General features: G+C 71.8%; 48 protein-coding genes and 1 pseudogene (1 of these 49 running past the window's edge). 26 read left to right on the top strand and 23 right to left on the bottom strand.

What is annotated here, in order from left to right; genetic code table 11:
• The 7 genes from FXF51_RS31650 to FXF51_RS31625 form a co-directional block, all read right to left on the bottom strand.
• A protein-coding gene (locus FXF51_RS31650; protein WP_262379973.1) for an arsenate reductase ArsC crosses the window boundary here: on the bottom strand, nt 1-335 show its 5' portion. Its footprint begins 94 nt before the window's first position; only the first 335 of its 429 coding nucleotides appear in the window; it begins with the start codon at nt 333-335; its stop codon lies beyond the left edge, outside the window.
• A complete protein-coding gene (gene arsB / locus FXF51_RS31645) occupies nt 301-1,362 on the bottom strand; it encodes an ACR3 family arsenite efflux transporter (RefSeq protein WP_411268390.1) in 1,062 nt (353 codons plus the stop codon). Before arsB ends, FXF51_RS31650 begins: the two co-directional genes overlap by 35 nt.
• A 59-nt stretch (nt 1,363-1,421) precedes the next feature.
• A complete protein-coding gene (locus FXF51_RS31640) occupies nt 1,422-1,808 on the bottom strand; it encodes an ArsR/SmtB family transcription factor (RefSeq protein ID WP_148438355.1) in 387 nt (128 codons plus the stop codon).
• A gap of 88 nt (nt 1,809-1,896) precedes the next feature.
• On the bottom strand, nt 1,897-2,148 hold the full coding sequence (locus FXF51_RS62865) for a low molecular weight phosphatase family protein (protein ID WP_262379988.1): 252 nt from the start codon (nt 2,146-2,148) through the stop codon (nt 1,897-1,899).
• On the bottom strand, nt 2,048-2,347 hold the full coding sequence (locus FXF51_RS63870; RefSeq protein ID WP_411268394.1) for a three-helix bundle dimerization domain-containing protein: 300 nt from the start codon (nt 2,345-2,347) through the stop codon (nt 2,048-2,050). Before FXF51_RS63870 ends, FXF51_RS62865 begins: the two co-directional genes overlap by 101 nt.
• A 98-nt stretch (nt 2,348-2,445) precedes the next feature.
• Nucleotides 2,446-3,666: an arsenite methyltransferase gene (gene arsM, locus FXF51_RS62070; protein ID WP_222871551.1), complete on the bottom strand. Its 1,221-nt coding sequence runs from the start codon at nt 3,664-3,666 to the stop codon at nt 2,446-2,448.
• Between the two features lie 12 nt (nt 3,667-3,678).
• Entirely contained in the window at nt 3,679-4,014 is a 336-nt protein-coding gene (locus FXF51_RS31625; protein WP_148438354.1) for an ArsR/SmtB family transcription factor, read from the bottom strand.
• Between the two features lie 751 nt (nt 4,015-4,765).
• Here FXF51_RS31625 and FXF51_RS31615 point away from each other — a divergent pair.
• Genes FXF51_RS31615 through FXF51_RS31570 form a run of 10 tightly spaced genes read left to right on the top strand, consistent with a single transcriptional unit; the run spans nt 4,766 to nt 16,996 of the window.
• Nucleotides 4,766-6,145 carry a serine hydrolase domain-containing protein gene (locus FXF51_RS31615; RefSeq protein WP_148438353.1) on the top strand — a complete coding sequence of 460 codons (1,380 nt, stop codon included), beginning with the start codon at nt 4,766-4,768 and terminating at the stop codon, nt 6,143-6,145.
• A 37-nt stretch (nt 6,146-6,182) separates the two neighbouring features.
• Nucleotides 6,183-7,787 carry an ABC transporter substrate-binding protein gene (locus FXF51_RS31610; RefSeq protein WP_148438352.1) on the top strand — a complete coding sequence of 535 codons (1,605 nt, stop codon included), beginning with the start codon at nt 6,183-6,185 and terminating at the stop codon, nt 7,785-7,787.
• 4 nt (nt 7,788-7,791) lie between these two features.
• The gene (locus FXF51_RS31605) at nt 7,792-8,802 is read left to right on the top strand and encodes an ABC transporter permease (protein WP_148438351.1); all 1,011 of its coding nucleotides are present in this window, start codon (nt 7,792-7,794) and stop codon (nt 8,800-8,802) included.
• A 1-nt stretch (nt 8,803) separates the two neighbouring features.
• Nucleotides 8,804-10,708 (top strand): dipeptide/oligopeptide/nickel ABC transporter permease/ATP-binding protein, encoded by a 1,905-nt coding sequence (locus FXF51_RS31600; protein WP_148438350.1) that lies wholly within the window; start codon nt 8,804-8,806, stop codon nt 10,706-10,708.
• The gene (locus tag FXF51_RS31595; RefSeq protein WP_148438349.1) at nt 10,705-11,493 is read left to right on the top strand and encodes an ABC transporter ATP-binding protein; all 789 of its coding nucleotides are present in this window, start codon (nt 10,705-10,707) and stop codon (nt 11,491-11,493) included. Before FXF51_RS31600 ends, FXF51_RS31595 begins: the two co-directional genes overlap by 4 nt.
• Nucleotides 11,490-12,878, top strand: coding sequence for a serine hydrolase domain-containing protein (locus tag FXF51_RS31590; protein ID WP_148438348.1), 1,389 nt, complete (start codon nt 11,490-11,492; stop codon nt 12,876-12,878). The genes FXF51_RS31595 and FXF51_RS31590 overlap by 4 nt, the downstream gene beginning before the upstream one ends.
• Before the next feature lie 2 nt (nt 12,879-12,880).
• Nucleotides 12,881-13,330 carry a M20 family metallopeptidase gene (locus FXF51_RS31585; RefSeq protein WP_148438347.1) on the top strand — a complete coding sequence of 150 codons (450 nt, stop codon included), beginning with the start codon at nt 12,881-12,883 and terminating at the stop codon, nt 13,328-13,330.
• Nucleotides 13,327-14,193 carry a GNAT family N-acetyltransferase gene (locus FXF51_RS31580; protein WP_222871550.1) on the top strand — a complete coding sequence of 289 codons (867 nt, stop codon included), beginning with the start codon at nt 13,327-13,329 and terminating at the stop codon, nt 14,191-14,193. Before FXF51_RS31585 ends, FXF51_RS31580 begins: the two co-directional genes overlap by 4 nt.
• On the top strand, nt 14,190-15,314 hold the full coding sequence (menC, locus tag FXF51_RS31575) for an o-succinylbenzoate synthase (protein WP_148438346.1): 1,125 nt from the start codon (nt 14,190-14,192) through the stop codon (nt 15,312-15,314). The genes FXF51_RS31580 and menC overlap by 4 nt, the downstream gene beginning before the upstream one ends.
• Before the next feature lie 47 nt (nt 15,315-15,361).
• The gene (locus tag FXF51_RS31570; RefSeq protein ID WP_148438345.1) at nt 15,362-16,996 is read left to right on the top strand and encodes a PucR family transcriptional regulator; all 1,635 of its coding nucleotides are present in this window, start codon (nt 15,362-15,364) and stop codon (nt 16,994-16,996) included.
• A gap of 57 nt (nt 16,997-17,053) precedes the next feature.
• On the opposite strand, the gene FXF51_RS31565 is transcribed toward FXF51_RS31570, so the two are convergent.
• Complete coding sequence (locus FXF51_RS31565) at nt 17,054-19,669, bottom strand: ATP-binding protein (protein ID WP_411268393.1); 2,616 nt, start codon at nt 19,667-19,669, stop codon at nt 17,054-17,056.
• A 155-nt stretch (nt 19,670-19,824) separates the two neighbouring features.
• Here FXF51_RS31565 and FXF51_RS63865 point away from each other — a divergent pair, with 155 nt between their 5' ends.
• From FXF51_RS63865 to FXF51_RS31555, 3 genes are read left to right on the top strand one after another with little or no spacing between them, the layout of a single operon-like run.
• Entirely contained in the window at nt 19,825-20,148 is a 324-nt protein-coding gene (locus tag FXF51_RS63865) for a DUF2486 family protein (RefSeq protein WP_411268389.1), read from the top strand.
• A gap of 6 nt (nt 20,149-20,154) precedes the next feature.
• Nucleotides 20,155-20,481, top strand: coding sequence for a hypothetical protein (locus FXF51_RS31560; protein WP_148438343.1), 327 nt, complete (start codon nt 20,155-20,157; stop codon nt 20,479-20,481).
• A gap of 44 nt (nt 20,482-20,525) precedes the next feature.
• Nucleotides 20,526-20,843 carry a hypothetical protein gene (locus tag FXF51_RS31555; protein WP_148438342.1) on the top strand — a complete coding sequence of 106 codons (318 nt, stop codon included), beginning with the start codon at nt 20,526-20,528 and terminating at the stop codon, nt 20,841-20,843.
• Between the two features lie 107 nt (nt 20,844-20,950).
• Here the strand turns inward: FXF51_RS31555 and FXF51_RS31550 are convergent, their stop codons facing one another.
• Nucleotides 20,951-21,403 carry a MarR family winged helix-turn-helix transcriptional regulator gene (locus FXF51_RS31550; RefSeq protein WP_148438341.1) on the bottom strand — a complete coding sequence of 151 codons (453 nt, stop codon included), beginning with the start codon at nt 21,401-21,403 and terminating at the stop codon, nt 20,951-20,953.
• Between the two features lie 298 nt (nt 21,404-21,701).
• Here FXF51_RS31550 and FXF51_RS31545 point away from each other — a divergent pair, with 298 nt between their 5' ends.
• On the top strand, nt 21,702-23,255 hold the full coding sequence (locus FXF51_RS31545; RefSeq protein WP_148438340.1) for a PHB depolymerase family esterase: 1,554 nt from the start codon (nt 21,702-21,704) through the stop codon (nt 23,253-23,255).
• A gap of 165 nt (nt 23,256-23,420) precedes the next feature.
• Here the strand turns inward: FXF51_RS31545 and FXF51_RS31540 are convergent, their stop codons facing one another.
• From FXF51_RS31540 to FXF51_RS31530, 3 genes are read right to left on the bottom strand one after another with little or no spacing between them, the layout of a single operon-like run.
• Nucleotides 23,421-24,317 carry a hypothetical protein gene (locus FXF51_RS31540; protein ID WP_148438339.1) on the bottom strand — a complete coding sequence of 299 codons (897 nt, stop codon included), beginning with the start codon at nt 24,315-24,317 and terminating at the stop codon, nt 23,421-23,423.
• Nucleotides 24,314-25,354: a hypothetical protein gene (locus FXF51_RS31535; protein WP_148438338.1), complete on the bottom strand. Its 1,041-nt coding sequence runs from the start codon at nt 25,352-25,354 to the stop codon at nt 24,314-24,316. Before FXF51_RS31535 ends, FXF51_RS31540 begins: the two co-directional genes overlap by 4 nt.
• The gene (locus tag FXF51_RS31530) at nt 25,347-25,964 is read right to left on the bottom strand and encodes an RNA polymerase sigma factor (RefSeq protein WP_262379969.1); all 618 of its coding nucleotides are present in this window, start codon (nt 25,962-25,964) and stop codon (nt 25,347-25,349) included. Before FXF51_RS31530 ends, FXF51_RS31535 begins: the two co-directional genes overlap by 8 nt.
• Nucleotides 25,965-26,087: 123 nt before the next feature.
• Here FXF51_RS31530 and FXF51_RS31525 point away from each other — a divergent pair, with 123 nt between their 5' ends.
• A complete protein-coding gene (locus tag FXF51_RS31525; RefSeq protein ID WP_148438337.1) occupies nt 26,088-29,306 on the top strand; it encodes a S8 family serine peptidase in 3,219 nt (1,072 codons plus the stop codon).
• A 52-nt stretch (nt 29,307-29,358) separates the two neighbouring features.
• On the opposite strand, the gene FXF51_RS31520 is transcribed toward FXF51_RS31525, so the two are convergent.
• Both FXF51_RS31520 and FXF51_RS31515 read right to left on the bottom strand, forming a co-directional pair.
• The gene (locus tag FXF51_RS31520; protein ID WP_148438336.1) at nt 29,359-29,538 is read right to left on the bottom strand and encodes a hypothetical protein; all 180 of its coding nucleotides are present in this window, start codon (nt 29,536-29,538) and stop codon (nt 29,359-29,361) included.
• Between the two features lie 104 nt (nt 29,539-29,642).
• Nucleotides 29,643-30,107 (bottom strand): MarR family winged helix-turn-helix transcriptional regulator, encoded by a 465-nt coding sequence (locus FXF51_RS31515; RefSeq protein ID WP_148438335.1) that lies wholly within the window; start codon nt 30,105-30,107, stop codon nt 29,643-29,645.
• A 30-nt stretch (nt 30,108-30,137) separates the two neighbouring features.
• Here FXF51_RS31515 and FXF51_RS31510 point away from each other — a divergent pair, with 30 nt between their 5' ends.
• Both FXF51_RS31510 and FXF51_RS31505 read left to right on the top strand, forming a co-directional pair.
• The gene (locus tag FXF51_RS31510) at nt 30,138-31,262 is read left to right on the top strand and encodes a GNAT family N-acetyltransferase (RefSeq protein ID WP_148438334.1); all 1,125 of its coding nucleotides are present in this window, start codon (nt 30,138-30,140) and stop codon (nt 31,260-31,262) included.
• 419 nt (nt 31,263-31,681) lie between these two features.
• Nucleotides 31,682-33,727, top strand: a complete 2,046-nt coding sequence (locus tag FXF51_RS31505; protein ID WP_262379967.1) for a SpoIIE family protein phosphatase — start codon at nt 31,682-31,684, stop codon at nt 33,725-33,727.
• 22 nt (nt 33,728-33,749) lie between these two features.
• Here the strand turns inward: FXF51_RS31505 and FXF51_RS61070 are convergent, their stop codons facing one another.
• From FXF51_RS61070 to FXF51_RS31500, 3 genes and pseudogenes are all read right to left on the bottom strand, one after another.
• Entirely contained in the window at nt 33,750-33,896 is a 147-nt protein-coding gene (locus tag FXF51_RS61070) for a hypothetical protein (RefSeq protein WP_187414671.1), read from the bottom strand.
• Nucleotides 33,897-33,949: 53 nt separating this feature from the next.
• Nucleotides 33,950-34,069 (bottom strand): annotated as a pseudogene (locus FXF51_RS63860) (IS3 family transposase); the annotation flags it as partial.
• Nucleotides 34,068-34,769 (bottom strand): TetR/AcrR family transcriptional regulator, encoded by a 702-nt coding sequence (locus FXF51_RS31500; protein ID WP_148438333.1) that lies wholly within the window; start codon nt 34,767-34,769, stop codon nt 34,068-34,070. The gene FXF51_RS31500 and the pseudogene FXF51_RS63860, both read right to left, overlap by 2 nt.
• A gap of 98 nt (nt 34,770-34,867) precedes the next feature.
• On the opposite strand from FXF51_RS31500, the gene FXF51_RS31495 reads away from it, so the two are divergent.
• The 4 genes from FXF51_RS31495 (at nt 34,868) to FXF51_RS31480 (ending at nt 39,092) form a co-directional block, all read left to right on the top strand.
• Nucleotides 34,868-35,806 (top strand): NADP-dependent oxidoreductase, encoded by a 939-nt coding sequence (locus FXF51_RS31495; RefSeq protein WP_148438332.1) that lies wholly within the window; start codon nt 34,868-34,870, stop codon nt 35,804-35,806.
• Between the two features lie 36 nt (nt 35,807-35,842).
• Nucleotides 35,843-36,523 carry an SDR family NAD(P)-dependent oxidoreductase gene (locus tag FXF51_RS31490; protein ID WP_148438331.1) on the top strand — a complete coding sequence of 227 codons (681 nt, stop codon included), beginning with the start codon at nt 35,843-35,845 and terminating at the stop codon, nt 36,521-36,523.
• A 241-nt stretch (nt 36,524-36,764) separates the two neighbouring features.
• Nucleotides 36,765-37,364, top strand: a complete 600-nt coding sequence (locus FXF51_RS31485; protein WP_148438330.1) for a TetR/AcrR family transcriptional regulator — start codon at nt 36,765-36,767, stop codon at nt 37,362-37,364.
• Nucleotides 37,365-37,490: 126 nt separating this feature from the next.
• Nucleotides 37,491-39,092: an FAD-dependent monooxygenase gene (locus FXF51_RS31480; protein WP_148438329.1), complete on the top strand. Its 1,602-nt coding sequence runs from the start codon at nt 37,491-37,493 to the stop codon at nt 39,090-39,092.
• 63 nt (nt 39,093-39,155) lie between these two features.
• On the opposite strand, the gene FXF51_RS31475 is transcribed toward FXF51_RS31480, so the two are convergent.
• Both FXF51_RS31475 and FXF51_RS31470 read right to left on the bottom strand, forming a co-directional pair.
• On the bottom strand, nt 39,156-39,629 hold the full coding sequence (locus FXF51_RS31475) for a MerR family transcriptional regulator (RefSeq protein WP_148438328.1): 474 nt from the start codon (nt 39,627-39,629) through the stop codon (nt 39,156-39,158).
• Between the two features lie 19 nt (nt 39,630-39,648).
• The gene (locus FXF51_RS31470; protein WP_148438327.1) at nt 39,649-40,521 is read right to left on the bottom strand and encodes an SDR family NAD(P)-dependent oxidoreductase; all 873 of its coding nucleotides are present in this window, start codon (nt 40,519-40,521) and stop codon (nt 39,649-39,651) included.
• Nucleotides 40,522-40,725: 204 nt separating this feature from the next.
• On the opposite strand from FXF51_RS31470, the gene FXF51_RS31465 reads away from it, so the two are divergent.
• Together FXF51_RS31465 and FXF51_RS63515 are read left to right on the top strand one after the other, a co-directional pair.
• Entirely contained in the window at nt 40,726-43,689 is a 2,964-nt protein-coding gene (locus tag FXF51_RS31465) for an AfsR/SARP family transcriptional regulator (protein WP_148438326.1), read from the top strand.
• A 63-nt stretch (nt 43,690-43,752) separates the two neighbouring features.
• Nucleotides 43,753-49,701, top strand: coding sequence for an RHS repeat-associated core domain-containing protein (locus tag FXF51_RS63515; RefSeq protein ID WP_148438325.1), 5,949 nt, complete (start codon nt 43,753-43,755; stop codon nt 49,699-49,701).
• A 525-nt stretch (nt 49,702-50,226) separates the two neighbouring features.
• On the opposite strand, the gene FXF51_RS31455 is transcribed toward FXF51_RS63515, so the two are convergent.
• Nucleotides 50,227-50,427 (bottom strand): hypothetical protein, encoded by a 201-nt coding sequence (locus tag FXF51_RS31455; RefSeq protein ID WP_148438324.1) that lies wholly within the window; start codon nt 50,425-50,427, stop codon nt 50,227-50,229.
• Nucleotides 50,428-50,575: 148 nt separating this feature from the next.
• On the opposite strand from FXF51_RS31455, the gene FXF51_RS31450 reads away from it, so the two are divergent.
• Nucleotides 50,576-50,929 carry a VOC family protein gene (locus FXF51_RS31450; protein WP_222871549.1) on the top strand — a complete coding sequence of 118 codons (354 nt, stop codon included), beginning with the start codon at nt 50,576-50,578 and terminating at the stop codon, nt 50,927-50,929.
• 207 nt (nt 50,930-51,136) lie between these two features.
• On the opposite strand, the gene FXF51_RS31445 is transcribed toward FXF51_RS31450, so the two are convergent.
• On the bottom strand, nt 51,137-51,787 hold the full coding sequence (locus tag FXF51_RS31445; RefSeq protein WP_148438322.1) for an SDR family oxidoreductase: 651 nt from the start codon (nt 51,785-51,787) through the stop codon (nt 51,137-51,139).
• A 418-nt stretch (nt 51,788-52,205) separates the two neighbouring features.
• Between FXF51_RS31445 and FXF51_RS31440 the strand changes: the two genes are divergently transcribed.
• Both FXF51_RS31440 and FXF51_RS31435 read left to right on the top strand, forming a co-directional pair.
• A complete protein-coding gene (locus tag FXF51_RS31440) occupies nt 52,206-54,686 on the top strand; it encodes a hypothetical protein (protein WP_148438321.1) in 2,481 nt (826 codons plus the stop codon).
• A gap of 26 nt (nt 54,687-54,712) precedes the next feature.
• The gene (locus FXF51_RS31435) at nt 54,713-55,687 is read left to right on the top strand and encodes a C39 family peptidase (protein ID WP_148438320.1); all 975 of its coding nucleotides are present in this window, start codon (nt 54,713-54,715) and stop codon (nt 55,685-55,687) included.
• Between the two features lie 254 nt (nt 55,688-55,941).
• Here the strand turns inward: FXF51_RS31435 and FXF51_RS31430 are convergent, their stop codons facing one another.
• The gene (locus FXF51_RS31430; protein WP_148438319.1) at nt 55,942-56,718 is read right to left on the bottom strand and encodes an alpha/beta hydrolase family protein; all 777 of its coding nucleotides are present in this window, start codon (nt 56,716-56,718) and stop codon (nt 55,942-55,944) included.
• Between the two features lie 54 nt (nt 56,719-56,772).
• Entirely contained in the window at nt 56,773-57,600 is an 828-nt protein-coding gene (locus tag FXF51_RS31425; protein ID WP_148438318.1) for a carbohydrate ABC transporter permease, read from the bottom strand.
• Nucleotides 57,601-57,671: the final 71 nt, after the last annotated feature.

Below are 57,671 nucleotides of genomic sequence, written 5' to 3'. Positions count from 1 at the left end.
TCCTCGAGCGTCCAGTCCTCATACCGCTTGCCGGGGAAGATCGGGCAGGCGTCGCCGCAGCCCATGGTGATCACGGCGTCGGAGGCCTCGACCGCGTCCATGGTGAGCACCTTGGGCCGCTCGCCGGTGATGTCGATGCCCACCTCGGCCATCGCCTCGACCGCGACCGGGTTGATCTGGTCGGCGGGCGCGGACCCGGCGGAGCGGACCTCGATCCGGCCCGCGGCCAGGTGGGTGAGCCAGCCGGCGGCCATCTGGGAGCGGCCGGCGTTGTGCACGCAGACGAACAGGACCGACGGCTTACCGGTGGCGGTCTCGGGGGCGCTCGCAGGCACGGGCGGGCTCCTCTGCGGTGCGGAACAGGCGGCGGCCGGCCAGGCTGACGTAGACCAGGGCGACCAGGACGGGGACCTCGATGAGCGGGCCCACCACACCGGCCAGGGCCTGGCCGGAGGTGACGCCGAAGACCCCGACCGCCACGGCGATGGCCAGCTCGAAGTTGTTGCCGGCGGCGGTGAAGGCGAGCGTGGTCGTCTTGTCGTACGGCAGGCCGATCACCTTGCCGACCGCGAAGCCGCCGCCCCACATGAGGGCGAAGTAGGCCAGCAGCGGCAGCGCGATGCGGGCCACGTCGCCGGGCTGGGAAGTGATGGTGTGGCCTTGCAGGGCGAACAGGATGACGATGGTGAACAGCAGCCCGTACAGGGCGATCGGGCCGATGCGCGGCAGGAAGCGCTGCTCGTACCAGTCGCGACCGCGGGCGCGTTCGCCGAGCTTGCGTGAGGCGTAGCCCGCGAGCAGGGGGATGCCGAGGAAGATGAGCACGTAGAAGGCGATGTCGAAGGCTGAGACCTGCAGCGCGGCTTGGGGGAGGCCGAGCCAGCCGGGCAGCACCTGCAGGTAGAACCAGCCCAGCGCACCGAAGGCGATCACCTGGAAGAGGGAGTTGAGCGCGACCAGGACGGCGGCGGCCTCGCGGTTGCCGCAGGCCAGGTCGTTCCAGATGAGCACCATGGCGATGCAGCGGGCCAGCCCGACGATGATCAGGCCGGTGCGGTACTCGGGCAGGTCGGGCAGGAAGATCCAGGCCAGGGCGAACATCAGGGCCGGGCCGAGCACCCAGTTGAGCAGCAGGGAGGAGATCAGCAGGCGGCGGTCGCCGGTGACGGTGCCGAGCCGGTCGTAGCGGACCTTGGCCAGCACCGGGTACATCATCAGCAGCAGGCCGAGCGCGATCGGCAGCGAGATCTCGCCGATCTTGACGGCGTCCAGCGCGGTGTCCAGGCCGGGCACCAGCCGGCCGAGCAGCAGCCCTGCACCCATGGCGGCGATGATCCACACCGGCAGGAACCGATCCAGCATCGACAGAGCGCCGATTACCCCGGCGGGTGGCGCGGTGGCCTGTGCAGGTTGAGCCGACATCACTGTGCCGCCGCAGCGGCCGTCACGCGGGCGGACCCGTCGGCAGGCCCGCTGGTGGGCAGGGTCAGCAGCGCCGACAGTTCGCCCAGCGTCTCGGGCACCAGCCGGTAGTACACCCAGGAGGCGCGTCGCTCGGAGGTCAGCAGGCCGACCTCCTTGAGCACCTTCAAGTGGTGGCTGATGGTCGGCTGGGACAGCTCGAAGGCGTCGGTGATGTCGCACACGCACACCTCGCCGCCGGCACGGCTGGCCACGATCGACAGGATGCGCAGCCGTACCGGGTCGCCCAGCGCCTTGAACACGCGCGCCACCCCGGCCGCCTGCCCGGCGTCCAGCGGCTCACGGGTCAGCGGCGGGCTGCACTCCAGAATCTCTAGCAGTTCCATCCACTGCCCTTCCGTATAGATGCTCATCGAAATAGGTGCATGTCTATATTGACATACGTCTCTTCCTGCTGGGTACGTGAGCCTGTTCTCAGCCTTCCGGGACGCCGAGGTCGGCCAGCAGGGCGCGGACCCGGCGTTCGATATCGTCGCGGGTCGGGCGGATCTGCTCGATCGTCTTGCCGTCGGGGGCGTCCAGGTCCCAGTCCAGGTAGCGCTTGCCCGGGTGGACCGGGCAGACATCACCGCGGCCCATGGTGACCACCACGTCGGCAGCCTGGACGATCTCGCTGGTCCAGGGCTTGGGGAACTCGCCGGTGACGCCGATGCCGCGCTCGTGCATCGCCTCCACGACGGCCGCGTTGATCAGCTCGCCGGGCTCGGTGCCGCCGGACCAGCCGAGGGCACTGGCGTCCTTGCCCTCGGTGCGGGCCAGCGCGCAGCCGCTGGCGGGCGAACCGCTCGGCCAGCAGCGGCAGGTAGCTGGCGATGACGGCGCGGCCGGCGAACTGGTCGTAGCTGGTGTGCAAGAACCGCTCGATGGTCTCGGTGCCGAAGGTGCCGAAGGTGCCGAAGGTGCCGGCGAACTCGGCGGCGATGGTGCGGGCTGCGGTGACCAGGGCGTGCTGCTGATCGACGGTCAGACATCGCTGCGACGTTCGATCAGCAGCACGTCACGCCAGACGTCGCGGTGGCGTCCGATGCGCTCGCGCGTGCCGACCACCCGGAAACCGAGCGCCTGGTGCAGGGACAGGCTGGCGGCATTCTCGGGAAAGACGCCGGACTGGATCGTCCATACGCCGGCGTCCTCGGCGGCGGCGATGAACGCCGCCAGCAGCGCCCGGCCGATGCCGTGGGCCTGGCAGCCGGGGTGGACGTAGATGCTGTGCTCGACCACGCCCGCATACACCGGGCGGGACGACACCGCCGAAGCCGCCACCCAGCCGAGCACCTCGCCGCGGTCGCCGTCCACGGCGACGTACCGCAGGCGCGGCAACCGGCTCGCGGTGAAGCCCTCCCAGCTGGGCGCGGTGGTCTCGAAGCCGGCCTGGCCGGTGTCCAGCCCGGCCTGGTAGATGGCCAGCACCTGCTCGGCGTCGCCCTCGCGCATCGGCCGGATCTCCAGGCCGGGCCCGATGGCGGGCTTGACGGCCCGGACGATGGCCGAGTGCACCCCGTCGCCGTGATCGGCGCTCAACATGATGGCGATCTGAACGAACCCCGACGCGGCCAGCAGGTCCCGATACTCCCGCACGGTGAGCGATCCGGCCGCGCAGCCGATGCGCTGCTCGGCCCGCTGCCGCGCCTGCTCATCCAGGACGTGCGCGGCGACGACGTCGCTGACGCCGAACCGGCCGCCGGGCCGCAGTACCCGGAACGCCTCGGCCAGCACGGTCGCCTTGTCGCCGGACAGGTTGATCACACAGTTGGAGATGATCACGTCCACCACCCGGTCCGGCAGTGGCACCTGCTCGATCGTGCCGTGCAGGAACTCCACGCCGGCCGCACCGGCCTGTTCGGCGTTGCGCCGGGCCAGGGCGAGCATGTCCGTGCTGGCGTCCACCCCGTAGACCCGGCCCTCGGGGCCGACGCGGCGCGCCGACAGCAGCACGTCGATGCCGCCGCCCGAGCCGAGGTCGAGCACCGTCTCGCCGCGCTGCAGCTCGGCGACGGCCACCGGATTGCCGCAGCCCAGGCTGGCCCGCACCGCCCCCTCGGGTAGCACAGCCAGGTCGTCGTAGCCGGCCGCGCCAAAACGGCCCTGCTCGAACGCGTCCTGCCCGCAGTCGGTGACCGTCCGGCCGGCGTCCGCGGCGCGGGCCAGGGCGGAGTAGTGGTCGACGATCTCATCGTGCGCCATGACCAGGCTCCTTCATTCGCAGGTGGGCGCGGCCGGGACAGGGTTGCCCATGACGACGTCAGCGGCGGTCGGGAAACAGCCCACACAGCTCTCGTTGATCCGGTACAGGCTGGAGGTGCCCTGCTTCTCGACCAGCACGAACCGCACCTCGGCCAGGATCTTCAGGTGGTGCGAGACGGTGGACTGGCCCACCCCGGAGGCGGTCACGATCTCGCCCACGCTCATCGGCGTGCGCCGCCGGGCCAGCAGCGACACGATCTGGATGCGGGTGGCGTCGGCCAGCGCCTTGAACCAGCTCGCGTATTCTTCGGCCTCCGCACGCGGCAGCGGCCCCTTCTCCTCATTCATCGTTAATCGACGATAGTCGATACATGTTGAGAGCGGAACCCCGGCGATCGCCACAGGGGATCGAGGAATCGCGCTGTCGTCGGCCAGAATTCGGTAAACACTGGCCACCGAGGCAGGCAATGAACCTCAGGGTCCGAGCGCTGCCCCGTCGTTGCGTCGATGTGGTCAGGGATCTCGGCAGGGCGGTCGCCGACCGTCGGTGTTCCAGCGGGCTCGACGCGGTTGGCCGGGAGCTGAACCCGGATGGCACGCCCATCCTGGCGCCTTTACAAAGTAAGCTCAGGCTTGGGCGTGAGAACGGCCTGCCATCTCCGGTGGACGCGCGCAGAACGCTTGCCCCGCCACCGGCACCCAGACGTCCGGACACGCCAAGATCGGCTACGCCCGCGCCACGCGGCGCCCCGAACTCAAGCGAGCCGTCACCCTGGCCCGGGAGATGCGCGACCAGGACCTCAGCCTGCGCGAGATCGCCTCCCTCCTGGTAATCACCCCGGCCACCCGTCATGCGCATGCTCCGCGACCACGACACCAGCATCGCCGAGCTGGACGCAGGAGCCGACGATGCGAAGCAACGGCCATGGTTCCCGGACCGGCAGCCGAGCCGCGAACTGTCCTCAGCCATGAACCCAAGGGTCTTCAGAGCCACGCGACCCGGCCGGCGAGGGTCTTGTCGGATCGGACAAACCCGGTCAGGCCGAGTTGTCCGATCGGCTGAGTACGGCGACGGGGGTCGCCTTCTAGCCTCAGCCGCATGATGTCGCCGGAAGATGTGCAGAGCTGGCTCGATGACCACTTCGCCCAGATCGTGGCCGAGCGCGGGGTGCCGGGCGCCTCGGTCGCCGTGCTCACCCAGGGCCAGGTGCTCACCGCCGCCGGCGGCGTCCTGAGCAGGGCCACCGGCGTGGAGGCGACCACCGGCTCGCTCTTCCAGATCGGCTCGATCACGAAGTTGTGGACCAGCGCGCTGGTCATGCAGCTCGCCGACGAGGGCCTGGTCGACCTCGACGCGCCGCTGCGGACGTATTTGCCGGGCTTCCGCGTCGGCGACGAGGCCGCGGCCGCCGCGATCACCACCCGGCAGTTGCTGTGCCACGTCTCGGGCTTCGAGGGCGACATCTTCACCGACACCGGCCGGGGCGACGACGCGATCGAGAAGTACCTCGCCTCGATCCACGACATCCCGCAGCTCTTCGCGCCGGGCGAGGTGTTCTCCTACAACAACACCGGCTTCGTGGTGCTCGGCCGCCTGGTCGAGGTGCTGCGCGGCAAGCCGTTCGACGAGGTGCTGGCCGAGCGGCTGGTCGCGCCGCTCGGGCTCACGCACGTCGCGCCGAGCCCGTACGAGGCGATCCTGCACCGCGCCGCCGTCGGCCACGTTCCGGGCGAGGACGGCGAGCCGGTCGCGGCGCCGGTCTGGGCGCTCGCCCGCTCCAACGCCCCGGCCGGCTCGATGCTCGCCATGACCCCGCGCGACCTGCTCGCCTTCGTCGCCATGCACCTGGCCGACGGCGCCGCGCCGGACGGCTCCGCCGTGCTGCGGCCCGGCACCGTGGCCGCCATGTGGCAGCCGCAGGTGAAGCTGCCCCGGCTCAGCGGCATGGGCACCGCGTGGGGGCTCGGCTGGGAGATCGAGGAGCACGACGGGCACACCGTCGTCGGCCACGACGGCGGGACGATCGGCCAGGCGGCCTTCCTGCGGGTCGCGCCCGAGCACGGCGTCGCGATCGCGCTGCTGACCAACGGCGGCGACGTCTTCGGCATCTTCACCGACGTGCTGGCGCACCTGCTCAAGGAGCTGACCGGCCTCACCCTGCCGGGCCGCCCCGTGCCGCCGGCTGAGCCCAGGACGATCGACCCCACCCCCTACCTGGGCCGCTACTCCGACACGATCTACGACATCACCGTCAGCCAGGACGCCGACGGCGCGATCTGGCTCGACCGGGTGCCCAAGGACGTCATCGCCGAGATCGGCGGGAAGCCGATGCGCACTCAGCTCGTGGCCTTCGAGGGTGACTCGCTGATCTCGCTCGAACCGGCCCAAGGCATCCACTTGGTCTTCGCCTTCATCGGCCGCGACGACGCGGGCCTGGCGAAGTACGTCCATTACGGCCGTGTGGTCGCCCGCGCCTGAGATCTCCCGCCCGCACCCTCCGGAATAAGGACCCCGCATGACCCCCACCCGCACGAGGGCCCTCGCGGCGCTCGCCTTGACGCTGACCGGCTCCCTCGGTCTGGCTGCCTGCGGCAGCGACACGCCCGGAGCCGCCGCTCCTGGCGCCTCCTCCGCCGCCTACGCCGGCGGCAAGACCTTCACGCTCAACCTCGCCTCGGACCCGGGCGCCCTCGACCCGCAGGGATCGGCGACCAGCGCCCTGTTCGGCCTGACGCAGTACGCCTACGACAACCTGGTGTCCGTCGCGGCGGACGGCTCGATCCAGCCGCAGCTCGCCACGTCGTGGACCGTCGAAGGCAGCACGGTCACCCTCCAGCTCAAGGACGGGATCACCTGCGCCGACGGCACGGCGTTCACGGCGAAGACCGTGGTCGACAACGTTACGTACGTGGTGAACCCGGACAACAAGAGCCCGTTCCTGGGCGTCTTCATCCCGGCCGGGACGACCGCCTCCGCCTCGGGCTCGACGGTCACCCTCAAGCTCGCCGCGCCGGCCCCCTTCGTGCTGACCTCGCTCGCGAACCTGCCGATGGTGTGCGACGCCGGCATGAAGGACCGCTCCACCCTCAAGGCCGGGACGAACGGCACCGGCCCGTACGTCCTCACCGAGGCGGTCCCGTCGACCCGGTACACCTACGAGCTGCGCAAGGGCTACACGTGGGGCCCCGGCGGCGCCACCACGGCCGAAGCGGGCATGCCGGCCAAGGTGGTCGTCAAGATCGTCGCCAATGAGACCACGTCCGCCAACGAGCTGCTGGCCGGCACCATCAGCGCCGTCCAGATCACCGGCCCGGACGCCGACCGCCTGACCGGGGCGGGCCTGGAGTCCGTGGGCATGCAGGCGCTGATCGGCGAGCAGTGGTACAACCAGGGCGACGGTCACGCCACCGCCGACCCGGCCGTGCGCATGGCGCTGACCCAGGCGCTCGACCTCAAGCAGCTCCAGGTCGCGCTGACCTCCGGCAAGGGCAAGCCGCCGACCCAGCTCGCCGCCCTGGAGCCGCTCGGCTGCGTCGGCGACGCCGTGACCGGCCACGTGCCGTCCTTCGACGTCGCCGCCGCCGGAGCCGCCCTCGACGCCGCCGGCTGGACGAAGGGCCCGGACGGCATCCGCGCCAAGGACGGCAAGAAGCTCTCGCTCACCTTCATCTACCCGAACTCGCTCGGCACCGGCGGCGGGGCCGCGGCCGAGCTGGCGGTGGCGGCGTGGAAGGCGGCCGGGGCCGAGGTCACGGCCAAGCAGCAGACCCAGACCGAGGCGTCCGGCGCGGTCTTCGGCACCGGCGCCTGGGACATCGTCTGGATGCCGCTCAACGTCAGCACCCCCGACCAGGTCATGCCGTTCGTCTCCGGCACCACCGCCCCGAAGGGCACGAACTTCGCCTCCATCGACAACGCCGACTACCTCGCCCACGCCACCAAGGGGATGAGCGCGAACGGCTCCGAGGGGTGCAAGGACTGGTTCGCCGCCGAGCAGGCGCTCTACAAGGCGGCCGACGTGGTGCCGTTCGCCAACAACGTGGTCCCGACGTTCGTCAAGGGCGCGAAGCTCTCCATCATCGGCAGCATCGTCCCGACCAGCATCCGGATGCTCGGCTGACGATATGAAGAGCACAACGCAGGCGGCGGTCCGGCCCGGCCTCGCGAGCAGGGCGGCCGGGCTGTGGTCGCACCCGTGGTTCCGCTTCACGCTGCGGCGGGCGAGACGGCTGCTGCTGGCCCTCTGGGTCCTGGTGACCGCCTCGTTCCTGATGATCCACCTGGTTCCTGGCGATCCGGTGCGGGCCGCGCTCGGGCCGACCGCCCCCGCGGACCTGGTGCAGGCCACGAAGCAGGAGCTCGGCCTGCTCGACCCGCTCTGGCAGCAGTACGCCGGCTTCCTCGGCCGCCTGCTCCAGGGCGACCTGGGCGTCTCGATCACCAGCAGGCTGCCCGTTAGCGAGATGATCGGCCAGCGGCTGCCGGCGACGGTGCAGCTCGCCGTGGCCGCGTTCGTCCTGTCGCTGCTCGTCGCGGTGCCGGTGGGCGTGGTGATGGCGGTGATCACGCGGCGCGGGCGGGGCCGGCGCACGGAGCTGGCGTTCACGGGGACGAGCGTGGTGCTGGGCGCGATCCCCGACTTCCTGCTCGCCGTCGGGCTCGTCTACTTGCTGGCGGTGCAGACCAGGCTCTTCCCGGTGGCGGGCCTCGACGACTGGAACTCGTACGTGCTGCCGACGCTCGCGCTGGCGATCGGCCCCGCCGCGGTGCTCTCGCGCATCGTGCGCGTCGAGATGCTGGCCGTGATGGAGGCCGACTACATCCGCACGGCGCGGGCCAAGCGGCTCACCCCCGTGCGGGTGCAGCTCGTGCACGCCCTGCCGAACGCCGTGACGGCGAGCCTGACGCTCGGCGGCATGCTGCTGAGCTCCCTCGTGGCCGGGACGGTGCTGGTGGAGAACGTCTTCGCCTGGCCCGGCCTCGGCTCCACGATCGTCTCCTCGATCGTCGCCAAGGACTATCCCCTGGTGCAGGGCACCGTCCTGGTGTACGGCGTCGGGGTCCTGCTCATCAACACCCTCGTCGACGTGCTGCTCGCGGTGCTCGACCCCCGTTCGACGATAGGAGCCGCCTGAGATGCGCGCGGCACGCCTTCTGCGCCGTCCCGTAGGGCTGGCCGGGCTCGGCCTGCTGGTCGTCGTCCTGTCGGTGGCCCTGCTCGGGCCGATCCTGTGGGGCGAGCGGGCGACGGTCGTCGACACGGGCAACCTGCTCGCCGGACCGTCGGCCGAGCACTGGATCGGCACCGACAACCTCGGCCGGGACCTGTTCTACCGGGTGCTCGTGGCCACCCGGCTCTCCATCGTGCTGGCGCTGGGGGCGACGGCGATCAGCATCGTGCTGGGCCTCGTCCTGGGAGCCGCGCCGATGCTGGCAGGGCCGCGGCTGGGCCGCCTGGTCACGTGGGCCGTCAACGTGCTGGTGGCCTTCCCCGGGCTGCTGCTCGTGCTCTTCTTCGCCGTCGTCTTCGGCGTCGGCGAGAGCGGCGCGGCGCTCGCGGTGGGGCTCGCGGGGGCGCCGTCGTTCGCGCGGCTGTGTCACACGCTCATCGCCGGCGTCTCGCAGCGGGACTACGTCGCCGCGGCCCGGATCGCGGGCGTGAGCCGGCTTCGCGTCCTGCGCCGCCACGTGCTGCCGAACATCGCCGAGCCGCTGATCGTCAACGCGACGATGAGCGCCGGCGGGGTGCTGCTGTCGTTCGCCGGGCTGTCGTTCCTGGGGCTGGGCGTCCAGGCCCCGTCCTACGACTGGGGCAAGCTCATGCAGGACGGGCTCAACGGCATCTACACCAATCCCCTCGCCGCGCTCGGGCCCGGCTTCGCCGTCATCGTCGCGGGGCTGGCGTTCAACCTCACCGGCGAGGCCCTGGCGACGGCCTTCGGCCTCGGCGAGGCCACCGGCACCGCCCGCCGGGGCCGGGCCGGGACCACCGCCGTCGCCGGAACCCGTCCGCCCGCCGTGACGGCGCCCGCCGAGGGCGCCGTCCTGTCGGTGGACGACCTGCGGGTGACGATCCCCTCCGGCGCGGGGAACGCGATCCGCGCGGTGCGCGGCGTCACCTTCGCCGTCCGGGAGGGCGAGGCCGTCGGCGTCGTCGGCGAGTCCGGTTCCGGCAAGTCGATGACGGCCCTGGCGGTGGCCAGGCTCATCGAGGAGCCGATCCGCGTCGAGGCGGGCCACCTGGTTTTCGCCGGGGAGGACCTGCTGGCCGCCGGCGACTCCGCGGCCCTGCGCAAGCGGCTCGGCACGTCGCTGGCCGTGGTCTTCCAGGACCCGATGACGTCCTTCAACCCGGCGCACCGGGTGGGGTCGCAGCTGGCCGAGGTGAGCCGCTTCCACCAGGGCCTGAGCCGCAAGGCGGCCTTCGCCCGCGCGGTGGACCGCCTGCGCGCGGTCAGGATCCGCGAGCCCGGGCGGCGCGCCAGGCAGCACCCCTTCGAGTTCTCCGGAGGCATGCGCCAGCGGGCGATGATCGGCATGGGCCTCATGGGGACGCCGCGGCTCATCATCGCCGACGAGCCGACCACCGCGCTCGACGTCACGGTCCAGCAGCAGGTCCTCGGCCTGCTCGCCGAGGCGCGCCGCGACACCGGCGCCGCCCTCCTGCTCATCAGCCACGACGTCTCGGTCGTGACCGACGTGTGCGACCGGGTCCTGGTCATGTACGCCGGCCGCATCGTCGAGGAGCTGCCCGCGCAGGACCTGCGGACGCTGGCCCTGCACCCGTACACGCGGGCGCTCGTCGCGGCCGTGCCCGACATGGAGACCGACCTGACCCGGCCGCTCGCCGTCATCCCCGGGCTGCCGGTCGATCCCGCCCACGTGCCGGCCGGATGCGCCTTCGCGGCCCGCTGCCCGCTCGCCGACGACCACTGCAGGTCGGTCGAGCCCGCGCTGGAGGCCGGCCCGGCGGGCAACCGGGTGGCCTGCCACAAGGCCGGGCAGCCCCTTCCCGCCCGCACCCAGGAGGTGAGCGCGTGAGCGTCCTCGGCTTCCACGACGTGCGCGTGCGGTACGGCTCGCACACCGTGCTCAGGGACGTCAGCCTGGAGGTGGGCGACGGCGAGATCGTCGGCCTCGTCGGAGAGTCCGGCTCAGGCAAGTCGACCATGGCGCGGGCGGCCGTCGGCCTGGCGCCCGTGACGGGCGGCCGGATCCTGCTGGACGGCCGGCCGGTGCCGGGCCAGGGCCGCGTGCGCCCGGTGCAGATGGTCTTCCAGGACCCGTACTCCTCGCTCGACCCCCGCATGACCGTCGGCGAGAGCATCGCCGAGGCCATGCCGCGACGCCTCGGCAGGCAGGCCCGCCAGGAGGAGATCGCACGCCTGCTCGCGCTGGTCCACCTGGACGCCGCCCGGGCCGCGGACCTGCCAGGGCGGCTGTCCGGCGGGCAGCGCCAGCGCGTCGCGCTCGCCAGGGCGCTCGCCGCCCGGCCGGAGGTGATCCTGGCCGACGAGATCACCTCGGCGCTCGACGTCTCCGTCCAGGGCGCCGTGCTCAACCTCGTCCGCGACATGCGGCGAGACCTGGGCCTGTCCATGCTGTTCATCTCCCACAACCTGGCCGTCGTCCGCTACGTCGCCGACCGCGTGGCCGTGATGCACAACGGGGAGATCGTCGAGCACGGCCCCACCGCGCAGGTGCTCGGCACGCCACGGCACGAGTACACGCGCCACCTCCTCGCCGCACTCCCCGGAGCGGCGCACCGGACATCCAGGGACACAGGCACCGCGCCTCTCACCCCGACCCTGAAGGAGCAGACATGACCAGCGCCATCGACCAGGCCCACTGGCAGAGCCGCCTCGACGAGCTCGCGAGGAAGCACGGCGTCCCTGGCGCCCAGCTCGGCATACTCCGGCTCGGCGCCGACGGCGGCGACGAGCTCGTCACCGCCGCGACGGGCGTCCTGCACGCCGGCACCGGCCAGCCCGCCGGCGCCGACTCGGTGTGGCAGATCGGCTCGATCTCCAAGGTGTGGACCGCGACGGTGATCATGCAGCTCGTGGACGAGGGCCGCTTCGCCCTCGACACGCCCGTGGCCAAGATCCTCCCCGGGTTCGCGCTGCGCGACCCGGAGACCACCGAGGCCGTGACCGTCTGGCACCTGCTGACCCACACCAGCGGCATCGACGGCGACCTGTTCACCGACACCGGCCGGGGCGACGACGCGCTGGAGAAGTACGTCGCGCTGCTGGCCGACACCGCGCAGAACCACCCGATCGGCGTCACCTGGTCCTACTGCAACGCGGGATACTCCCTGCTCGGCCGGATCATCGAGGTCGTCACCGGCAAGACCTGGGACCAGGCGATCAGGGACAAGCTCTTCGTCCCGCTCGGCCTGACCCGCACCACCACCCTGCCGGAGGAGGCGATGGTCTTCGCGCACGCGATGGGCCACGTCAAGGGCGGCGAGGAGCCCGTGGTCGCGCCGGTGTGGGGGCTGCCGCGCGCGGTCGGCCCGGCGGGCCTGATCACCTCCACCGTCACCGACGTGCTGGCCTTCGCCCGGATGCACCTGGCCGGCGGGCTCGCCGCCGACGGCACGCGCGTGCTCAGCGAGGAGAGCACCGCGGCGATGTCGGCCTACCAGACCGACTGCCCCGAGAAGCACCTGCTCGGCGACTCCTGGGGCCTCGGCTGGTTCCGCTGCGACTGGAACGGCCACCGGGCCCACGGCCACGACGGCAACACCATCGGCCAGGCGGCGTTCCTGCGCGTCCTGCCGGAGGCCGGCATCGCGGTCGCCCTCCTCACCAACGGCGGCAGCACCCGCGACCTCTACGCCGGGCTCTACGACGAGATCTTCGGCGAGCTCGCCGGGGTGCGGCTGCCCGCGCCGTTCGAGCCCCCGGCCGAGCCGGTGACGACGGACCTCGCGCCGTACGCGGGCACCTACGAGCGCGAGTCGGTGCGCATGGAGGTGTTCGAACAGGACGGCAAGCCGACCCTGCGCACGACGCTGATGGGCCCCCTGGCCAAGCTGGAGGGCGAGCAGGTGGAGACGTACGAGCTGATCCCGGTCTCGCCGGGCATGTACGCCGTCCGCCCCGAGGGCATGGAGTCGTGGGCTCCGGTGACGTTCTACTCGCTGCCCACCGGCGAGGAGTACGTGCACTACGGCGCTCGCGCGACCCCCAAGAAGCTCGGCTGACCGTGCCGGTCACCTCGCGCGGCTCCCTCAGCCTCCAGGCGCCGCTCGCCGACCTCGAAGAGCTCGTCGGGAGCGAGTCGCCCTCCTCCGGCCACGCCACGGTCGCCAGGCCGGCCGGCCTCGTGGCCCGCGTCGGGGCCGGCCGGCCGGGCGCCGAGCCGAAGCGGATCACCGCCGGCGGGAGCTCGCACCCGCGGTGGCGCTTCGGCGACGGCGACCGCCAGGCGCTGCTCCTGGCCCGCCACGACACGGTCTGGCCGCTCGGCACCCCGGCGGCCCGCCCGTACGAGCTCGCCGGCGGCGTGGTGCGCGGCCCCGGCTGCTTCGACATGCTCGCCGGGCTCGTCATGGCCGTCCACGCCGCCCACGAGCACGTCGTCGTCGGCCGGCTGCTCGATCGCACGGTGCTGCTGCGCGAGCTGAACGCCGAACTCCTGGAGGAGCAGGCATGAGCATCGAGGCCCACGAAGGGCGGAGCCTGGGCATCGAGGCCTCCACCGTCGGCCTGGCGGCGCGGGACGCGGCACGGTGGGCCGCGCAGGCGGGCGTGACAGTCCGGGAACTGCGCGACCTCGACGAGGCCCACGCCGTGATCGCCCTGCTGGTGGAAATCTGGGGCCGCCCCGAGAACCCCCTGATCACGGTGGAGTTCCTGCGGGCGCTGACGAAGGCCGGCAACTACGTCGCCGGCGCCTACGACGGGGACCGGCTGATCGGCGTCTGCATCGGCTTCCACGAGGAGCCGGCGGCCCGCACCCTGCACAGCCACATCGCCGGGGTGGCGCCGGGGCTGGCCGGCCGCGGCATCGGGATGGCGCTCAAGCTGCACCAGCGCGCCTGGGCGCTCGCCCGCGGCATCGTCGCGGTCGAGTGGACCTTCGACCCGCTGGTCAGCCGTAACGCCTACTTCAACATCGTCAAGCTGGGCGCGCTGCCGGTGGAGTACCTGCCCAACTTCTACGGCGCGATGCACGACGCGATCAACGGCGGCGACGACACCGACCGGCTCCTGGTGCGCTGGGAGCTGCTCTCGCCGCGGGTCCGCGCCGCCTGCTCGGGAACGCCCTGCGAACGTCCGGCCGACGGCCCGTCGAGCCGCCGCGTCGCGGCCCCGGCCGACATCGAGGCACTGCGCGCCCACGACATGGCCGCCGCCCGGGACTGGCGTCACCGGCTCCGGGACGAGCTGGAGCCGCTGATGGCCGCCGGCGGCCGCGTCGTCGACTTCGACCGCGAGCTCGGCTACCTCGTCACCCGCCCTGCCGCCTGCCCTGCCGCCCGCCCTGACACCGACCAGATCCGGAGAACCCCATGAAGCTGCGGGGAATCGAACTTCGCCGCGTCTCGATGCCGCTCGTGTCGCCGTTCCGGACCTCGTTCGGCACGCAGACCGAGCGGGACGTCCTGCTCCTCAAGGCCGTCACGGACGAGGCCGAGGGCTGGGGCGAGTGCGTCGCCCTGGCCGACCCGCTCTACTCCAGCGAGTACGTCGGCTCCCAGGTGGACGTGCTCCGCCACCACCTGCTCCCGCGGCTCTCCTCCCCCGAGGGCCAGGCCGCGATCGCGCGCTCGGGAGCCGCCGCGATCGCCGGCCTGACGCACCCGGTCAAGGGGCACCGCATGGCCAAGGCCGCCCTGGAGATGGCGGTGCTCGACGCGGAGCTGCGCGCGCTCGGCCGCTCGTTCGGGCGCGAGCTCGGCGTCGTCCGCGACCGCGTCCCCAGCGGGGTGTCGGTCGGCATCCACGACTCGATTCCGCAGCTCCTGACGGTCGTCGAGGGCTACCTGGACGCCGGGTACGTGCGCATCAAGCTGAAGATCCAGCCGGGCTGGGACCTGGCCCCGGTGGCCGCCGTACGCGAGCGCTTCGGCGCGGACGTGCTGCTCCAGGTGGACGCCAACACCGCCTACACGCTGCGCGACGCCCGCCACCTGGCCAGGCTCGACGAGTTCGGCCTGCTGCTGATCGAGCAGCCGCTGGAGGAGGAGGACGTCCTCGGTCACGCCACGCTGGCGCGGCAGGTGGCGACGCCGATCTGTCTCGACGAGTCGATCGTCTCGGCGCAGACCGCCGCCGCGGCCATCAAGCTCGGCGCCTGCCAGATCATCAACATCAAGCCAGGCCGCGTCGGCGGCTACCTGGAGGCCCGGCGGATCCACGACCTCGCCGTGGCGCACGGGCTCCCCGTCTGGTGCGGCGGCATGCTGGAGACGGGCCTCGGCCGCGCCGCCAACGTCGCCCTGGCCGGCCTGCCCGGGTTCACGCTGCCGGGCGACGTCTCGGCCTCCGACCGCTTCTACCGCACCGACATCACCGAGCCGATCGTCCTGGACGACGGCCACATCGCCGTGCCCACCGGCCCCGGGCTGGGGGTCACGCCGATCCCGGAGGCGCTCGAAGCGGTGACCAGGTCCGTCGAGTGGATCGTCCTCTGATCGTCCGGCGATCGGACCGCGCGTCCGGGGCTCCTATACTGCGGGGCGTGAGCCAGCGTCCCCGTGCCAGCCTCGGCCGGGTCCTGGACGACCTGGGGGCCACCCTGCTGGAGCTGGTCGCCGGCGACGTCGACCAGCGCGAGGAGATCAGCGGCCTCGTCATCTACGACCCGCTCGACGAGCCCGTGCTCGGGCCGCGCTCGCTGGTGCTCGGCATCGGCGTCGACCCGGCCGGCGAGACGCTGCCCCGGCTGCTCGGCGCCCTCGGCGACCACGACGCGGTGGGCCTGGTCGTCCGGGCGCCGGTCGCCCTGACGCCGCAGGTGCGCGACGCGGTCGCCCGCAGCGGCGTGGCGCTGATCGGGCTGCGCCGGGGCGCCACGTGGGCGCAGATCACCGCGCTCATCCGGTCGATGCTCGCCGAGGGCGACATCGGCGAGCCCGAGCACGAGTCGCTGGGCGGGCTCCCGTCCGGCGACCTGTTCGCGGTGGCCAACGCCGTGGCCGCGCTCCTCGACGCCCCCATCACCATCGAGGACCGCAACTCCCGCGTGCTCGCCTTCTCCGGCCGGCAGGACGAGGCGGACGCCTCCCGCGTCGAGACGGTCATCGGCCGGCAGGTTCCCGAACGGTACGCCACCCGCCTGACCGAGCTGGGCGTCTTCCGCGACCTCTACCGCTACCAGCGGCCGGTCGTCGTCACCCCGCAGGATCTCGGCTACGACGGGATGACGGTGCAGCGCGTGGCCATCGCGGTCCGGGCCGGCGACGAGATCCTCGGCTCGATCTGGGCCGCCATGGACGGCGACCTCGACAGCGAGCGCACCAACGCCCTGCTCGACGCCTCGAAGCTGGTGGCGCTGCACCTGCTGCGCATCCGCGCAGGCGCCGACGTCCGGCGGCGGCTGCGCGCCGACCTGATGGCGACGGTCCTGGAAGGCGGCGCGGGCGCGCGGGACGCGCTGGCCCGGCTGGGCCTGGCCGGCCGCACCCTGGTCATCGTGAGCGCGGCCCTGCTCACCGGCGACGAGCACGCCTGGGCCGACCACGGCAGGGCCGCCGAGCTCGAACGGCTCGCGGACGCCCTGTCGGTCCACCTGTCGGCCGCGGTGCCGTCCGCCGTCGTGGCGGCCGTCGGCGGCACCGTGTACGGCCTGCTGCCCGTCATCGTCCCGGCCAGCAGCCCGGAGCAGCGGGCCGTCCGCCTGGCCTCCGACTTCGTGGACCGGGTCGGCGGCAGCCTCCCCGCGATCGTCGCGGTCGCCCCGGCGGGGCCGGACATCAGCGGCATCGTCGGCGGGAAGGCGCAGGCCGACCGGGTGCTCCGGGTGATGCGGGAGGGCCACACCGCGCTCCGGGTGGCCCGCCTCGACGACGTCCAGACGCTCGCCCTGGTCCTGGAGCTGCGCGACCTCGCGGCGGCGCGCGGCGAGCGGCCGGTCGGGGCGATCGCGCGCCTGATGGAGTACGACGAGTGCAACAACGCCGGGCTGGTGCAGTCGCTGGAGGCCTGGCTGGACGCGCTCGGCGACGTGGGCAAGGCGGCCGCCGCGCTCTTCATCCATCCCAACACGCTGCGCTACCGGCTCAGGAGGGTGGCCGAGGTGGGCGAGATCGACCTGGAGGACCCGGAGCAGCGCTTCGCGGCGATGCTGCAGCTGCGCATCCTGGCTCCCCGTTAGGACCGCGGTGGTCAGGCTGCACCCTCGCCCCACCGCCGAACTGCCCGACGGCAGCTTCTACCGGTGTGGCCAGTACAACCGTGCTCCAGTGGGACCCGCGCCCGCGGTCGGGTGCGGCTCGGTCTCGGCGAGCTGGGCGCGGACATATCCGGCGTCGGGGTGAGCGAGCTCATCGAGAATGACGAGGGCTTCGCGCCAGGTGTCGCGGGCGGCGCCGAGATCGCCGCTGGAGTGGCAGGCGTTGCCGAGACGGATCAGCGCCTCGACCTCGCCGATGCGATCGCCCAGCTCCAGGTACAGCTTGAGCGCCTGCCGGTGACAGCATTTGGCCAGGTCGTACTGGCCGAGATGGTGGTGTGCGTAGCCGAGACCGTCGAGAGACGCGGCCTGACCGTTGAAGTCGCCGAGTTCCTGGAACAGGGTGAGGGCGGGGCGACAGTACACGAGCGCCCGGTTGTGGTATCCGAGCAGGGCGTGGCAGTTGCCGACCCCGTTGAGCGCCTTGGCGTGTCCGGGGCGGTGGCCGGCGGCTCGGAACAGATCGAGGGCCTGCTCCGCGTGGTCGAGTGCCTCCCTGTAGCGCCCTTGTCGTGACAGGGCCCAGGTGAGCTCGTGATGTGCGTGAGCCTGGCCGGGCTGATCGGCGAGATCGACGGCCAGGCCGAGGGCCTCGGCAGCATGGGTGTGGGCGCGGTCGAAGCGGCCGAGCAGGGTGAAGGCGCGGCTGAGGTGGCGGTGGGCGTGGGCCTGTCCGCGAGGATCAGCCAGACGGCGCGAAGCGTCCAGGGCGGCCTGCTCGACGGTGGCCCAGTCGAGAAGCAGGCCACGCCATCGCAGGAACGGGCTCAGCGCCCAGGCCAGGTGCCGCACGTCTTCGTCGTGTCCCTTGGCGGCCGCCTCCTCCACGGTCGCGAACAACACGGGGTGTTCGACGGTGAACCAGGTCAGCGCTTGTCCTGACCCGGCGATCGCCTCGGCGCTCACCCCCGGCGCGGCGGGAGCATGTGCCATCGGGCGACGGCGTGGGGCCAGCAGCAGCGTCGCGGCGTGAGCGGTGTGCAGGTAGTGGTCGAGCAACCGGCGGAACGCCTCCTGCCGGTCAGGTTCGCCGTCGATGGCGTGGACGAGCTCGACCGTGTAGGCGCGGAGCAGGTCATGCAGGGTGTACCGGCCGGGCTTGTGCTCGATGACCAGGTGCGCGCCGGCCAGTTCGGCCAGCAGCGGCCGGACCTCGTGCACGGCCACGCCGGCCAGGCTGGCCGCGGCGGGCAAGGAGACGTCCGGGCCGGTGAGCACCCCCAGGAACCGGAACAACCGCGCGGCTTCGCAGCTCAGCGCGTCGTAGGACCAGGAGAACACCGCCCGCGGATCGGTGGCCGGGTCTTGACCGGCCAGGGCGTCGAGCCGGTTGCGAGCCTGGCGCAGTTCGCCGTCCAGCGCGGTGAGGGGGAAGCCCGGCTGGGTGGCGGCTCGGGCGGCCACGATGACCAGGGCGAGCGGGAGCCCCGCACACCAGGCGACGATCTCATCCGCCACGTGGGGCTCGGCTGCCACCCGCGCCGGCCCGAGGCGGTGGAGGAGCAACTCGCGTGCCTCGGCATCGGACAGCGGATCCAGCCTCAGCGGGTGGGCGCCCTCCGCGGCGACCAGGCCGCGGAGCTGGCTGCGGCTGGTCACCACCACCAGGCAGCCTGGTGCGCCGGGCAGCAGCGGACGAACCTGCTCGGCGTCGCGGGCGTTGTCCAGCACCACCAGCATCCGCCGGCCCGCCAGCAGGCTGCGGTACAGGCCGGCCTGCCCGTCCGGGTCGGGCGGGACACGGTCCGGCGGTACCCCCAGCGCATCCAGGAATCCGGTCAACGCCTCCGCCGCGCTCACGCAGGACCCGCCCGGGTCGAAGCCCCTCAGGTTCACGTACAGCTGCCCGTCGCCGAATCGGTGGCGCACCCGATGCGCCCAATGCAGGGCCAGCGCGGTCTTGCCCACTCCGGCGATGCCGGCGATCACCGAGACCTGGATCCGGACCTGATCGTCGGATCCCAGCATGGCGTCCAGCCGCTTGAGGTATCCGGTGCGGCCGGCGAACGCCGGCACCCGCGCCGGGAGCTGTGCCGGCCGCGGACGCGCCGGCATCTCAACATCCCGCGGCTGGTGTACGGGCCTGCGCACGGAGAGAACCGTCCGTGCGGGGTCCGGCGCGCCGGCGGCGAGAGTGACCGCTTCTCCGCGGAGAACGGCCGTGTGCAGTGCACGCAGCTCGGGGCCGGGCTGGGCGCCGAGCTCGTCGTCGATTCGCCGGCACACCCGCGAGTAGACCTCCAGAGCTTCGGCACCACGGCCGGCCAGGCTCAGAGCCTGGATCAACCGGGCCGCCAGGGATTCCGCCAGCGGGTAGTGGACGATCAGCTCTTCGAGGCGTTCGATCACCGGCGAGTGCCGGCCCAGCTCCAGCTCGGCCTCGGCCCAGTCGGTCAACGCGCCCAGCCGCTGCTGGCGGAGCCCTTCGCGGACCCGCGCCGCCCACCCCCCAGCCATTCCGTCCAGCGGGGATGCCCGCCATAGGCCGACGGCCTCGCCCAGCAGGGCAGCGCGCTCCGTCCGGTGGGGGTGAGGGGCGCGGGCCTGCTCGACCAGCCGGCGAAACCGGTGAAGGTCGATGCGATCGATGTCCATGATCAGCTGGTAGCCGTCCGCCCGGCGTTCCAGCGCGATCTGTTCTCTGTCGAGATGTCGTGCCTGCTCCAGCACACGGCGGGAGCGTGCGACATAGGTGTGCAGGACCTTGCGGGGTTCGCGCGGTGGGGCGTCGTCCCATATCCGGTCGATGAGTGTCTCCGTGGGCACCGGGTGCCCGGCATCGGCGGCCAGGGACGCGAACAGGATCCGTTGCTTGGCCGGCCCAAGATCGAGACTGCGACCCCCGGCCATCAGCTCGAACGCGCCCAGCAGCCGAAACTCCACTGTGCATCCCCCATCGGCGCGAAACCCGGCAAGTTCAGCGGCGAAAACCATCGAACCACATTTGCCTATGGCCATTCAAGAATGGCGAAAGATTTATGAAGGCGATCCCCTTTACCGTGGGTGAAACATCGCAGGCTCACGCGTCTTACGCAATCACCTCTCTTGTCGAATCCGCAGAAGAAAGGAATTGAATCGGCATGCACAAAGTGGTGAAGTCCTGCTCGACGGTGCTCGTGCTCTTGGCGGCGGCCACAGGAACGCTCATCGCCGCTCCCGCCGCGGCCGGCGCCGAGACCCTCTGCCAAGGCTTCACGACGAGCACCTCGTTCCAGACGCGATGCGAAAGCGACTGGGTCTGGGAGGGGTTCTACTATCGCGCCTGGATCAGGTGCGTCGACAGCGGCGGGCTCGTCGGCGCCAAGCGCGTCGGCCCGACCCGCCATTCGTTCAGCGACCCGGCCTGGTCCGGGGTGGAGTGCCCTGCGGGCCAGCGCCGTCACCAGTCGGGGCGCGACCAGAGCTGATCGGAGCCGTGTTGCCGGCAAGAGGCTTTATGAGAGGAGCTTTCTTGAAGAGTCACGCAACGAAGCTGTCGGTTTTCTTCACTGTTGCAGCTACCGCATCCGTCCTTCTGGGATCGGGTCCCGCGCAGGCCGCACCGACGAACTGCCGCTTCGACTTCTACAACACCAATCTATCGAGCTACGCGACGTGCAGCTCAGGCACCGGACAGTTCCGGGCCAAATTGCGGTGCGATATCCCCTGGCGGCCGGACACGACTGCGTACGGCAACTGGCTGGGCGTCACTTCCCCGCCCGGCAACAGTATCGCCGGCTGCCCGTCGAACGCACGGCGTGGCTACGATCCGGGCATCGAAACGCGGTAACAGGCCTCCGACAGCTGCTCCGGCCCGGCCAAGGTCAGGCCGGAGCACAACCCCCGCACCTCCCCGTCCCGCCGACAGCCTGTGACGATTGCGCGCATGGGCCAGGGCTACGGTGGTGGCTCCTCCGAGCGAAGGACGGGGGTCAGGGCCCGCGTGCCGGGGTGGATGGCTCGTGCGCACAGGGTGAGCGTTTCCGCGAGTGTCGTACGGTCCGGGTCGTCGATCTCGGCGAGCATGACGGCTTCGATGCTGTCGAGGGAGCGGTCGCATCGCCGGAGGGTGCTCAGGCCCTTCGGGGTAAGGCGGGTACGCAGGGCGCGGCCACCACGGGGATGCGGGTCGCGGCGGATCAGGCCGCGTTGTTCGAGATCGCGGATGACCAGGTTCATCGCCTGCGGGGTGACGAAGGCGATGCGGGCCAGGTCGGCCGAGGACGGGGCGTCGCGCAGGCGCAGCTCGCTGAGCGCCATGAATTCGGTGGTCGTCAGGCCGTGCCGGGCGAGCGCTTCATCCAGGCAGGCGCGGATGCGGCGTTCCAGCCGGAACACCAGATAGCTCACACGAGGCGGTGGTGCGTCCGGCGCAGCGGCCGCGGGGACACCCGGATCGGTCACCAGGCGACGATATCGCGCCCCGTTCATGACGGGCCCGATGAAAGTTTCCAGACCCTTATCAAGGACCTTGATAGCAAGTTACTTGATAACCAGGGGGAACGGCCTTCCACCAGGTGAACCGGTGGGCACGCGTACCGAGCGCGCATTGACGCTGGCTCGTGGCCCTTCTATTTTCCAGCGACCGAGGTCGATACGCGGCGGACCGATCGGCGGCGCGCCGCGGACATGGAGAGGAGGAGCGCGAATGAGACGATGGACCACGGCGCTGACGGGTGCCTGCGCCGCGGCGCTCTTTGCCGTCATGACCGTGATACCCGGAACGCCGGCCGCCGCCGCCGCTCTGGTGGAGGTGAGCGGCTTCGGCGACAACCCGGGCAACATGCGGATGCACGTCTACGTGCCGGACTCGCACCCTGCCTCCCCGGCGATCGTGGTGGCGATGCACGGCTGCGGCGGCTCCGGCCCCGGCTTCTACCAGGGCAGTGAGTTCGCCTCGCTGGCGGACCGATACGGCTTCATCGTCATCTACCCGACCGCCACCCAGTCGGCGGGGTTCGGCAACTGCTTCGACACCTGGTCGGACGCCGCCAAGCAGCGCGGCGGCGGCAGCGACCCGGTCTCGATCATCTCGATGATCGACCATGTCGAGCGGACCTATCAGGGAGACCCGAATCGGGTCTACGCCACCGGAAGCTCGTCCGGCGGCATGATGACCCAGCACATGCTCGCCGTCCACCCGGACGTGTTCAGGGCAGGGGCCTCCTTCATGGGTGTGCCCTTCAACTGCTTCGCCGGCGCCGCCGACTACCCGCCAGGAAGCAGCAGGTGCACCGGCGGGAGCATGGACCGGACACCTCAGCAGTGGGGCGATGCGGTCCGCCAGGCGTACGCGGGATTCTCCGGCCCCCGCCCGCGCGTGCAACTGTGGCACGGCACCAGCGACACCCTCGTGCCCTACTCGCTGCTGCGTGAGTCGATCGAGCAGTGGACCAACGTGTTCGGGCTGAGCCAGACCCCGGCCGGCACCGACACCCCGCAGGCAGGCTGGACCCGCAGCCGGTACGCCGACCCGTCCGGCAGGGTGCAGGTGGAGGCGTACAGCATCCAGGGCGCCGGGCACGTCCTTCCGCAGAGCGGCATGGCCCGCTACGCCGTCGACTTCTTCGGCCTGACCACCGGCCAGACCGACACCACGCCGCCGACCACCCCGGCCGGGCTCGCCGCCTCGGGCACCACCGCGACCGGCGCCAGCCTGACCTGGACGGCCTCCACTGACGACACCGGTGTGACCGGCTATGACGTCCTGCGCGCTCCGAACGCGACGGGCGGCACGTTCACCCAGGCCGGCACCTCGGCCACCACCTCGTTCACCGACACGGGCCTGAGCGCGAACACCACCTACCGCTACCAGGTCCGGGCGCGCGACGCCGCGGGCAACGTCTCGCCCGTCTCCGGCACCGTCCAGATCACCACCCGGGCAGGCACCGGCGGCGCCTGCTCGGCCACCCCGGCCGTCCAGTCCCAGTGGGGGAACGGGTATGTGATCCAGCCGCTGACCGTCACCAACACCGGCACCTCGACGATCACCGGCTGGACCGTCACCTTCACCCTGCCGGCCGGGCACACGCTGACCGGCTCGTGGAACGCCACCGTCACCACCAGCGGCCAGACCGTGACGGCCAGAAGTGTCGGCCACAACGGCACGCTCGCGCCCGGCGCCAGCACCGCCGGCTTCGGCTTCCAGGCGAGCAGGCCCAACGGCAACACCGCCCTGCCGTCCGGCTACACCTGCGCCTGACCGTCGCGCCGCGGTGGGCGCAGCAGTGGCCGGGAAGGCAGCGGGTCCATCTCGCACCAGAGCTCGCCCACGGCCGGTTCCTCGCACAGAGCTGGTCGGCACGTGCCGCAAGGAGGGGTAGCCGCGGCCCTGGCGCGGACGCCAGGGCCGCGGCGAAGGCCCGGGTCAGCTAACGCCTGGAACGGCGGGCTTGTCGTCCGTCCAGCCGGCCTTGAACGTCTTCACGCCGGACTTGCCGAGCATCGTCTTGCCGCCGTAGCTGAGGTCGGTGTACTCGGCCAGCAGGGTCATGGTCCTGGTGTCCACGAGGAGCTGCTGTTTGAGCACCGACCCCTTGCTGGACGAGACGGGCAGGGCGAGCCTGTGGCCGGAGCGGCCCAGCGGGTCCTTGCTCCGGCCGAGGTCGCCGACGCCCTTGGTGGTCTTGAGGACTTGGTAGGCGGCGGCCCTGACCTTGCCGGGTACCGGGTTGGCGTACAGGAGCTCGGCCGCCCGCTGGGCGACATATCGGTCGAGGTTCACCAGCCAGTCGTTCTTCGTGGCCTTCGGGGCGGTGGTCTTCGCCTCTTCTGCGGCCTCGTCGATCCAGGCGCCGACCTCGGCGGTCAGCTGCCTCCTGAGCGCTTCGGCCTCCGTCGGCAGCGCCTGGAGCTGCTGGTAAGTCACGTACCTCTCGCCCAGCCGGAACCCGTCGGGCCGCCCCTTGGCCGCCCGCACGAAGCCCTTGCCGGGCTGGGCGGACAGGTGGATCTTCATGCCTTCCGTGCGGTAGTCCCAGGTGGCCGGAGATCCGTCGGCGCGCCAGGCCGCCTCGTCCTTCTTGGTCGCAGGTCTGGCTCCCAGCTCACGGAAGCCGCTCCAGCTCCTGCCTTCCGGCGACAGCCACTCGACGCTGACCCTGCGCTGGGTCAGGTGGTAACCGCTGCCGACCGCGCGAGGGTGGGTCGTGGTGTGGGTCGCCTCGACCCGCCAGTACGCCGCCTCCGGCGCGTCGGCGGACGCCGGAACAGCGGCCACGCCGGCGAACAGCAGCCCAGCAGCAAGGGCAAGAGTGAATCTCATTCGTTCTCCTTCAACGGGTTGGAATCCGTCCAGCGGCTGTCCCGGATCGCGGTGTACGTCAGGAGCAAGCCGTCCGCGGCGGAGCGGACTTCGATGGAAAGGGGCCTGCCGGAGGCGGGGTCGATCACCAGCCGGGTCCTGGTCGCCCCCACGAAGTCCGGCGGCGCGAACTCGCCGGACTCGTACTCGACCGCCTGCCCGGGCCGGCCCAGCACATCGCTCACCTGCCCGGCGGCGGTGACCCCCGGCACGGAGGCCAGCAACTGGTACGCGGCGGCCCTGGTCTGGCTCGTCACCGGAGCGAAGAACAGCAGCCGCGCCGCGGTGTCGATGGTCGTACGGTCGTCGGCGGCGAAGAACGCCTTCAGCCCCTCAGGGGTGTCGGGCACCTCGCTCGTCTTGGTGAGCGGCTTGCCCGCCGTGAGGACGCGGAAGTCCCAGTCCTCGCTCGACCAGGTCCGCTGCTCACCGGGTCCGGACCGTACGACACCGGAGCGTCCGGTCTCTGAGGGCTTGTCGTACGTCCAGGACACCGGCGAGCCGTCGGCGGCCCACGCCGCCTCGTCCTGGGGCGTCGCGGGCTTGATCCCCTGTGGGGTCTGGCGATACCAGGTGCGCCCTTCGGGGTCCGCGGGAATCCAGGTCTCGATCGACTCGCTCTCACGCAGGACGTACCGTCCGCCGGGCTCGCGGAACTGGCGGCCGCGGACCTCCACGCTGCCCCACCACGCGCCTTCGTCGGGCATGGCGGCCACTGAAGCGGCCGCGACCAGCAGGAACCTCTTGCCGTCCGCCTGGACGGCCGCGCCAGGAGGGGCGGGCACGGCGGCGGGCGCGATCTGCGCGATGACGATCGCCGCCGCCGCGGCGGCGCCGGCCACGCCGAGCACCGGCGCACCCCACCTGGCGGCCCTGCGGCCCCGCCGTACCCGCTCCTGCGCGAAGGCGGCGGCCAGCCGATCGCGCCCGGCCTGCTCGACCTCGGGCGACAACGGCGGCGCAGGCAGCAGGTCCCGCACCGCCCGGTAATCATCCATCAGAGCCTCCAAGCAAGGGATTGACGCCGCCCAGGGCGGCGCGAAGCTTTCTGCGCGCCCGGGACAGGCGGGATCCGACGGTGCCGTACGGGATGTCGAGCGCCTGGGCCACCTCTTCATGGCTCAGCTCGCCCAGTGCGCTCAGCAACAGCACGTCCCTGTCGCCGTCGGGCAGCGCGCGCAGTTCGGCCGCGAGCCGCCCCTTCGTGCTCGCGGCGTCCACGTGGGTGACCACGCGATCCTCGTGGCCGTCCTCCCGGTCGTCGTCCGTGCCGGCGCCGCGCTGCAACGCCGCCAGCCGCCGGGCTTCGGCGCGCCGGTGCAGCGCGATCACGTTGCCGGCGAAGCCGTACAGCCAGGGACGGACCGTGCCACGCCGGGGATCGAACGTCGCGCGTTTCCTGAACGCGGCCAGGAACACCTCGGCGGTGAGATCGTCCGCGGCCTGCCGGTCGAGCCGCCTGCCCAGGTAGGCGTGGATCTCGCGCACGTACCGGTCGTAGATCTCGCCGAACCGTTCGGGTGTCCGGCGCGACAGCTCCACCAGAGCCTCGTCGCTGATCGTCCCCCGTGGATCGGCGAGATCCGGAGCCGTCGAATTGGCAGTCACATCCCCTACTCATCCGATGAGGCGTTCCGCTTTCACGCCCCGTGAAAGCGGCCGGCGGCTGCGGCGGAGTACAGGTGGTCCGCCACGCGCGGCGGGCCTTGGGGATACCGGCTGGAAGAGGATATGAGAAGCAGATTTTCGCTGCTGGCGGGGGCCATGGTGGTGGCGCTCGCCGCACCGGGCGCCGCGGTGGCCGAGGACGGGCTCGTGCCGGACGGCTCCCCCGTCTCGGTCACGCTGATCACCGGAGACCGGGTGAGGCTGACCGGCGGGGGCGGTGGCGTCCAGGTCGAGCCCGGCGCGGGCCGTGCCGGGATCACGTTCGTCGTCGACGAGCGGGACGGGCGGCTGCGCGTCCTACCCGGCGACGCGGCCCCGCTGGTGCGCCGGGGACGGCTCGATCCGCGGCTGTTCGACGTGACGACGCTCCTCGCGTTCGGCTACGACGACCGACGCGGCGACCTGCCGCTCATCGTGACCGGCGCGGGGCAGGCCCGCGCGGGCGGGCTCCGCTCGGTGATGACCGCGGCCGGCGCCCAGGTGAGACGCGAGCTGAGCGCGGTGTCCGGCCTGGCCGTGCAGTCCGCCGAGCAGGACCGGGCGAAGTTCTGGAACGGGGTCGCCGGCGGTGGGCACGCCCTGTCCGGCGGCGTGGGCAAGATCTGGCTGGACGGCCTGCGCAAGCCGGCGTTGGACAGCAGCGTCAAGCAGATCGGCGCCCCCGCCGCGTGGCAGCGGGGCCACACCGGCGCCGGAGTGAAGGTGGCGGTGCTCGACACCGGCGTGGACGCCACGCACCCCGACCTGGCCGGCCGGGTGAGCGCGCAGGCCGACTTCACCGGATCCTCCGACCCCGCGGACCACAACGGGCACGGCACCCACATCGCCTCCACCATCGCCGGCAGCGGCGCCGCCTCCGGCGGGACGTACCAGGGGGTCGCGCCCGGGGTCAGCCTCCTGGCCGGGAAGGTATGCGTGAGCCTCTGCGAGGAGTCGGCGATCCTGGCGGGCATGCAGTGGGCGGGCGAGCAGGGCGCGAAGGTGGTGAACCTGAGCCTGGGCGGCACCGACACCCCTGAGATCGATCCGCTGGAGTCGGCGGTGGAGACGCTCACCCAGCGCTACGGCATGCTGTTCGTGGTCGCCGCGGGCAACAGCGGCAACGAGCGCTCGGTGGAGTCGCCGGCCAGCGCCGACGCGGCCCTGGCCGTGGGAGCCGTCACCAAGTCCGACGAGCTGGCCGAGTTCTCCAGCAGGGGCCCGCGCGCCGCCGACTCGGCGCTCAAGCCCGACCTCACCGCGCCCGGGGCGGACATCGTCGCCGCCCGCGCCGCGGACGCGCCGTCCAGTGAGGGCTCCTACGTCGCGATGTCCGGCACCTCGATGGCCACCCCGCACGTCGCCGGGGCCGCCGCGATCCTGGCCGGGCAGCACCCGGACTGGAGCGCGGGCACGATCAAGTCGGCGCTGATGGGTTCGGCATCGCCCAACCCCGCCGTGGGCGTCTTCGACCAGGGCGCGGGCCGGGCCGACGTGGGACGGGCCACGGCCCAGGCCGTGACCGCCGGGCCCGGCGGCGTCGGCTTCGGCGTGCGGCAGTGGCCGCACGACGACGACCGGCCCCTCACCCGGCAGGTCACATACCGCAACCACGGAGCCGTGCCGGTGACGCTCGACCTGTCCGTGGAGGGCCAGGGCGACGCGAAGCCGTTCACGGTGGAACCGGCGACGGTGACGGTGCCCGCGGGCGGGCAGGCCGACGTCTCGGTCACCGCCGACACCGCGGCGGCCCCGGTGGGACACCTCGGCGGCCACCTCGTCGCCGCCGGCGGTGACGTCCGGGTGAACACGCCGCTGGCGGTGGAGAACGAGAAGGAGACCTACGCGCTGACCCTCCGGCACACCGGCCGTGACGGCAGCCCGACCGCCGACTACCTCACCACGCTGCACCGGACCGACTCCTCCGGCCTCAGCAAGGAGATCACCGTGCAGGACCCCGGCGACGGCACCGTCACGCTCCGCCTGCCCAGGGGTGGCTGGATGATCAGGAGCACCCTGTTCGACGGGGACCACACCACCCAGCTGATCCACCCCGGTCTCGACCTTGCCGACAACCAGACCCTCGACCTGGACGCCCGCCTGGGCAAGCCGATCTCGGTCACCGTGCCGGACCGGTCGGCCGTGCAGGCCGGCGCGCAGGTCACCTTCAGCGACGGGAGGTTCTCCTACTCCGTCGTCCCGGACCGGTTCGAGAACCTGACGACCGCGCAGCTCGGCCCCGATCGTCCCTACGAGGGGTCGCTGACCCAGATCACCGGGACGTGGGCACTGCCCGGCGGCTCCCGCGTCTACCGGCTCGCATGGTTCCACGAGGGCGGCATGGTCACCGGGTTCCGCCGCGAGGTGGCCGGCCGTGACCTGGCGGCCGTCCACACCGCCTACGCCGCCCACCTGATCGGAGGCAGGGGCCGCGCCGCCGCCGCCGCACAGCCGCCCGACGGCCCGATCTCCGGCCTGCTGACCGGGACGACGTTCGCCACGCCGTCCGTGCGCATCGAGTACGTCAACGCCGACGGCGGGGCGAAGTGGCGGCGCTACTTCTGGGAGGACGGCCCCGAGAGCGGTGAGACCGCCTTGGAGTCGAGCCTCACCGGCTACACGCCCGGCCGCGCCTACCGGGAATCGTGGAACCTTGGCGTCTTCGCTCCCGTCCTGGTGGGAGGCGGGGAGTCCGGCGGGCTGACCCGTTCCGGGGACTCCATCCGGGTGAACGTGCCCATGTACGGTGACGGCGCCGGTCACGCCGGCTGGTCGGCCACCACCCGGGCGCGCGTCGCGCTCTACCGCGACGGCGTCCTGGTGGCCGAACACTCCGAAATGGGCGGAAAAGGGTTCCGCGTTCCACCGGGCGCAGCGGATTACCGGCTGGTCGTGGAGACCGAGCGGGGCGCACCCGCCACTCTGACGACCCGCAACTCGGCCGCCTGGACATTCCGCTCCGAGCGCACCGAGGACGACAACCCGCTGCCGGTCTCCGTCGTCCGCTTCTCCCCCGCGCTGGATGCCCGAAACACCGCACCCAGCGGCGAAACCCGCCGGATACCGGTCCGTGTGGAACGACAGCCTGGCTCGGCCGCCGGCGAGGTGCGCGACCTCACCGTGGAGGTCTCCTTCGACGACGGCGCCACCTGGAGCCCGGCCCTGATCCGCAAGGGCCAGGTCACGGTGAACCACCCGGCCGCGGAAGGGTTCGTCTCCCTGCGGGCCAAGGCCGCCGACGTCGCAGGCAACACCGTCGAGCAGACCGTCATCCGGGCCTACCGCATCGCGCCCCGGAACTGATCGGGAGCCGTGGTGGCCTTGATGCCGCGCCGCCGCTGGAGAGGTGGGGCACTCAAGCAGAGGACGCCGACCACGGCAACGCCACGAGCGCGTAGGAGAGGGCGATCCCGAGACACAGGGACAGTGAAATGCCGAGCAGGAGGTTGTCCAGCGTGACACCCAGGCCCATGCCGATCGCGATGCCAGTCCACATGCCGGCGGTCCAGTTGGGCGAGTTCTTGCTGTTCGTCATGGTTCGATCTTTGTGCAGGAGCGCGTACCGGCGTAGACGTCGCAGTCACGGGTGCGACATGACAGCAGTCACCGTCATGGTCGGCTTGGGTTCTCCGGTGATGCTCATGCAGGGTCTTCCAGTTTGCGGGCGATGCCTTCCAGTACGGACAGGTCCGCGGGCGTGAGCCGGTCGATGACATGGCGGCGGACCGATTCCAGGTGGGCCGGGGCGGCGGCCTCGAGCGTTTCCATGCCGTGCTCGGTGAGGACCAGGTAACAGCCCCGGCCGTCGTCCGGGTCGGGCTCGCGCCGTACCAGACCGCGGGTCTCCATGCGGGTGGCGTGCCTCGACAGGCGGCTGCGCGACCAGCCCATCTTGGTGGCCTGCTCGTGCAGCGTGCTGGTGCGGCCCGGGCGCTCGGAGAGCGTGCTGAGCACCTCGTAGTCGGGCTCCGACAGGCCGATCGCGGCCAGGTCGTGCGCGGTGCGCGACTGGATCGCGATCATCATGCGGCGCAGGGCGCGCCAGGCGCGCTCCTCGTCCGCATCGAGCCAGCGCACCGTCTCTCCCGAGCTTTTCTTTGACATGTAAACAAGTTACCAGCTACGTTCGTTTCCATGTCAACGAAACCTCTGCGGGTCCTCGTCCTCATGTGCAGCACCCGTCCCGGCGCCCTCGGCCCGGCGATCGGCCAGTGGCTGATCGACACCATCGCGCCCCGGGCCACCGAACTCGGCGTGGAGCTCCAGCCGGTGGCCCTCGGCGACCTCGCCCTGCCGTTCCTGGACGAGGAGGCAGAGCCGGCGTCCGGCCTCTACCGGCACCGGCACACCAAGCGGTGGAGCGCGATGGTGGACGCGGCGGACGGCTTCATCGCGATCACTCCCGAGTACAACTACGGCATGCCCGCGGCCTTCAAGAACGCCCTCGACTACCTGGGCCGGGAGTGGGCGTGGAAGCCGATGGGGTTCGTCAGCTACGGCAACACCTCGGCCGGCACCCGATCCGTCCAGCATGCCAAGCAGGTGGTGACCACGCTGCGGCTGGTGCCGCTGGGCGCCACGGTCGCCCTGCGCATCGCCGACGCGCTCGACGACGGACGGGTCCGCCCGGACACCGGCCGCGACCAGGCCGCCATCGGCGTCCTGGACGAACTCGCCCGCCTCGCCCACGCCCTGCGCCCGATGCGCGAGCGGACCCGCTCAGGTTCCGGGACGGCACCGGTGCCGGGAGCGTACGTGAGAGCGCTGACCCCGGACGACGCTCCGGAAGTGCTGGTGCTCCAGCGTTGCTGCTGGCTGGAGGAGGCGCTGGCGAACGACACCCTGGCCATCCCCGCCCTGGAGGAGTCGTTGGAGCAGGTACGCGCCTGGCTGGCCACCTGGCAGACCACCGGCCTGTGGCGGGACGGCCGCCTCCTGGGCATGGTGCGCACGCGCCGCGTGGACGACGACTGGCACGTGGGCCGCCTCGGCGTCGTCCCCGATCTGCGCGGCCAGGGCGTGGGGCGCTGGCTGCTACGCGAGGCCGAAGCCGCGGCCGACGCCTCCTGCCGCCGCGTCGTGCTGTCCACCGGTGCCCGGAGCCGGCGCAACATCGACCTCTATCACGCTCAGGGTTACCTCACGGAGTCGTCGGACAGTACGACGGCCTTCCTCACCAAGCCCGTCCACGCGAACGGCGTCGCCGGAGATCCGGCCTGGCCCCGGGCAACGCCCGCCAGTGCCGCCGGGACCAGGTGACGCACTCGCTGCCACGGCCACCGTCGGTGCCGAGGAGTGCGGATGGCGGCCGGCTACCGGCCCGCACCGCACGCGTCCCAGGCCGGCGGCGACCGGTACGACGCCTTCGCCCTGCCCGGCCGCACCACCGCGCTGCCCTCTTCGCCCGGCTGAAGCTCGCGGACGACGCCAGATGGCTCCTGCACTGAACCAACGCCGCGGCTCCTGCTGTGCACAGGGCTGCGCCCCGACCGTGCCGACGCCGCCACGGCGCACACGTCCGGCCGGCGACAACGACACCGTCGCAGCGGGTCAACGGGGCCGGACCCGGCACCCCGCCGAAGGGCGGGATCCGCTTGCCTGCTGAACCATGGATCGTCGTTCGGAACGGTCCTGGCCGGGTAGGGCTTGATTGATCGTGGCCATCGGGGGAGGTCACCGTGGATGCTGTCAGCGCTTCGAGGGACAGTGGGCTGCCGTTCGAGATGCTGGATCTGGCGCCGGTAGGGGTGGCGGTCACGCGGGGGCCGGAGCACCGGCTGGTCTACAGCAACGCCATGTACCGGTCGCAGGTGAGCGATCCGCGGGGTGGCATGCCGGTGGAGGAGGCGTTCGCCGCCTTCGTGCTGCCGCACTACCGCGCGCGCTTCGACCGGGTGTACGCCACGGGAGAGCCGGTCGTCAGCATGGCCGAGCCGGCGGTGCCGATATCGGGGAGCCGGGAGCCGGGGGAGCATTTCTTCACCTTCAGCCTGTCGCGGGCCGCCTTCGCCCCCGGCGAGCACGGCGTGCTGGTGCTGGTGATGGACGTGAGCGAGCAGGCCTGCGCCGCGCACCGGCTGTCGGCCCTCGCCGAGGAGCGCCGCCGCTTCCTGCGGCGCTACAAGAGCTTGACGCGCCTCAGCGCGGACGTCTTCTGGGTGACCAGCAGGGACGGGTACGTGTCGGAGCCGAGCCCGAGCTGGGAGCGGGTGACCGGGCAGCCGTGGGAGGGGCACCGCGGGCAGGGCTGGCTGCGGATGGTGCACCCGGACGACCGCCGGGCCACGATCGAATCCTGGTCACGGGCCGTCGGCGGGGCCACGGAGATGTGGGAGCACGTCTACCGGCTGCGCACCCGTGACGGTTACCGGCATTTCCAGCTTCGCGCGGTGCCGGTCCGCGAGCACGGCCAGGTGGTGGAGTGGGTGGGCAGTTGCGTCGACGTCGAGCAGCATTGGCAGGAGCAGCGGCGCCAGCGCCTGCTCGACCAGGCCGCCAACGCCACGGCGCAGTTGCGGAGCCTGGAGGAGATGCTCGGCGCGCTGGCCGACGTGATCGTGCCGGAGCTGGCCGACGGCTGCGGCGTCTACCTCGTCACCGACCTGACCGGCGAGCAGCACGGTGGCGCCCCGTTCATCGTGGAGCGGGTGGCCACTGCCGCGCGTCCCGGCGTGCGGCGGCTGCCGCCCTACAGCGAGGAGCAGCTTCCCGACGGCAACGCCTTCGTCACGGCCGCGCGGCGCCGACGGCCCGTGCTGAAGACGTTTCCCGCCGGTTCGCCGCCGCCGCAGGTCGCTCCCCAAGGCACGCTGCCCTGGCTGACGGCGAACGGCGCCAACGGCATGCTGATCCTGCCGGTCGTGGTGGACGGCACGGTTTCGGCCGTGGTCAACGTGGTGACGTGCGGGGACCGCCCGCCGGTCAGCCGGGGCGACATCACCCTGCTGAATCGCATGTTCGATCACGCGCATGACGCCCTGAGCAGGGCCATCCGTTTCCAGCGCGCGCAGCAGATCGCGCTGGCCCTGCAGTACAGCCTGCTCGCCGACCCGCCTCGCCTGCCCGGGCTGCAGATCGTCGCCCGCTACCGGGCCAGCCCGTCCGCGGCGGAGGTGGGCGGTGACTGGTACGACTCCTTCGTCCTGCCCGACGGCGTCCCGGCGCTGATCATCGGTGACGTGTCCGGCCACGACCTGAGCGCCGCCGTGGCGATGAGCCAGCTGCGTAACATGCTCCGCGCGCTGGCGATGGATCGCCGTGAACCGCCGGGCGACATCCTGAGCAGGCTGAACGTCGCGATGCAGTCGCTGTCCGGCGACGTCACCGCCACCTGCGTGTACGCCCGCGTGGAAGAGCTCGACGGCGGCCATCGCCTGAACTACGCCTCGGCTGGTCACCCGCCTGCGCTGCTGGTCACCCCGGACGGCCGGAGCCGCTTTCTGGAGGACGCCGTCAGCCCGCTGCTCGGTTTTCCGCATGAGCAGGCACGCCCGTCCAAGGCGGAGCCGCTGCCGCCAGGCAGCACGGTTCTGCTGTACACCGACGGGCTCGTCGAGCGGCCGGGCGAGCACCTCGACCGTGGCTTGCAGCGGCTGCGCCGCCTGGCGGAACAGGCCGCGCAGGAGCCGGTGGACAAGTTCTGCGACCAGTTGCTCAGTGCCATGCCCACCACCGGCATGGACGACATCGCCGTCATGGCGCTGCGGCTACCCGTTCAGGGCTGAGAACCGCGCCTGCGGGGCGATCTCACCGGGTCACGCTCTCACCCTCGAACGCACCAGGCTCCAGCGCGGGCGGCTTGGGCCGGGAATCGCTCAGCAGGAGGCCGCCGGCGAGGACGACCGCGGCCGAGGTGGCGCCGTGCAGCACCCCGCTCATCCACCTGTGTGTCACGCGGTCGTGGTGAGAGGCGCGTTGCCCGAACCAGGGAGTGGCGTGGGCCGGACGAAGAACGACTCGGCCAGCGCGTCATCCCAGCACTGCCCTGTCCCTTCGACCGACAACCGCACCCCGAGCCTCCCGGCCGGCTGTGCGTAGGCGGCGCTTGTAGATCCGGATGAAAGGTCACCGGCTCGGTGGGCCGGCGGCGGGGCGGGTGAGGCGGACCATCGCCCGATACAGGGCGGTGGGCGCGGGGGCTTGCTCCAGCGGCGGCAGGTCGGCGCCGGGGACGGCCCAGGCGCGCAGCATCTGGCCGGCCAGGCGGCGCCAGGTGTCAGGGGCGGCGTCGGCGGTGGCGGCGATGACGCCGGCGTTCGCCATCAGCAGGATGACCATGTCCCGGTCGGTGAAGTCGTCACGCAGGTGGCCGGTGGCCTTGGCCCGCGCGATGAGGTCGAGGAAGCCGTTGTAGGTTTCCGCGCGGCGCTTCTCCAGCGCTTTGGCGGCGGGGAAGGTCATGGCCAGGACGTCGGCGAAGCCGCGGTCGGTGGCCTGCATGGCGCAGACGGCCTGGACGTAGCCGACGAAGCCGCGCCAGGGGTCGGGGGCGGCCAGCGCGGTGGCGATGGCGGCGGCGTAGGCGTCCATACGGTCGGCGAAGACAGCGTTGATGAGCTCTTCGCGGGAGGCGAAGCGGCGCGACAGGGTGGCCTTGCCGACGCCTGCCTCGCGCGCGATGCAGGCCATGGAGACGCCGAGGCCGTGGCTGGCATACAGGCGGCGGGCGGCGGTCAGGATGCGTTCGCGGTTGCGTTCGGCGTCGGCGCGCAGTCCCGGTCCGGGTTGCCGGTCTGAGGGCGAGCCGGGCTCGTCAACGGAGGTCATGAACCCATCCTACCCAAGTGGAACGACCTACCCACTTTTGTTGTTAAGCTTCGGCGTGAAAACGGGTAGGCCGTTCCATTTCTTGAAAGGTGCCGCTCATGCGTGCCGTGACACTGAACTCCGTCCCGCAGACCCCGTCCGTGGCCGACGTCCCCACACCCCAGCCCGAGGCCGGGGAGGTGCTGGTCAAGGTGGCCGCCTCCTCGATCAACGGCTTCGACGCCGCCACCGCGGCCGGCTACCTGCAAGGGGCGATGGAGCACCGCTTCCCGCTGGTGGTGGGCAAGGACTTCGCCGGCACCGTCGAGGCGCTCGGCGAGGGCGTCGAGGGCTTCACGCTGGGGCAGGCGGTCTTCGGCGTGGTGATGAAGCCGTTCCTGGGCACCGGCTCGCTGGCCGAGTACGTCACCGTGCCCGCCGGTTACGGCATCGCCCCCATCCCGCAGGGCCTGGGCGTTCAGGAGGCGGGCGCGCTGGGCCTGGCCGGCACCGCGGCGCTGGACAGCATCACGGCCGTCGCCCCGGCCCGGGGCGAGACCGTGCTGATCTCCGGTGCCACCGGCGGGGTGGGTGCGCTGGCCGTGCAGCTGGCCGCCGCCCGCGGCGCTCGCGTCATCGCCACCGCCCGGCCCGGCGCCGAGGCCGGCTTCGTCGCCGGCCTGTCCGGCGCCACGATCGACCTCGTGGACTTCAGCGGCGATCTGCCGGCTCAGGTCCGCGCACTTGCTCCGGAGGGGGTGGACGCCGTGCTGCATCTGGCGGGTGACGGTGTTCAGCTCGCGGGCCTGCTGCGTGCGGGCGGCCGCCTGGCCTCCACCCTCGGGCTGAGCGGCGACGCGGTTGAGGGTTCCGGCGTCACCGTTCACGCGATCATGGCGGACGCCGGCGCACAGACCCTGGCCTCGCTGGCCGCTCAGGCCGCCTCCGGCGCGTTGCGTGTCCCGATCACCGCCACCTACCCGCTGGAGCAGGCCCCGCAGGCGTTCGCCGACTTCGGGGCCGGCGCGCTCGGCAAACTCGCTGTCACCTGCTCCTGACCCGGCCCGGCCCCGCACGACGAAAGAGATCTCATCATGCCCACCATCGCCATTGTCGGCGCAGGCCCCGGCCTGGGCCTGGCCATTGCCCGCACCTTCGGCGGCCACGGCTTCGACGTCGCCCTGATCGCCCGTACCAAGGACAAGCTGGACAGCCTGGCCGCCCGGCTCGGAGCAGAGGGCGTCACGGCCGCCGCGTTCCCCGCCGACGTGCTCGACCGCCCTTCCCTGGCCGCCGCGCTCGACGCGGCGGCCGAGCGGTTCGGTGGCATCGACGTGCTGGAGTACTCCCCGGCGCCGCACTCGCCGGTGCCCGGCCTCACCATGGCCGTCCCCACCGAGGTGACGGTGGACAACCTGCAGCCGCAGATCGAGTACACCCTCTACGGCGCGCTGGCCGCCGCCCGGGCGGTGCTGCCCGCCATGCGGCAGGCCGGCGCCGGGACGCTGCTGGTCACCACCGGCGGCGGCTCGGTGCACCCCGTCCCCATGCTCGGCAACGTCAACGCCGCCGCCGCGGCGTTGCGGAACTGGGTACTCAACCTGCACAACGAGCTGGCCGGCAGCGGTGTGTACGCCGCGCACGTCGCGATCAACGCCTGGATCGGCGAGGGCGGCCCCGAGGGCATCCCGACGGCCACGCCCGCGCGGATCGCCGCGCTGTACTGGGATCTGTACGAGCGCCGTGACCAGCCCGAGCTCGTCTTCAACGGCTGAGACAGCCGACCGCGCCCCGCCGGACGGGAGCGTCGCCGGGCTCCCCGCTGTTGTTCGTCTCCACCGTTGGCGGTGCGCCGGCTTGACGTCGACCACCACGGGACCGGCCGGTGTACACGGCCGGACACCGGCCTGCCGCGATCGCTCCCCCTCCGGCGTCCCGGGGCGCGCCGCCGCTGTCATCTGGCAGTCGCTGCCGAGTGGCAGAATCGGGCCCGACGGACGAGACACGGAGCACCTCATGACCCTGCGCGAACGGAAGATGGAGCGGACCCGGGACCTGATCGCCGAGACGGCGCTGGCGCTCTTCCGCGACAAGGGGTTCGCGGCGACCACGGTGGAGGAGATCGCCGCCGTGGCCGAGGTGGGTGCGCGCACCGTGTACCGCCACTACCCGACGAAGGAGTCGCTGGTCCTCAGCAGCTTCGCGATCATGTTCGAGACCGGGCTCAAGGATCTGCGCGCCTGTCCCGAGGACGCCGAACTCCCCGACGTCCTGCGAGTCATCCTGGAGAGCTTGCTGCGCTCGCACCTCGGGATGCCGGAGCGGCTGATGACCGCGTACAAGGTCGCGCGCGACACGCCGTCCGTCCTGGCCCATTTCGTCTACATGCTCCAGCTCTGGGAGACGGACCTCGCGCGGGAGGTCGCCACCCGCGTCGCCGGCCGGTCCGCCGACCTCGTCGCCGAACTGGCCGTACGGCAGACGGGTTCGGTGTTCGTCCTGGCCCACCGCAAGTGGTTCGAGTCCGACGGACGGGCCGACCTGCGCGAGTTGACGGTCGAAGCGCTGGATCTGGTGCGATCGGACGCGGTTCCCGTCCCGTCCCGCCTGTCCTGACAGCGCTCGCATCCGCTGAGACCGGAGTCACACCGTCCACAGTAGTGGCAGTTACTGCCACCGGTTAACCTCTGTCATGTGGCAGTTACTGCCGCGAACCCCCAATCGCAGAGGGAGACGGCCCGCATGTCGAACGAGAAGGTTCCCGTACTCATCGTGGGCGGCGCCTACACCGGCCTCAGCACCGCACTCGGACTCGCCTCCCGGGGCGTGAGACCCCTCCTGGTCGAACGACGGCCCACCACATCCACGCTGCCGAAGGCCTGGGGACTCAACCCCCGCACCATGGAACTGCTCTCGACCATCCCCGGCATGGACGAAGAGCTCCGCGCCGCCATCGGCACCGCGGCCCTGCCACAACTGCGCAACGGCGCCACCCTGGTCGACGCAGAACTCGCCGAGATCGACACCGCGCCGCTGCTGGCCATGCTGAAGACCCTTACGCCGGCGCCCGTCTGCTTCCTGTCCCAGGCCACCATCGAGAAACTCATGCGCGCCCGCGCCGAGCACTTCGGCGCCGACTTGCGCTACGGGACCGAACTCGTCTCCTGGACACAAGACGCCCACCAGGTCACCGCGACACTCCGCGACACGGCCGACGGCAGCGAGCACACCGTGCACGCCGACTACCTCGTCGCCGCGGACGGCTACACCAGCCCCATCCGCAACCATCTGGGCATCGCCGTCGAGGGCGGCGGCAAGGTCGGTCACATGTACGTGATCACCTTCGAAGCAGACCTGTCCGCCTACTTCGAAGAAGGCCGATTCTCCATCATCGGCCTGCCCGGCACCGGGACCAGCATCATCTACGACGGCACCACCCTGACCCTCTGGGTCGACTACCTGCCCGATCAAGGGCAGAGCGACGCCGACTTCACCGAAGAGCGGTGCCTCGAGCGAGTCCGCCGCGCCGTCGGCATCCCCGACCTGGAATGCCGCATCGTCAACGCCCGCCCCTTCGCGCTCAACCACCAGCTCGCCGAACGGTTCCGCGCCGGCCGCGTCCTCCTCGCCGGCGACGCCGCACACGTCTGCCCGCCGGTCGGCGGCCAAGGCGGCAACCTCGCCATCCAGGACGGCTACGACCTGGCCTGGCGCCTCGCCCTGGTGGTCACCGGCCAGGCCGGGCCGGCGCTCCTGGACACCTACCAGACCGAACGCCGGCCGGTCGTCAACATCACCCTGGAACGCGAGGTCGCCCTCCAGTCGGTCTCGGAAGGCCGCATCCTGGCGACCTCCGACCCGACACAGCCCGTCCCCACACCCCGCGAATACCTGGGCTTCCGCTACCACTCGCCGGTCATCCGCACCGAACCGGACGACGACGGAAGCCTTCAGGAGGACCCCGGCAACCCCACCGGCCGGCCCGGCTGCCGCGCGCCGCACGTCGAACTCACCCGCGACGGGCGGCCGCTGTCCACGCACGACCTGTTCGGACGGGAGTTCGTCCTGCTCACCGACGAGGCCGGGATCCCATGGACGGACGCCGCCGCCAAGGTCGCCGGCAGGCAGGGCATCACCATCACCGCACACCGGATCGGCGACGAACTGCAGGACGAGGCCGGCACCTGGCACACCCGCTACGGCCTCGAAGCCGGCGGCGCCGTACTCGTTCGACCGGACTCCGTCATCGCGTGGCGCAGCAGGACCGCCGCCGGCGACCCGGCGCGGGAGCTCGACGAGGCCCTCACCGCCGTCCTCGCCCGAGCGCCGCGCGGCCTGGAGTAGCACGGCGGGGAGCCACAACGGCTACGACACGATCGTGGTCACCGCAGGGCCGAAGCCGAGCGCTCAGCCCTCTGGATGCCCGTCGTAGACGCGGATCTTGTATTCGGTCGTCTCCAGGGCGAGAGTGAGCTCGCGGATCTGGCGCACGATGCGGTCGCGCTGGTCGAGCATGATGCGCCGGCGTTCCGGGATGGTGCTCGGGCCATCCTCGACGAGGGCGATGTAGCGTTTGAGATCCTGCATGGTCATTCCCGACAGCCGCATCCGGGTGAGGAAGATGAGGCGGCGCAGGTCGAACGCCGAGTATTCGCGGTAACCGGAGGCGTTGCGCGCCGGCCGCAGGAGTCCCTCCTGCTCGTAGTAGCGGAGGGTGTGGGGGGACAGGCCGATCAGGCGGGCGGCCTCGGCGACGCTCTTGGGCGCCGCCGAGGTCTCGATCGCGGTGTCGTCGAGAAGTTCGTGCAGCGCGTCGATGACGGATGCGGACGGTTCGTGGCCGGCGGCGAGGATGCGCTCGATCAGGTCTTCGGTGGCCATGTTCGACAGAGTACGGAGCTCAGAACGCGCGTAGCGCCGGCGGCATGCCGGGAAAGTCGGCCGTCTGGCTTACCTGCGCCCACTTTGCGACGTCGCTGAGCGCGTTGCTGTAGCTTCGGGTGAGATTGCGCACGGCCTCGGCGCCGAGCGGAAGCCTGAGCGGCGCGTCGGGCGTGTCGAGCATGTCGCGGATGGCCGAGGCGGCGCGTGCCGGGTCGCCCTCCTGGATGCCGTCGGCCCCGGCCATGTTCGCGCGGACGGCGCCGAGCACCTCGTCGTAGCTCGGGTGCTCGTCCACGGTGCTGAGTACGTCGGCGGCGTTGAAGGCGGTGCGGAAGCGGCTGGGCTCGGCGATGAGGACGCGGACGCCGAACGGCGCGACCTCGCCCGCCAGCGCCTCCGACCAGCCTTCGAGGGCGAACTTGCCGGCCGAGTAGCTGCCGACGGCGGGGAAGGACATCCGCCCGCCCTGGCTGCTCATCTGCACGATCGCACCGGAGCGACGCGCACGCATGTGCGGCAGCACCGCGCGCACGTAAGCGGCCGGGCCGAAGAGGTGCTGCTCGAGCATGTCGCGCAACTGCGCGTCCGTGACCTCCTCCGCGGCGCCCACCTGCCCGGCTCCGGCGTTGTTGACCAGTACGTCGACGTGCCCGAATGCGTCGAGCGCGCGCTGTACGACTGCCGCGGCGGCGTCCGTGTCGCGCACGTCGTGCTCGACCGGCAGCAGCCGGTCACCGTACTGAGCCCGGAGCGCGTCGAACCGGCCGGCCCGCCGCGCCGTGCCGGCCACCTGCTCGCCCGCGGCCAGCGCCGCTTCGGCCAGCGCCAGGCCGAGCCCGGAGCTCGCACCGGTGATGATCCAGGTCTTGGTCCCGTTTGTCGTGGTCATGATGGCGAAGATAGACATTCGAGCGCGCTCGAAGGCAAGCAGGCTTCCCGGGGGGTGCAACGACCGTCGTCCAGTGCTTGGGGACAATTCGGTCACGGCAAGTGCGGCAAGTCCTGACAAGACCTGTGGACGTGTTCTCGTTACGATGCGAGCGGCATCTGACCATGTGAAGCAACGTGTCGGAGGACGTAGCCGGAGGACAACGTGTACGGCGTCGCGTGGTTCGGCATCCTCGGCCCGCTGGAGGTGACGGCGGCGGGCCGGCTGATGCGCGTCTCCGGGCGCAGCCAGCGGGAGCTGCTCGCGGTGCTGCTGCTCAGGGCCAACCGGCTGGTCTCGATCGACCTGCTGATCGAGTCGGCCTGGCCGCACGCCCCGCCCGCCAGCGCCAGGCGGCAGGTGCAGAACGCGGTGGGACGGCTGCGGAACACGCTCACCGGCGGCGGCCTGCCCGGCGACCTGATCGAGACCCGCCCCGGCGGATACCTGCTGCGGGCGATGGCCGACGAGCTGGACACGCTCACCTTCGAGCGGCACGTGGAGCAGAGCAGGCGGGCGAGCGCGGGGCAGCAGTGGGACGAGGCGGTGGCCAGGCTCCGCGCCGGTCTGGCCCTGTGGCGGGGCCAGCCGCTGCCCGACCTGGACAACGATCTGGTGGTGGCCGAGGCGCGGCGGCTGCAGGAGCGGCGGGTCGAGGTCCTGGAGGAGTGTCTGGATCTGGAGCTGAGGCTGGGCCGTCACCACCAGGTGGCGGGAGAGCTGGCGGCGCTGGCGGCGGAGCATCCGCTGAGGGAGCGCGTCTGCGCCCTGCTGATGCTGGCGCTGTACCGCGACGGCCGTACGGCGGAGGCGCTGCGCGCCTACCAGCGCACCCGCCAGGAGTCCGTCTCCGAGCTGGGCCTGGAGCCCGGCCCGGAGCTGCGGCGCCTGGAGCAGGCGATCCTGACCGGCGACGACTCCTTGAAGCCCGAGCCGGCCGTGGTGAGCCCGGTCCGTCCACGCCAGCTACCGCCGGATATTTCGGACTTCACCGGTAGGGAGGGCGTCGCAGAAGAGCTCCATGGCCTGTTACGCGAGGGCGGCGCCGGCAACGCGGTCACCGTCGTGTCGATAGCCGGGCAGGCAGGGGTGGGCAAGACCACGCTGGCCGTCCACGTGGCCCACCGGCTGACCGGCCGCTTTCCCGACGGCCAGCTCTACGTGAACCTCCAGGCGTACCCGATGACGCCGGCCGACGTGCTCGCCCGCTTCCTCCGGGCCCTCAGCCTCCCGGAAGCCGACCTCCCTCGCGGGCTGGAGGAGCGGGCCGAGGAGTATCGGTCGCGGCTGGCCGACCGGCGCGTGCTCGTGGTGCTGGACAACGCGGTGGACGAGGCGCAGGTCCGTCCGCTGATCCCGGGAGGGCGGGGGTGCGGCGTGCTCATCACCAGCCGCCGCAGGCTGGCTGGGCTGCCGGGAGCGCGGCTGACCGAGCTGGAGGTCCTGAGCGTGGACCAGGCGGTGAGCCTGCTGACCCGGGTCCTGGGCCGCGAGCGCGTCGCGGCCGAACCGCGGGCGGCCCGCGGGCTCGCGCGGTTGTGCGGCGGGCTGCCCCTCGCCCTACGCATCGCGGGCGCGCGGCTCCTCACCCAGGACTGGCCGCTGGAGCGCCTGGTCGACGCCATGGCCGACGAGCGCGGGCGGCTCGACGAGCTCTCCTACAGCGACCTCGAGGTACGCGCCAGTCTCGCGCTCAGCCACCGCGGCCTCAGCGAGCAGGCTCAGCGGCTGCTGCGCCTGCTCGCCCACCTCTACGCGCCCGACGTCGCCGCCTGGACCTGCGCCGCGCTGCTCGACCTCGAGGTCGCCGAGGTGCGCCCGCTCATCGCCGAGCTGGTGGAGGCGCGGCTGCTCGCGGTGTCGGGCGCCCGCTACCACCTGCACGACCTGGTCCGCCTGTACGCCAAGGAGACCGGCACGCAGGATCCGGCGCCGGCCGTCGCCAGAGCCCTGGGCGGCTGGCTGGCCCTGGCCGAGCGGGCGCACACCGTACTGTCCGGAGGCGACTTCGCCACACTGCACGGCACCGCCCCGCGCTGGACGCCCGCCGTACGGGAGCGGGCGGCGGCCATCACCGAGGACCCGCTGGCCTGGTACGACACCGAACGGGTCAACCTCGTCATGGCGGTGCGGCAGGCCGCGGACGCCGGCTTGGACGAGCTGTGCTGGGATCTCGTGGCCAGCTCCTACACCCTGTTCCTCACCCGGGCGCACAACGACGACTGGGAGGAGACGCTCAGGTGCGCCCTGGCCGCCACCCGGAGGAGCGGCAACCGCAGGGGAACCGCGGTCATGCTGATGGGCCTGGGGCTGCTGGGCGCCTACCGGCACCAGTACGCCGAAGCCGTGGTCGTGCTGGAGGAGTCGGTCGGCACCTTCCGCGACCTCGGCGAGACCCGCGGCCTCGTCTACGCCCTGGGGGTGGCCGCCCACGTGGACGGCATGCTCGGCCGTTACGAGCAGGCCGTCGTCCGTCACGAGGACGCGTTGCGGGCCCATCGCGCCCGGGGTGACCGTGGCGCGGAGATCCTCCTGCTCAGGTCCCTCGGGCAGCTCCTGGTGGAGATCGGCGCGTTCGACCGGGCGCTGCCGTACCTGGAGCAGGCCTTGGAGGCGGGGCGCGCCGGTGACCCGCGCATTCGGGCCGAGGTGTTCTACTGGCTGGGCCAGCTTCGTCTCGGGCACGGGGAGATCGATGGGGCGGAGGCGGCGTTCAAGGAGATGCTGGGCATCTCCGAGGAGCTCCGCGATCCGCGGGAGGAGGCCGAGGCCCGCTACGGCCTGGGCCTGGTCCGGCTGGAGACAGGGGCGCTGGGCGCGGCCACCGGGCTGCTGCGGGAGGCCCTGGAGCTGAACAGGCCGCTCGGCGAGCCGCTGACCGATGGCAGGATCCGGGTCGCGCTGGGCATGGTGCACCACCGGCGAGGGGAGGCCCGCCAGGCGATCGACCAGCTCTCCACGGCGATCAGCACCTTCGCCGGCCTCGACGCCCCGCTGTGGGAGGCGCGCGCCTGCCGGGCGCTGAGCGAGGTGCACGGTGACGCCGCCGCCGCGCGGAGGCTCCGGGAGCGTGCTCGTGACCTGTTCCTTCAGGTCGGCTCGCCGGAGGCCGAACGAGTGCACTTATGACGGACTTATGACGGCGGAAGCTCAGACTGAGCCTGTTTTGACTTCTCCCCCTCAGGAGTCATCGTGCTCAGCAGAATCCTCATCATTGTCACGCTGTTATGCGGCGGCCTGACCGCACCCGCGCTCGGGGACACGCTCGGAGACACGGCCGCGCGAATGGCGCCGCCGGAGCTGGACTGGCGCGCGGCGCTCGGGAGATCGGCCGCCCCGCCGGGCTCGCCACGGGTCACCGCGATCCGGTCGGCGCCCGAGGTGCGCAGCACCCCGGCGCCCGAGCCGCGACGCACCGAGCTTCCGGCCGCGACGTCGGCCGAGGTGAGACTGGACGCGAAGGCGCAGCGCGTCGGACCGCTGGAGGTGAGCGGGGCCGCCGGCACGACCGCGCGGGTGGAGGTGCTGGAAGAGCGGCCGGGCCTGCCGGGGCTGCTGTTCCGGATCTCCGCGGCCACCAGGGTCTCCGTCGACTTCGCCGGCTTCGCCGAGCGCTACGGCGCGGGATACGCCGACCGGCTCAAGCTCGTCCGGCTTCCCGAGTGCGCCCTGACCGGCGCCTGCGAGCGCCGGCGCGCGCCCTCGCTCAAGGACGGCACCGACCGCCCGGTCGTGCCGTCGGTGAAGAGCGGGACCAAGCTGAGCGCGGAGGTCCCCGCCGGGCTGTTCGCGGTCACGGCCGGCCCCGAGGGCGAGGAGGGCTCGTTCAAGGCGACGCCGCTCGCGCTCTCCGGCGACTGGCAGGTCATCACGGGATCGGGGAACTTCACCTACAACTACGACGTGCCGCTGCAGCAGGCGCCCGCCGGCCCGACGCCGTCGCTGAGCCTGAGCTACTCCTCCGGCGCGGTGGACGGCATGGTGTCGGGCAAGAACACCCAGAGCGGCCCGATCGGGCTGGGCTGGGGGGACTTCGCCGACGCCTTCATCGAGCGCCGCTACAACTCCTGCCGCGCCGACGGCCAGGGCTCCGACGACCTGTGCTGGAAGTCCGACAACGCCACCATCTCGCTCAACGGCCGATCGGGGGAGCTGGTGCCGCTGCCCGGGACGCCGACGAAGCAGTGGCGGCTCAAGGACGACCCCCGATGGCGGATCGAGCAGTTGACCGGCGCGAAGAACGGCGACAACGACGGCGAGCACTGGAAGGTGACGACCCCTGACGGCGTGCAGTACTTCTTCGGCCGCGGCGTCAACCCCGACGTCGGGGTGGAGACCCACTCGGCGTGGACGGTGCCGGTGTTCGGCGACGACGCGGGCGAGCCGTGCAACGCCGAGACCCCGCTGCCGTGGTGCGCGCAGGCGTGGCGGTGGAACCTGGACCTGGTCATCGACCCGCACGACAACGTCCAGCAGTACGAGTACCGCAAGGAGATCAACCACTACGCCGCGCTGAACGGCTGGCCCGGCTTCGAGCACACGGAGTACGTCCGAGGCGGCGCGCTGGAGCTGCTCAAGTACGGCAAGCGGCGGGCCGCCGGCGAGACCGAGCCGTCGGCGCGGGTCACCTTCGACCTCGACTACCGGTGCGTGGACCTGGCGGCGGGCTGCTCACAGCCGACCGCGGCCACGGCCGCGAGCTATCCCGACACCCCGGTCGACCTCATGTGCTTCACCGAGGTGTGCACCGAGCACTCCCCCACGTTCTTCACCGCGTTGCGCTACGTCTCGCTGACCACGCAGGTCGAGGTGGGCGAGGAGAAGTTCGCCGACGTGGACCGCATCCTGCTCTCCCACGCCTTCCCCGACCCCGACCCGAACCGGACCGGGGACCAGAAGCTGTATCTGACCGCGATCCAGCGCAAGGGCATGTCCGAGGAGGAGCGGATCACGATGCCGCCGGTGACCTTCTGGCCGACCCTGCTGAGCAACCGGGTCGACACGGCGGGCGGCCTGTCGGCGATGCCGCACTACCGGGTCGGCGTGGTGACCAACGAGACCGGCGGGCAGGTCATCGTCACCTACGGCCGGCCGCACCCGTGCCCGACCCCGATCCCCGATCCGCCGAACTGGCACCTCAACACCCGCGACTGCTTCCCGCACTGGCACGCGCCGGACGGCGGGACCGCGGGGTTCGCGGTGTTCCACAAGTACGTGGTGACCCAGGTGGAGCAGCGTGACACCGTCGGCGGCAGCCCCGCGATGATCACCTCCTACAAGTACGGCGACCAGGTCGGCGCGGGCTTCCCCAACGCGGCCTGGCACCACGACAGGGACGAGTTCGTCTCCAACGCCAACCAGACCTGGTCGGAGTGGCGCGGCTACGCCGACATGCTGGTCACGCAGGGCGGCGGGCGTACGCAATACCGGCTCTTCCGCGGCATGAACGGCGACAGGCTGGCCGGGGACCCGTTCCCCGGGCCAGGCTCGCGGGTGGCCAGGACCTCCAGCCTGGACGGCACCGTCACCAACGTCAGCGACGAGAACTGGCTGGCCGGCGGGGTGCTCGACCAGCAGGAGCTGCGCGCCGACGGCAGCGTCGAGCACGGCACGGTGACCGGCTACCACGCGCAGCGCACCGTGGACGCCGCCGGGCCCGATCCGCTGGACGACGCCTGGTTCGTCATGCCGAGCGACCGGGTGGAGCGGCGGCGCGACCCCGCCGGCGGCGCTCTGGTGCGCAGCCGCTCCCAGACCGTCTACAACGGGCTGCTGGGCACGCCGGACAAGGTGATCGAACACGGCTGGCTGGCCTCGGCCGGTGACGAGCGGTGCACGGTCACCGTGCCCACGGTGAACGCCGACCGCTGGCTGCTGGACCTGCCCGCGTCGGTCACCCGCTACGGCAACGCCACGTGCGACGGGCCCGAGCTGGCCCGGGAGGAGTACGCCTACGACGGCGGAGCGTTCGGCGCGGCGGCGACGGCGCGCGGCGACCGGACCGGCGCACGCGTCAAGATCACCAGTGCGCCGACCTGGGCGACGACCACCACGACCTACGACAGGCTGGGTCGGCCGCTGAAGGTGACCGACCCCAACGGGCACACCACCACGACCGCCCACACCCCGGCGATCAGGTATCCGGCGACCACGACGGTCACCGACCATCTGGGGCACAGGACCACCACGGCCTGGTTCCGCCCCCGGCAGGCGCCGAAGGCGACCACCGACGCGCGGGGCGCGCGGACCAGCTTCTCCTACGACGCGCTGGGCCGTACGCGCACCGTGCACCGGCCGACGGAGCAGGGCGGCGCCGCCTCCTACGAATTCAGCTACGATCTCGACCCCGGCAAGACCAGGCCGGGCGTGGTCAGGACCCGCAGGCTCCAGGACACCACCAGGTACGTGGACTCCTGGGTGCTGCACGACAGCTGGCTGCGCCCGCGCCAGACCCACGTGCTGTCCCCCGAATCCGGCAAGGTGATCGTCACCGACACCCGGTACGAGGGGCGCGGCCTGGTCGCCGCCACCTCCCAGCCGCAGGCTCTGACCGGCACGGCCGGAGCCGGACTGCTTCCCGTCCCGGCGGGCGGCTGGGCGAACGACGAGACGACCGCTTATGACGAGCTCCGCCGTCCCGTCTGGCAGATCTCGTGGACCGCGGGCGCCGCCCGGCGCTCGGTCGTCACCGACTACACGCACGACTCGGTGACGACGACCCCGCATCCTCTGGCGGGCGGAGTCGTCCGCACGGTCAGCGACGCACACGGCCGCGTGACCAAGGTGGAGGAACGCGACGGCGCCGCCTGGCGCCCCACCCAGTACGGCTACGACAAGGCCGACCGGCTCACCACCATCACCGATCCGGCGGGCAACACCATCACCAACGCCTACGACCTCGCCGGACGCAAGATCGCCATGACCGATCCCGACATGGGCGCCTGGACCTACGCATTCGACGCGGCCGGGAACCAGACCAGAGCGACCAGCGCCGCCGGCACGCAGGTGCACACCCTCTACGACGCGCTGGACCGCCCCGCCGAACGCCGCAGGGACTCCCCCACCGGCGCCCTGCTCGCCAAGTGGGAGTACGACGCGGCCGGGGAGACGGGCCTGCTGGACAAGACCACCCGCGTGGAGGGCGGCAGCTCCTACGTGGTCGACGTCACCGGCTACGACGGCCGGGCCAGGCCCACCGGCCAGACCTGGATCTTCCCCGACGCCAGCTACACCGTCGGCTACGGCTACGACGCCGCCGACCACCCCACCCGCGTCACCTACCCGGCCGTCGGAGGGCTTCCCGCCGAGACCGTGACCACCACCTACAACGACGTCGGCCTCGCCGCCACCATGACCGGCGCCGCCGAGTACGTCTGGGCCGCCCTGTACGACGACCGGGCCCGCTCGGTGTGGAACCTGTCCGGGTCCAGGTCCGTGCCCTTCAGCCGGGTGACGGAGTACGACGCCGACCAGCGCGTCAAGGCGATCAAGGCGGGCGGCGGCGGCACCACGCTGCAGGACCTGCGCTTCGCCTACGACGACACCTTCGGCGACGTCGTCGACCGGCTCACGACCCTGAACGGGCAGTCGTGGCGCGAGTGCTTCGACCACGACGACCGCCGGCGCCTCACCCGCGCCTTCACCACGACGGGCACCTGCGCGACCGGCACCCCCGGCACCGGCGCCAACGCCTACGACCACGCCTACACCCTCAGCGTGGACGGCAACCTCACCCGGCGGGCCGAGGGCGGCACGCCGATCGCCTACACCTATCCGGCCGCGGGCGGCGCCCGGCCGCACGCCCCCACCGCGGTCGGTGGCGACACCTACACGTGGAACGCCAACGGCGACCTGGCGAGCCGTACCGTCTCAGGCCGGACCGAGACGCTCACCTGGAGCCCCGAACGGCTGCTCCTCGCCGCGGGAAGCTCCAGCTTCGTCTACGACGCCGACGGCGAACGCCTGCAGCGCAAGACCCCGGCGGGCACGACCCGTTACATCGACGGCCACGAGATCACCGGATCGAAGGCGGTGCGCACCTACAGGTTCAACGACACGCCCATCGCGATCCGCACGGCCGGCGGTGTGGAGTTCCTGGCCACCGACAATCAGGGATCGGTCCAGCTCAGCGTCCCCACCGGCGCCACGGCCGCCGCTCACGTCAGGTCCTACCAGCCGTACGGCAGGCCGCGCGGCACCGGCACGACCGCCACCGACCGCGGCTGGATCGGCCAGATCGAGGACGCCTCCACCGGGCTGAACTACCTCAACGCCCGGTACTACGACCCCTCGATGGGACGATTCGTCTCCCCCGACCCGCTCTTCGACGTCGCCCGGCCACAGACCCTCAACCCCTACGCCTACGGGCTCAACAATCCCACGGCCTTCTCCGACCCCAGCGGCCTGATCCCCGACGCGTGCGCCTTCAAGGAGGTCCAGTGCTCGTTCAACGGCAAGGGCTGGATCAACGTCCAGCCCGTACCCTCGACTCCCGACCCGCCGCCGGCGGCCCAGGAGCTGTGCGCTCCCGGCAGCTCGGGCAACAACCATCCCGCCTGCGGCCCCAGGCCCGAGCGCGCCACCATCACCGGCGATGAGGACATCACCGTCGAGGACCTCGCCGAACGCGTGAACGACGGCACCGACACCGCGCTCGACGTCACCGAACTCGGCATGGAGCTGTGCACCGACTCCCTCGGCTGCGCCAAGATCACCGAGTTCGTGGAGATGACCGACGGCATCGGCTACGCCACCGGCGCCCTGGGCGTCGTCATCGACTGCGAGTCGGAAGGCTGGACCAGCCAGGCGTGCGTCAAGGGGGCCATCCTGGAGGGCGGCCAGCTGATCCCGGGGGTGGGGGTCGTCTTCCTCACCCTGGACGTGCTGGACCAGTTCGGACTCGTGGATCCCGTCATCGACTTCGTCCAGGAGCTGTTCACCAGCGACGGCCGCAGCCCCGTACGGACATGTGACTCCGGCTCCAGGCCGGAGTACGGGTGCACGCACCTGCCCAGCGGAGGGCAGGGTGAGCACACCGGGTCGGCCGGAGTGCCGCCGCCGTGCGAGGGCTGCGCGGCTCCGCAGGCGGGGGCATGTCCGGTGAGGGGGTGCGACCACAACAGTTACAACCTGGATGACTGATGGCTGGATGGGGGGCGTTCGGCAGCTCGAACGTCCCCCTCTTTCATGGGTTGCCGGAGTCCCAGCCGGGTTCGGGTCGGTTCATCAGCTCGCCACGGGTCCGAGCGCGGCGGCACCGGGTGTTCGCGCCAGCTGGCGGCAGAGCCGGGCGGGCAGCTCCAGCGCGGCGCGCGCACGAACCCCGCAGCGTTGCGGGGCGTTCAGCCCGTCGGGAACCGGACGCCTCAAGCGCCTGCCGGCCCCGACCATCTTCAGGCCGCGGCGGCCTCGAACGCCGTGCCACCCATTTGAGAAAGATCCACAAGGATGAGAAGCCGATCTGCATCGACGGCCACACGGATGGATTCGAGGCCGGAACGAAGTGCGGCCCGCCAGACCGGAAGGTACTCCGACGACGAGGCCTGCGACGTTGGCTACAAGTCAGGAAAGAAGACCTGCCCGCCATCGTAGGCGGATGCCAGAACGGGCCTGTCCGGACGTTCACCGCCGGCCAGGCCCGCAAGGCGCGTCGCCAGGCCGACGCCCTCACGTGTTCTTCTTGCCCGTCTTCCTGCGGACGCGCGCCATCGACGCGGTGTCCTCAACAGCTTGAGCGGCCACCCTCACAGCCGCGCCCGCCTGGCGGATTCGGTAGATGCTCTCATCGGCTTCGAGCTTCTGCCGCAGCTTCAACACGGCTGCTTCGAGCGTCTCCAAGCGTTTGGCCACGTCTGGATTGTCCAGCATGACCTGACTCTACGCCGCAGGTGTGGGCCTGTCAGACCCGTCGTAAGCGCGCCGTCACCGCTTGGTTATCGACCGTTGGCCGCTTCTGCTCGTATCTCGGCTCGTCCCCGCCGGGGCCGGGCCGCCGCTCCTGTCTATGCTCAAGCCCATGGCACTGGAATGGGAACAGATCATCGTCGACTCCGCCGACCCTGTCACTCTCGGGCGCTGGTGGGCCGAGGCTCTCGGCTGGGTTGTGGTCGACGAATCTGAGGAGATCATCGAGATCCGGCCCGAGCCGGACCGGATGCCGGGGCTGCTCTTCGTGCCTGTCGCCGAGGGCAAGGCGTCCAAGAACCGGCTTCACCCCGACTTCCGCCCCGACGACCAGGAGGCCGAGGTCGCCCGGCTGCTCTCCCTCGGTGCCCGGCGCGTCGGCACCGTGCAGGACGAACAGCACTGGGTGACTCTCCTCGACCCGGAGGGCAACGAGTTCTGCGTCCTGGGTGAGCGGAAGAGCTGAGCGGAGGCCCCGCAAGCGTCTACTCGCGCGCCCGCCGACCTCAGGGTGGCGGGCCCTCCGTAGATGTGGGAAGCCCGGGCCGTCACGGAAGCGAAGGAGGCCCCATGAACGTTTCCAGCGATGCCCAGCCGGGGGCGAGCAGGGCGGCCACCGCGCGCACATTCACGCCACCGACAGCCTGAGCGGGACCGCTGGCGAATCGAGGAATCAGTAGGCGAGCTCTCCGATGCCGCCATCGACGCGCAGGACGGTGCCGGCGGTGTAGGCGGACTCGTCAGAGGCCAGGTAGACCGCCGCCTTCGCCAGCTCGGTGGCGGTGCCGATGCGATGCAGCGGCACGGTCCGCCGCAGCTCGTCGTACAGGGCGGCCTGCCGCTCGGGGCCGAGCGCGGCGAACGTGTCCGTGACGGTCGGGCCCGGGCTCAGCCCGTTGACGCGAACGCCCCGCTCCTTCAGCTCGTAGGTCAGCCCGCGCGACAGGGACAGCAGGCCGGCCTTGGCGGCGCCGTAGACCGCCGCGTTCTCGTGCCCGACGAAGGCGGAGACGGAGCCCACGAGGATGACCGACGCCTGCCGGGACAACAGCGGCAGCAGCGCCTTGACCAGGAAGAACGGCCCCTTGAGGTTGGTGGCGAGAAGCCGGTCGAACGCCTCCTCCGTCCATTGCCCGATCGGCAGGTGGGTGACGTCGGCGGCGTTGCTCATCACGACGTCGAGCCGCGGCCACTCCTGCCGCAACCGCGCCGCGAGCGCCGCCTGGCCGGGCACGTCACCGGCGTCGGACCGGACGGGCAGCACCCGGTCACCGCCCAGCCGGCGGGCGGCCCCCTCCAGGCGTTCGGGCGAGCGGCCGGTGATCGCCGGTCTTCCAGGCCGGTGTGCCGGAGGGCTCGTTCAGCGCGCTGCAGGTGACCGGCCGCTGGGTGACGGCAACTTCGTTCTGGGCTGGCTCGATCCCCCGTCGCCGTACCGGCCCGCACCGGGCGGCGGCTTTCCGACCGTTGCGTGGCTCACATGCGCGGGTTCCTCGGCAAGGTGCTGAGGGCCCACCCGGCTCGGGATCATGGACGGGCCACGCTGGGGAGGGTTTCGGGAACTCCCGGCGGTGATCGCATTGACGGGCGGCGCTCGCAAGGTTACGGTCAGGACCGTTATCGCGCACAAATGAACGCCATCACGGAGGTGGTGCTGTGCAGATCCTCGTGAACAGTCCCTTACCCGGAGCGGAGCGGCCGCGGGCCCGGCGCCGCTCCGCGCAGCCGGAAGGCGGCGGCGCGTGAGACGCGCCCTGTGCGGGACGGCCGCGACGGCGCTCCTGGCGGCGCTGCTCACGGCCTTGCCAGGAGCCCCGGCCACCGCTGCCGACCTGCGGATTCTCAACGATGGCTTCGACGAAGGGCTCGTCGGGTGGAGCGGCTCGCACAGCCCGGGCGGCGTCGGCCCCGCGGTGTGGGAGGGGCGCACCACCGCGCGTGTCATCGACACCGACCCGGCCGCCGCCTACGGCAGGGAGAGCATGCCCGGCCTGCCCGCCACGGCCGGCACGCGCTACACCCTCAACGCTCAGGTCTGGACCGAAACCGGCAACGCACACCTGTATCTGCGGTTCAGGGACGCCTCCGGCCGCCTCCTCGCCGGCGGCGCGAACGCCTCGGCGACGGGCCGGCGGTGGAACCGGGTGACGACCACGGGCGTCGCCCCCACCGGCACCGCCACCGTCTCGGCTCTCATCTACTCGGGCGTGGCCGACGTGGGCACCGCCTACTGGGACGAGGTGCTGATCACCAAGGACCTGACCGACCTGGGTGTGCAGATCGAAAGCAGCGCGCCCAACGCCACCACGTTCGCGGACGGCAGCGCCTACGCCCTCTACACCGGCACCGCCGGCGTCAACCCGCAACTCGCGGAGATCGACCTGGCCACCGCGAAGGTGACCAGGAAGATCACCATCCCGGACAGCGCGGCCACGCCCACCGTCGGCGGCTGGGCAGCGGCCACGGCCACCGACGGCAGCGTCTACCTCGGCACCTACCCGAACTCCAAGCTGTACCGGTACGTCCCCGGCCAGTCCACGGTCACCGACCTCGGGCGCGCGGAGGGCGGCTACTCCTTCATCTGGGACCTGGAGCCGGGAGCGGGCGGGAAGGTGTACGGCGGCACGTACAACGACGGCCGCTACTTCAAGTACGACGACGGCGCCTTCACCACGATCGGGGCCGTGCCCATCGTGGCCGACGCGCAGTACGTGCGCAGCCTCGCCCACGACCCGGACGCCAACGCCACCTACCTCGGCACCGGCACGGACGCCGGGCTGGTCAGGTTCGACAACGTCACCGGCCAGGTGGACGACCTGCTTCCGGCGGCCTACGCGCACAGCTCCATGGTGGGCGGGCTGACCTGGACCGGGGGCAGGCTGTTCGCCTGGATCGACCGCACGCTGCTCGTCCTGCGCGTCGCCCGCGAGGCCGGCGGCTCGTACGCCGCCGTCACCGACACCGCCCTCACCGACGTGGACCTGCACCACTCGCCTGCCCGCGACGGCAAGGTGTGGTTCGTCAAGGAAGGGCTGCTGCACTCCTACGACGTGGCCACCGGGTCCGTGCGGGCCACCTCCGCCCGCCCCGGGCTCGACGTCACCGGCTACACCTGGTCAGGCGGCACGCTCGTGGCGCTCGGCGCGGCCGCGGACGGCACCAGGATCTTCACCTACGACCCGGCGACCGGCGGCTCCAGCAGCAGGCTCGTCTCCGGCGCCCCCGTGCTGCCGGCCGCCATCAACGCGCTGGGCGCCGGCCCCGACGGCCGCGTCTACACCGGCGGCTACCTGACCGGCGGCACCGGCGTCCACGACCCGTTGCGCGGCGACGGCGACGACAGCAGGCCCGACACGCCCACGCTGGCCGGGCTCGACCAGACCGACAGCGTGCTGGCCCACGACGGGAGGCTCTACCTCGGCGTCTACCCGTCGGCCAAGCTCTACGGCTACGACCCCGGCGGCTCCTGGCCGCCGGCGCTCCTGTACACCGGGGGCGCGGCGGGCGACAAGGCCGACGACTGCGAGCCGGGCAACGGGCCGCCGCCGCAGGACCGGCCTTACGCGCTCGCCGGCGGCCCGGACGGCGCCGTCTACATGGGCACGGTGCCGAAGTACGGCAAGCGCAGCGGCGCCCTGACCGTCTGGAAACAGGGCACTGCCGGGCGGACCCTCTGCGTCGTCCAGAATCAGTCCGTCGTCTCGCTGGCCTACGCCGGAGGCAAGCTGTTCGGCGGCACGTCCACGCGCGGCGCGCTGGGCGTGGACCCCGTCTACGCGCCGGGAGCCTCGGCCACGCTCTTCTCCTTCGACCCCGCCACCGGCGCCGTGCGCCTGCACCCCCTGCCGCTGACGGCGCCCAAGGCCGTCACGGCCCTGGCGGAGGTGGACGGCGAACTGTGGGGCCTGGCGGGCGGCTCGTTGTTCACCCTCGACCCCGCGCAGCCCGGGACGATCGCCACGGAACGCCTGTTCCCCGACCCCGACTACGCCGCCAGGCCGAGCCTCGCCTGGCGTGACGGGGTGCTGCTCACCGTGGCGCAGGACCCGGACCACGTGTACGGCACTCTCGGCGACCAGATCTTCCGCGTCGACAGAGCGACGAAGACGGCGACCGTGCTGCTGACCGTGGCCGGGATGGAAGGGCTGACGGCCGACGGCTTCGGCCACCTCTACTACAAGATCAATGAACGGCTGTACCGGTTCGCGATCCCGCGGCCGTAAGCACCCCCTGCCGAGAAAGCGAACCCATGCGAAGAATCCTCACGGCGTTACTCGCGCTCCTTACGGGGGCGGTGGTCGCGGTCGTCGCCGTGCCCGCACTCCCCGCGCAGGCCGGGATCTGGCACGAGTACCCGTCGCCGGCGAACAGGACCTGCAGCGACACCCGCGTGTACAACGGCACCGCCTACCAGGTCTGCCTGGAGTTCAACTACGCCCGCACGCAGGTCCGCAGCGTCGCCTTCGTCAACCCGGGCGCGTACACCAACTTCCAGGTGAACCTGCGCCTGTGGTTCGGCGGAGGCGGCGCCGACATCTCCGACTCGTGCCCGACGATGACCACCAACGCCAGCAGGGCCTGCTACACCGCCTTCACCGACCTCAGCCGTCCCTACGTCGTCACCCAGGCCACCTTCGGCATCGCCGGGGCGTGGCAGCTCCCGGTCCGGGCCCTCGACATGAGACTGTCCGCCAAGCAGCAGGAACGGGACAACTGGTGCGGGCCGGGCGCCGTACAGACCACACTCGCCACGATCGGCATCTCGGCCCCGCCCCAGTCGGAGCTGGCCGTCAAGCTCCAGACCGACGAGACCCTCTACGGCGTGACCATGCCGGGCAGGATCCCCGGCACGATCAACTCCTACCTCTCCGATTCCGACTGGCAGTACAAGTGGGAGGAGATCTACGTCGCCAACGGCCAGACCTACGAGGCGGGCATCGACCGGATCGTCACATCCCTGTCGCGCGGCAGACCGGTGATAGTCCTGGTGATCCCGGGCAAGCTGCCCTGGTGGAACACCTCCACGCCGACCCTGCGGCACTATCTGACCATCCACGGTTACGGCGGCGTGGTCCACGCCGACGGGTCCGTGCATCCTTCGACGTTCAAGGTGGCCGACTCCGCGGACGGGAGTGAGCACTCCATCGACGTGGACAAGCTGCTCCTGGACAACGCCAACCTCGCCTGGAACGGGATCGACACCGTCGCCATCGTACGGACCTGACCCCGGCCCGGAGGGCGGGCGCGTCCCGGCGCGCCCGCCCTCCGGTGCAGGTGCCGCTCAGTGATCGGGTCGTGGACGGACGCGCCCACCGCCGGCGCCTGACGGCCCGAGGACTGAGAGGTGCCGCCGCGTGCTACGGGAGCCCCGCGCGGGCCTCGCTCGGAGTGCGGCCGGACTCCGCACGGAAGAGGCGCCTGCTCGGCCCGCAGGATGTCGGCCCGGCTGTCGCCCTTGACGTTGATCCGCAGTGGGCGTCAGGGTGAGGGCTCCAGGTGCGCGAGCAGGAACCGCAAGGTGGCCCGGTGCAGCCGAGCGCGGTGCGGCACGGTGGACCAGCCGTGGCCTGCGCCCTCGACGACCACCAGCTCCGCGTTGCCGGTGTAGTGGTCGAGGTAGCGGCGGGCGTAGGACAGCGGCGCGATGTCGTCGCGGTCGCCGTGGATGATGCGCACCGGCCCGGTGTACGGGCGGGAGCGGCCGTACACGTCGAGGCCGGCGATGTCGTCGACCAGGGCCGGGCTCATGCGATGACTGTCGGCGTCGAAATAGCCCTGCTCCTTGAGCTCGGCGCGGATGTCGCGGCCCTTGAGGAAGCCGGCGCCCACCTCGAAGGGGGCGACGGCGGCCGGCGACCACAGGCACGCGGCCCGGATGCCCGGCTCCTCCGCGGCCACGATGCCGGCGACGACGCCGCCCATGCTCATGCCGACCAGCGCGATCCGGCCGGGGTCGGCGAAGCCGAGGTCGCGCACGGCCCCGATGACGGAGCGGGTCTCGGCGATCTCGCCGGTGATGGTGACGTCGAAGAAGTCGCCGTCGCTCTCGCCGTGCCCGGACAGGTCGAACCGGACGGACGCGATGCCGTGCTCCTCCAGCAGCCGCGCCATCAGGACGAATGAGCGGTTCTCCATCCGGTTGCTGGAGAACCCGTGGACGAACACCACGGCGGGCCGCCGGGCCCCGCCGTCGGGGAGGTGCAGCGTGGCGCGCAGGGCGAGCCCGCGGTGCCGGAAGTCGTGGCTTCTGATCACGGGGTTCTCCAGTGGCGTCCCGCCGCGCCCGGTTCGGCGTTAAGGCAGGTCATGTCATCCCTTGATGGCTCCGGCCGTCATGCCGGCGACGATCTTGCGGTTGAAGAAGACGAACAGCAGCAGCGGCGGGATCGTGATCAGGACGATGTCCATGAACAGCAGGTTCCACTGGGTGCTGTACTGGCTCTGGAAGTTGTAGAGGGTCACCTGGACGGTGGCGTTGTCGTCGCCCGGGGTGAAGTAGAGCGGGTTGACGAAGTCGTTGAAGACGGCCACCGACGTCGTGAGGATGACGGTGATGGTGACCGGCCGCAGCAGCGGGAAGATCACCCGGAAGAACAGCCGCATGCCGCCGCACCCGTCGATCTGGGCGGCCTCGTCCAGCTCGCGCGGGACGGCCGCGATGAACGCGCGGAACAGCAGCACCGCGTACGACAGCCCGAAGGCGACCTCGACGAGGATCAGCCCGGGCAGCGTCTTGAACAGGCCGATCGCCTGCAGCAGCCAGATCGTGGGCACGATGGCGGGCGGGATGATCAGCCCGGACAGCACCAGGAAGTTCGCCAGCGAGCCGATCTTCCCGGCCCGGCGCTGCAGCACGAACGCGGCCATCGCGGCGAAGATCACGATCAGCGCGACGGAGGCGACGGTGAGGATCGTGGAGTTGACGAACGCGCGCAGCAGCACGTAGTCGCGTGCCTCGACGACGGCGATGAGGTTCCGCACGACCGGCCAGCTCGTCGGCCAGGCGAAGTCCAGGTCGGCGGCCTGGGCCCGGTCCTTGACGGCGGTCAGCAGCATGAACGAGAACGGCACCAGGAAGATCGCGGTGGCCAGGACCAGGGTGATCGTCTCGGCGCTGAGTCTCTTGAGCGTTCTCATGCGGCGACCTGCCTCTTGCCGAGGAAGTAGTTGAGCGGGAGGACGATGGCCGTGACGACGATGAAGAGCAG

The sequence above is a fragment of the Nonomuraea sp. PA05 genome, assembly GCF_008086045.1.
Classification (GTDB): domain Bacteria; phylum Actinomycetota; class Actinomycetes; order Streptosporangiales; family Streptosporangiaceae; genus Nonomuraea; species Nonomuraea monospora.
This window is presented reverse-complemented; position numbering and strand designations above follow the sequence as displayed.

Bases quoted from the DNA above. Each gene is read 5' to 3' on its own strand.
- arsB (WP_411268390.1), bottom strand. From the start codon at position 1,362: ATGCTGGATCGGTTCCTGCCGGTGTGGATCATCGCCGCCATGGGTGCA.
- FXF51_RS31640 (WP_148438355.1), bottom strand. From the start codon at position 1,808: ATGGAACTGCTAGAGATTCTGGAGTGCAGCCCGCCGCTGACCCGTGAG.
- FXF51_RS62865 (WP_262379988.1), bottom strand. From the start codon at position 2,148: ATGCACGAGCGCGGCATCGGCGTCACCGGCGAGTTCCCCAAGCCCTGG.
- arsM (WP_222871551.1), bottom strand. From the start codon at position 3,666: ATGGCGCACGATGAGATCGTCGACCACTACTCCGCCCTGGCCCGCGCC.
- FXF51_RS31625 (WP_148438354.1), bottom strand. From the start codon at position 4,014: ATGAATGAGGAGAAGGGGCCGCTGCCGCGTGCGGAGGCCGAAGAATAC.
- FXF51_RS31615 (WP_148438353.1), top strand. From the start codon at position 4,766: ATGATGTCGCCGGAAGATGTGCAGAGCTGGCTCGATGACCACTTCGCC.
- FXF51_RS31610 (WP_148438352.1), top strand. From the start codon at position 6,183: ATGACCCCCACCCGCACGAGGGCCCTCGCGGCGCTCGCCTTGACGCTG.
- FXF51_RS31605 (WP_148438351.1), top strand. From the start codon at position 7,792: ATGAAGAGCACAACGCAGGCGGCGGTCCGGCCCGGCCTCGCGAGCAGG.
- FXF51_RS31600 (WP_148438350.1), top strand. From the start codon at position 8,804: ATGCGCGCGGCACGCCTTCTGCGCCGTCCCGTAGGGCTGGCCGGGCTC.
- FXF51_RS31590 (WP_148438348.1), top strand. From the start codon at position 11,490: ATGACCAGCGCCATCGACCAGGCCCACTGGCAGAGCCGCCTCGACGAG.
- FXF51_RS31580 (WP_222871550.1), top strand. From the start codon at position 13,327: ATGAGCATCGAGGCCCACGAAGGGCGGAGCCTGGGCATCGAGGCCTCC.
- menC (WP_148438346.1), top strand. From the start codon at position 14,190: ATGAAGCTGCGGGGAATCGAACTTCGCCGCGTCTCGATGCCGCTCGTG.
- FXF51_RS31565 (WP_411268393.1), bottom strand. From the start codon at position 19,669: ATGGACATCGATCGCATCGACCTTCACCGGTTTCGCCGGCTGGTCGAG.
- FXF51_RS31560 (WP_148438343.1), top strand. From the start codon at position 20,155: ATGCACAAAGTGGTGAAGTCCTGCTCGACGGTGCTCGTGCTCTTGGCG.
- FXF51_RS31545 (WP_148438340.1), top strand. From the start codon at position 21,702: ATGAGACGATGGACCACGGCGCTGACGGGTGCCTGCGCCGCGGCGCTC.
- FXF51_RS31540 (WP_148438339.1), bottom strand. From the start codon at position 24,317: ATGAGATTCACTCTTGCCCTTGCTGCTGGGCTGCTGTTCGCCGGCGTG.
- FXF51_RS31535 (WP_148438338.1), bottom strand. From the start codon at position 25,354: ATGGATGATTACCGGGCGGTGCGGGACCTGCTGCCTGCGCCGCCGTTG.
- FXF51_RS31525 (WP_148438337.1), top strand. From the start codon at position 26,088: ATGAGAAGCAGATTTTCGCTGCTGGCGGGGGCCATGGTGGTGGCGCTC.
- FXF51_RS31520 (WP_148438336.1), bottom strand. From the start codon at position 29,538: ATGACGAACAGCAAGAACTCGCCCAACTGGACCGCCGGCATGTGGACT.
- FXF51_RS31515 (WP_148438335.1), bottom strand. From the start codon at position 30,107: ATGTCAAAGAAAAGCTCGGGAGAGACGGTGCGCTGGCTCGATGCGGAC.
- FXF51_RS31510 (WP_148438334.1), top strand. From the start codon at position 30,138: ATGTCAACGAAACCTCTGCGGGTCCTCGTCCTCATGTGCAGCACCCGT.
- FXF51_RS31500 (WP_148438333.1), bottom strand. From the start codon at position 34,769: ATGACCTCCGTTGACGAGCCCGGCTCGCCCTCAGACCGGCAACCCGGA.
- FXF51_RS31495 (WP_148438332.1), top strand. From the start codon at position 34,868: ATGCGTGCCGTGACACTGAACTCCGTCCCGCAGACCCCGTCCGTGGCC.
- FXF51_RS31490 (WP_148438331.1), top strand. From the start codon at position 35,843: ATGCCCACCATCGCCATTGTCGGCGCAGGCCCCGGCCTGGGCCTGGCC.
- FXF51_RS31485 (WP_148438330.1), top strand. From the start codon at position 36,765: ATGACCCTGCGCGAACGGAAGATGGAGCGGACCCGGGACCTGATCGCC.
- FXF51_RS31480 (WP_148438329.1), top strand. From the start codon at position 37,491: ATGTCGAACGAGAAGGTTCCCGTACTCATCGTGGGCGGCGCCTACACC.
- FXF51_RS31475 (WP_148438328.1), bottom strand. From the start codon at position 39,629: ATGGCCACCGAAGACCTGATCGAGCGCATCCTCGCCGCCGGCCACGAA.
- FXF51_RS31470 (WP_148438327.1), bottom strand. From the start codon at position 40,521: ATGACCACGACAAACGGGACCAAGACCTGGATCATCACCGGTGCGAGC.
- FXF51_RS31455 (WP_148438324.1), bottom strand. From the start codon at position 50,427: ATGCTGGACAATCCAGACGTGGCCAAACGCTTGGAGACGCTCGAAGCA.
- FXF51_RS31450 (WP_222871549.1), top strand. From the start codon at position 50,576: ATGGCACTGGAATGGGAACAGATCATCGTCGACTCCGCCGACCCTGTC.
- FXF51_RS31435 (WP_148438320.1), top strand. From the start codon at position 54,713: ATGCGAAGAATCCTCACGGCGTTACTCGCGCTCCTTACGGGGGCGGTG.
- FXF51_RS31425 (WP_148438318.1), bottom strand. From the start codon at position 57,600: ATGAGAACGCTCAAGAGACTCAGCGCCGAGACGATCACCCTGGTCCTG.